Source organism: Pediococcus acidilactici (assembly GCF_016127815.1).
In the GTDB taxonomy this organism is placed as follows: domain Bacteria; phylum Bacillota; class Bacilli; order Lactobacillales; family Lactobacillaceae; genus Pediococcus; species Pediococcus acidilactici.
Map to the genome: position 1 here is coordinate 57,672 of NZ_CP066046.1, position 57,671 is coordinate 115,342.

The following is a 57,671-nucleotide window of genomic DNA, read 5'->3' on the forward strand; positions in this document are numbered from 1 at the left end:
CTTCGGCAAATAAATCGCTGGCGGTTAAAGTGTGGGAATTGAACACCCACAGTTTGTTACTGACGTAAGCGACCAAAACCGACACGAACCAAGCAATTACGTTACTGACTTGGTAGAATATATGTAATTGGTCTACTAACACAGCAAAGACCACGATATTAACCAACGTGGTGACCACGCCCCAGAAGAGGTATGATATAAGGGATTTATATTTTTTAAGTATAGATTTTTTCAATTAAGAAACTCCAATATGGTTAGTATTTAAAGTGATTGAATCGGGTGAAGTACATTGAAGAAGCTATCAATAATTGTACCAGTATACAACGAAGAGGAAACGGTTGAATTATTTTATTCAACCTTATCTAAAGTTGAAAGGCTACTTGAGGTTAATTTAGAACTAATTTTTGTTGATGATGGCTCTAAAGATCGAACTCTAGTTAAAATAAAAAAGCTCCAGAAAAGCCATCCAGAAATTCATTATATTAGTTTCTCTCGTAACTTTGGTAAGGAAGCAGCTCTGTATGCTGGACTTCAAAAAGCTAGCGGAGATTTTGTAGCGGTAATGGACGTGGATTTACAAGATCCACCAGAGCTGCTGCCTAAAATGATGCGAATTCTTCAAGAAGGAGATTATGATGCTGTAGCTACTCGGCGAAAAAATCGCCGAGGAGAAAGTAAAGTTCGCTCAGTTTTTGCACACATATTTTATCATTGGATTAATCGGGTGAGTTCTCTTGAACTAGTGGATGGTGCTCGTGATTTTCGTGTAATGACGAGAAAAATGGTCGATAGCGTTTTGTCGATGCCAGAACGTGAGCGATTTAGTAAAGGACTTTTTAATTGGGTCGGTTTCAATACTTACTATATTTCATATGAAAATCGTGAACGAGTTGCGGGAAAAACCTCGTGGTCGTTTTGGGGTCTATTAAAATATGCTATTGAAAGTTTTGTATCTTTTTCTACTGCTCCTTTAGTATTTGTTACGTCGTCTGGTATATTTACTTGCTGCCTTGCTATATTAGGAGCAATTGTAGTTGTGGTGCGAGCAATACTTTTTCCGGGATCCGCTGTTTTCGGATGGCCGTCTCTAGTAGTAATAATTCTTTTCTTTAGTGGCGTACAATTGCTAAGTATTGGAATTATTGGGCGATATGTTGCAGAAATTTATTTAGAAGTGAAAAAACGACCAGTTTATATAATTCGAGAAGAAAAATAGTATTAGGTAAACGAATGCTTAAATTACCAAAGGTTAAGTTTTTTTTGAAGCAAGTTCGGAGTAAAATATAAAGGTATTTTGAATTTTGCTTTAAGATCACATAAATGACGGATATGAAGGGAATTTAATTATGAATGCAATGTTTCAAATCATTAAAGACCAGTTCTTGAATTTTAAGATAATTCGTAGAATGGCTAAATATGATGATCGAGCTACATACCAAAGCCACTACTTAGGATTGGCGTGGGAATTTTTAAACCCGCTAATTCAAATTGGAATTTACTATCTAGTATTCGGAGTGGCTTTGAAACGTGGAGATCCTGCTCCAGGAGTGCCTTACCTGCCATGGATGGTTTTAGGAATTGCTCCTTGGTTATACATGAATAAAACAACTTTGGACGCGTCACGAAGTGTTTACCAACAAGTTGGATTAGTGTCCAAGATGAAGTTTCCAGTCAGCGTTTTACCGTCCATTAAAATATACGGTAATTTGTATAGTTACTGGACAATGATGGCATTTGGCGTTTTCTTAATGTTTACTAACGGTATTTATGTTTCCATTTCGTGGATTCAGTTCATTTACTATTTCATATGCATGATTGCCTTAATGTTTGCGGTTGGGATATTTAATTCGACAGTTAGTGTGCTAATTCGCGACTGGCATATCACGCTTCAGTCAATTTTAAGAATGTTGTTCTACATGAGTGGGGTTTTGTTCAATTTTACAACGTCTAATTTTCCAGCATTCTTAGTTCGCTTGTTAGAATTAAATCCATTTTATTATGTTTTAAATGGGATGAGAGAGTCACTGTTAAATAAAGGATGGATTTGGCAACAACCTAACGTTAATTTAACAATTGTCTTTTGGTTATTTGTTTTAATAGTAATGATTGTAGGAAGTTATTTACACAACAAGTTCCGTTCACATTTTGTGGATTTAATCTAGTGGAGGTTTGTTAAATTGAACCCAGAATACAAAGTAGAAGTAAAAAATGTAACTAAGGAATACGATCTATATAAGACTAAAAGCGACCAATTAAAAAACTTTTTTAGTCTTGGAAAAGTAGATGTGCCTCATTTTTGGTCTTTAAAGGGAGTTAGCCTCTCGATTAAAGCTGGCGAAACTCTAGGAATCATTGGAATTAATGGTTCAGGAAAGTCGACTTTATCAAATATTATTTCAGGTATTATCCCTCAAACTACGGGATCTGTAGAAGTTAGAGGGGATACCTCGATTATTGCAATTGGAGCAGGTCTTAAAAGAAATTTAACGGGAGCAGAAAATATCCGGCTAAAGGGGCTAATGCAAGGGTTAAGTATTCAAGAGATTGAAGACCTTAAGAGCAGCATTATTGATTTTGCGGATATTGGTAATTTTATTGATCAACCAGTTAAAGATTATTCCACTGGGATGCGTTCTCGTTTAGGCTTCGCGATTGCCGTGCATATTAACCCCGATATCATCATAATTGATGAGGCCTTATCCGTTGGTGATGACACTTTTTATCAAAAATGTGTTAATAAAATTATTGAATTTAAAAAACAAGGAAAGACGATAATATTTGTAAGCCACTCTCTTGGTCAAGTCGAAAAAATTTGTGATCGAGTAGCTTGGATGCATTACGGCGATTTACGAGAAATTGGGGATACAAAGGAAATCGTTGATCATTACAGAACCTTCTCAAAAGACTTTAAGAAGAAAAGCTCTGCTGAAAGACGTGAATATCAAGCAAAGAAGAAGCAAGAGCAGGCTGATTTTGATATTGAAGAATACAAGAGAACACTTATTGAACAAACATTAGAAAACGAACAAGTTAATAGAGCAAAAGCTGAGAAAATAGTCAATAAAGCAATGTATGGTCAAATTTTGCCTGAAAAAATGACTACTAGTACTAAAGCTGTGTTATGGTGTGCCATTCTATTAATGGCGTTCTTTTGCCTAGTTAACATATCGGGACATTCAATTACTAATTCGGTACAGCATCCCACAACTTTACTACATCCAACACATAGAGTAATTACTAAGGGCTAGCGTTAATTATTCCGGTAAGGGCCCTAAAGACGTAGGAGAAGCAGGAGGAGTATTAAAAAGTGGGCAGTAAGTTAAAAGATTTTAAAAAGCGGGTAAAGTTTCTTGTTCGGCCGATTAGGGAATACATTTCGAATTCGCGGGTTAGAGAGAATGCATATTACTATCACCAATTAAAAAAGAATAGCATTAAGAAAAATAGTGTTTTACTGGAGTCCTATCATGCAGTAAGTATGACGGGGAACGTTTATGCAATTTTTACAGAACTAGTAAAAAGTAAACCTGACTATGATTTTTATTGGGTGTATGCAGTCGATAAAGACCCGATGATGGATTGCTTAAAAAAAGAATTTCCTGATAGTAAACTACACTTTGTAAAACATGAAAGTAAAGAATACTATCGGTTATTGGCTAGTTGTGAAATATTAATTAACGACACTTCTTTTATGCCCTATTTCATTAAACAAAAGGGGCAAACGTATGTGAATACCTGGCACGGCACCCCTTTGAAGACGTTAGGATTAGATATAAAGGGTAGTGGCTGGGCGGATCACAAAAATATTCAACGTAATTTATTGCAAGCAGATAAATTACTCATGCCTAACAAATTCACGGCTGACCGGTTGATAACCAGTCATGATTTAAATGGAATTCTGCCAGCTCAAGTTTACGTGACTGGAAATGCCAGGGTTGATTTGAGTTTCGACGATGCTAAAAAAATCCGCCAAAAGTATCAACTAGGCGAAAAAAAGATTGTTTTGTTTGCGCCAACGTGGAAAAAGGATATAGAAGATACTACTGTAGAAGATCTTCAACAATTGATAAATCAAATGCAAAGCTTGCAACAAAAAGTTGGAGAAGATTACAAAGTACTGTTAAAAACACATTATTTTGTATATGACTTTTTTGTAAAAGAAGGTTTTGGCGATCAGGTACTACCAAATTGGATTGATACAAACGAATTGCTTAGCGCCGTTGATATTTTGATTACGGATTACTCTAGTATTTTCTTTGACTTCTTACCATTAAAGCGCCCGGTATATTTTTATATTCCAGATAAAGAAGCGTATGCAAAAGCACGGGGCTTTTACATGGACTTAGATACTTTACCAGGATTGGTGTCTGAAAACTTAGATGAGATTGGTGTTGCTCTAGCGGGAAACCAATCCGTATATTTGCAAGAATACGCAACTAAGTACGAAAAGTTCTGGCAAAAATATTTATATTTAGATGATGGAAAAGCGCGTAAGCGTGCTGTAAAGGCCATTTTTGATCAAGAGGGCAAGGACGCCATAAGTTACGAGTCTGGTAAAAAGAAGATAATGATGTATGCTGGTGGTTTTTACAACAATGGAATTACAATCTCAGCAATCAACCTTTCTAATTACATTGATTATGATAAGTATGAACTAATTTTTTGGGATTTTTCAAAGATTAATGCTGAAAAAGCCGGCAATATCATGCGTGTAAATCCCAAGGCACATTTTATTTATAAATTCTCAAATACTATTCGAGATTTAAGTGATACTTACAACCAAAATTGGATTTACCGTCAAGGGGCGAATACAAAGTTTGGTAGTATGAAGAAGTATCAAAAACAAATTGCATATGAAGTTAGACGAATTCTTGGTAATTTTGAACCCGATGTAGTTATAGATTTTGGTGGATATAATAAGATGTTTACCGCGATAACTGCGGCGGCCCCATTTAAACGAAAAGTAGTATATCTCCATAATGACATGCTTGGTGAGTATAACAAGGTAATTAATGGCAAGTACAAACATCGCTGGAATCTAAAAGTCACCTTTAGTATGTACAATTATTTTGATGAAATCGTATCAGTTTCCGAGAGTGTTAATGATCAAAATAAACAAAATTTAAAACCATGGATCCGCGATCTTTCTAAAATGGTTTACGTAAATAATGTAGTAGATGCTAAGGGAGTTTTAGAACAAAAGCAGTTAGTACATGAGCAATTAGAGGGCCTACAAAAATCACGGTACGATCAGCAATACCGGATTGTTTTTGATGAGTCAGTTAATTGGGGTGGTATCTTAACTGAGAAGAGTTTTATTAAGCCTGCAGAAGATAAAATTAATTTTATTAATGTAGCCCGTTTATCTCCAGAGAAAAATCAAATTAATTTGATTAAAGCTTTTGAAAAGATAGTCGCAAAGAACAAACAAGTTCATTTATATATTGTCGGAAATGGTCCCTTGAGAAGACAACTGGAAGATTTAATATACGATCTGGGGTTGTCTGAATATATATCCTTAACCGGCTATGTGTCTAAACCGGCTATGCTGACAGAATTAACGGATTGTTTTATTCTACCCTCCAATTATGAAGGACAAGGACTATCAATTATAGAAGCAATGCTACTAGAAAAGCCGATTATTGGTACAGACGTACCAGGAATACATTCAGTGATTAGTGGAACAGCAGGTTTATTAGTCGAAAATACAATAGATGGAATTGCAAAAGGAATGGATAAATTTATTAACGGTGAAATAAAGGCGTCTAATTTCAATCACAAGAAGTATAACGATGAAGCTTTACAGCAATTTTATTCGATTGTAATTGGGAATCAATAACCACTATAATAGTTACATTTAAGAAGGCGGAGTTAATAACTCATGCCTTTTTTATATACCTAAAAAACTAAATCTTTAACCTCCTATTGCTAATATTTAAGCTTATACTTAATTTTCCCTTTAAAGCTAGTTCTTTAACGACATTTAGTGTAAAACTATATCTGGTAAACTTATTTGGGGGAGAAATCGAAATGTCAAAAAAATTGATTAATAAGTTGGTTATCGGTGGATTAATCGTTCTCGCATTGATAATAGTTTGGGGGCAGGCAAGTACATACTTAAAAAAGCCCGCCGCTACTGAAAAAAATAATCATTTGGCGATTCCACGAGCGACTCACTCGACGGAAAGGGGAAGGTTGCAGCAAGCACTTTCACCAACCGGATTTAGTGGCTCAGCAATTTTAGTAAAGAACAACCAAATTGTTGATAGTTACACAGCGGGAGTGGAAGATAATGAAGGTGGCAAAAAGAATCGGTTAACTACTGCTTATGAAATTGATTCTTTGCAAAAATCACTCACGGCTGGACTAGTAATGACCTTGGTTAATAGGCATGAAATCGCCCTTACGGATCGCCTTAATCAGTACATAACGGGCATACCGGGTTCTGCGGAAATCACCATTCGACAGCTACTCGACATGACATCGGGATTATCATTGCCTAAGCTTAAATATAAAGGTGATAGTTTATCTAGAAAACAGTATTTAAAAATTCTTCGAAAGAACGTTAAATTTCAGCCGGAAAAATATGGTAAATGGAATTATCAGCCCGTCAATTACGTGCTATTGTCAATGATTTTAGAAAAAGTTACGGGGGATAGTTACCAACAGCTATTCACAGAACGTTACACAAGCAAGTTAAACTTACAGCAAACCGTATTCGCAACTGACACTACTGGTTATGATACGGCTAAGGGGTATTATCTCAAAAAACAAGGGGACGAAGTTAAACAAGTGCTTCAAAAGCCTAACTTGGCGACGGTTGAATCAGAATTAGGCACGGGACAAGTGTACATGTCCGTTGCGGATTATTATAAAACATTAGCTAAATTACTTAATGGTGGACTCCTAGGCAAACCCACTGTGCAAACATTGTATCGACCGGCTAACGGGGCTCAAGTCAAATACCATGGAGGTCTGTACACTAATCACCAAAATTATTACTCGGCTAATGGTTACGGCTACGGATTTGAAGACCATATTCGAATTAGTCCGGATGGTAAACAAGCCCTCATCGTATTTAGCAATCATCAAGGCAATAAAATAAAGGGCCAAAAATTAAAACAAGCAGTTGATAAATTGACCAATCAATATTTTAAAACAGCGCAGATAAACGAGTAATGTACTATTTTTGATGTCTAAAATTTGTCCTATAATGGACATAAACAATTATAAAATAGGGGATAAATGTAAATGGATTTGATTACAATTTTGCGGAAAGTCAAACGCCGCCTCCTAACCTACGCCTTCAAAATTAACTACCGGCCCGCAAAACGGCCCACCGTTATTTTTGAAAGCTTTGGAGGGCGACAAATTAGTGACTCGCCGTTAGCAATTTATAAAGAAATGAAAAAAGAATATCCCGATTATCGATTAATCTGGGTGGTGAATAAGCAACTGGTTGAAGACGGGTTTCCGAATGGAGAACGTTACGATTATGTGGTTCGGGGATCTTTTAAATGGGTGCGTACGATTGAAAAAGCGCACGTCTGGGTTGAAAATGCCCGGTTGCCTCGTTGGGTGAAAAAGCCGGCGCACGTTAAAATACTGCAAACTTGGCATGGTACGCCGTTGAAAAAGTTGGGCTTGGATATTGCACAAGTAACCATGCCCGGGACCACTACGGAAAAATATCACGAAAATTTTGTTCATGAAGCAAACCGGTGGGATGCATTAATCAGTCCTAACGCCTATTCTACGAAAATTTTTCGCCAAGCTTTTGGTTATCAAAACGAAATTTTGGAAATTGGTTATCCCCGCAATGACGAGTTAGCGCATCCCAACGCAGCTAAAATTCGGCAGCTTAAAGAAAAGTTAGGGATTCCCCTGGATAAAAAGGTGGTCTTATACGCACCAACCTATCGGGATAACCAATTTTTCACCAAGGGAAAGTATGCTTTTAGCCTACCGTTTGATTTGGCAAAATTACGGGCTGCGCTTGGAGAGGATACAATTTTGCTTTTACGGATGCACTATTTGATTGCTAACGCGGTGGATCTTACTGGTGTAGAAGACTTCGCAATTGATGTATCGAATTACCCGGACGTTGCGGATTTGTACTTAGCTGCGGACGTGTTGGTTACGGATTACTCCAGCGTTTTCTTTGATTATGCATACTTAAAACGGCCCATTGTGTTCTTTCCATATGATTATGAAACTTATCGCGACGAACTTCGTGGATTTTATCTGGACTATCAAAAAGATTTACCGGGCAAGATTGTTTACAACGAAGGCGAACTGACTCATGAATTAGCTCAACTCGCTAAGGAAACTCAGCAACAGCTAAGTCCCCAATTCGAACAATTTTACGCAAGGTTTTGCGCCATTCACGCGGGTGATGCGGCAGCCCAGGCGACAAATTGGGTAAGTCAACAGTTGCAAGCTTACGAGACTAAATAAGCAAGGTGAATTTTATGAGCGGTCTTACGCCAGTAGTTGCGCTAAAACGGCGACAGCGGCTTTTAAAGGGGTCTAACGGACTTGTAAAGCCAATAATTAACCACGATGGTCTTTGAAATCAATAAATGAAAAAGCTTCGCAAGAATTCCGATTCTTGCGAAGCTTTTTTGATCGGTAGCTAAACTACTTTTTAGCTTGTTCAATTAGCTTTTGCATCATTTGTGCTTGGTACTCAGCACTAAACTTCTTGGTAGCTTCAGCAGTTGTCTTGTCAGTCAACTTTTTCTGTTCGGCAGGACTCATCCGGGGATTTTTCTGCAAAGCAGCTTTTAAGGTGTCCTTAACCGTTGCGGTTACCTTAGCTTTTACGTACTTAGTAGCATCCTTTTTCATAGAAGCTTGATTTTGTTTAACCAATTTTTGCAATTTAGCGGCTTCGGTAGTTGACAAAGTTGGCCAATTTTTAGGCACGTAGAAGGTGTTAACCCGGTGGGAAACTTCCCGGTCGTTTCCGGCGATGCCAAACCAAAGGCGGTAGGTATCGTTTTTGTATACCCAACGGGTGGTTTTCTTCTCTAAACGGGCTTGGTCGTCGTTAGTGGTCTTAACCCGGTTAGTAGTTTTTTCCAATTCGGTGTGGGAAGTTTTCTTTTTGTCCGCATCCTTTTTATAAACGTAAACTCGTTCCTTACCATCGGTCCCAATATTCTTATAAAGTAACATGGGCATTTGTTTTGAAGGTGAAACTGAGTAAACGGTTTGGGTAGTTGTTTCGGTGATCTTCTTCATTCCGAAATGTTCCCGGTCGTTCATTACCAATAGCGCTACTGAGCCAACGACCACGATGGCAGAAATAGTGGTACAGATGTAACGAACCACGGGTTTGGGAATTAGGGTCATTGAAACAAAGGTTGCGATCACAGCAAGTATTAGTAGAAAAATAATCATTATTTTTCACCTCCAGCTTGAGGTTGTACTTCGGCTGAACTACCAGAACGGTTGCTAACAAAGAAGGCAATGATTAGACCTAAGGCACTGAAGCCAACCGCGATCCAAAACGATGCGTGGTAACCACTGATAGTGGCATTAAAGGCTTGGTCTTTGTAAGCAAGTGGTTCAGCTTTCAATAAGTGTTTAGCAGGCATTTGGTTGTTAGTAACGTTGGTTAGCACACTGACTAAAATAGCAGTTCCCATCGAACTAGCAACTTGCCGAAGGGTGTTGTTAACCGCGGTTCCGTGCCCCATCTTGTCAAATGGCAACGAGTTCATTCCGGCAGTAGTAACCGGCATCATTGCCATTGAGATTCCAGCCATCCGAATTGCGTATAACACGATGATGTAAAGCATTGGAGTGGTCCGGGTGATGAAAGCAAATGGTAACGTTCCGATTGTTAACAAGAACATCCCGGTAGTCGCTAACCGGCGTGCCCCAATTCTATCGAAGAGACGTCCGGTAATCGGGCTAAGAACCCCCATCATTAATGCCCCAGGCAATAATGTTAATCCAGAATGAAAGGCAGATTCGCCACGTACAGTTTGGATGTAAAGAGGAAGAACCATTTCTGCACCGACCATGGCAATCATGGAAACCGAACTAAGGGTTGCTGAAATTGAAAATTCAGGAATCTTCAATACCCGTAGGTCAAGGAACGGATTTTTACTCCGTAATTGACGCGCCCCAAATAGGATTACGAAGATTGCCCCGATAATTAAGGTGGCTACAACTAAGGAATCAGTCCAGCCCTTGTCACCAACTTCGGAGAAGCCAAAGAGCAAACTACCAAAACCAATGGTTGAAAGTGCAGCTGAAATCCAATCGAGTTGGGTGTGCTCCGTTTTCAAAACGTCTTTCATAAAGAAGAAACCAGCAATTAAAACTACAATGACGGTTGGGATAATCATCCCAAATAAAGTCCGCCAGTGGTAGTTATCAATGACCCATCCAGAAAGGGTCGGCCCAATTGCTGGAGCCACCCCGACAACTAGGCCGGCAAGTCCCATCGCTGAACCACGTTGGTTAGCGGGGAAAATGGTTAGCATCATGGTTTGCAAAAGGGGCATCGTAATTCCGACCCCTAGCGCTTGGATTAGTCGTCCAGCAAGGAGTACTGAAAACGACGGGGCTACGTAACAGAACGTGGTCCCAATTAAAAATATCGTCATGGCTGAAAGGTATAGCCGTTTGGAAGGAATCCGGCTAGTCAACCAGGCACTAATGGGAATCATGATCCCGTTGACCATCAAGAAACCAGTCGTGAGCCATTGCACAGTCGAGGTACTGATATCGAAGGCCTTCATTAAAGTAGGAAAGGCCGTGGTTAAAATGGTTTGGTTCAAAACGGTACAAAATGAACCAATTAAAAGCACAAGGATCAATAAAGACCGCTTATAGGGTTTTCCATGTGCATCAAATGCTTGTGTCATAAGCTTACAACCTCTTTTCATAAAAACTATTCTTAGATACTATAGTCCGGTATACCATCTTTGTCAACTTATTTGACAAAGATGTTAGAGAAGTTATAATTAAATTAAATAAACGGACAAAGTCAATCAGGTTAACTTCAGGAGGAGAATCATGGGAAATCCGTCAGATCGGGTCGATATGTTAAAAAGAATCATTGCGAGCGAGTCTTTGTTACTAAGTATTGGCGATGTGGCAAAGGCAATTGATGTGTCACCTCGTCAATTACGTTATTGGGAAAAGAAAGGCTACGTAAAGACCAATGTATCAGAGTCGGGCCAGCGTAAATATACGTACCCTGCACTTATTCAAGCCGGAAACATTGCCCATTACCTTAATAAGGGGTATACGTTAGCGATGGCAGCTAAAAAAGCCGAGGACAATCGTAAGTTAATGAAAATGTTACGAATTTTTTTGCAGTCCCGGGTAAACAAGGGCTACGAAATTGAAAACGGCTATGAAATCGACTTGGGTGAAGTGAAGAACTTACCTGCGGAAGAACACCTGCTGATAGACGTGATGCAAGACGGTGAAAGCTATTTCAAAATCAAAAAAACAAATGATTGACGAAGATTAATTAGTAGGCTATATTTATAGTGAAATACTTATAAAAAATAAGGTTCATCTTCAAGGGGCAGGGTGTAATTCCCGACCGGTGGTACAGTCCATGACCTGTCATTTTTGACAGCTGATTCGGTGAAATTCCGAAACCGATAGTTAAAGTCTAGATAAAGGGAGATTGAATTTATTGACGCGCACTGAATTTTTTAATTCGGTTTTTAACGCTGTTGCCCCGAACTCGAGCAACGGCGTTTTTTTGTGGAAATAAGTTACCAAGAAGGTGCTCCGATTCTAAAGGAGGCAGTAACATGAGTGTTTCTAAAGTTAATAAGATGGTGATTGTCGCAATGCTGGCAGCCATTTCGTTTGTGTTGATTTTCATTGATTTTCCGATTTTACCGGGGTTTTCGTTCTTAAAGATTGACTTTGCGGACGTACCGGTCTTGATCGGAACCGTTTTGTTTGGGCCCGTGTGGGGAATGGCGACGGCTGGATTAGCTGGGCTATTGGACATTATTGTTCGGGATAGCAACCCGGCGGGAGCCCTTGGAGCGGTAGCAAATTGGATGGCGGCGGTAGCATACGTTCTACCAATCTATTCGTTTTTGAAACGCGCAGAAGATCAGCCACATCACCAAGCTGTAATGGCGCTAGTTAAGGGAGTGCTGTTAGGAACGGCCTTGATGACCGTGGTGATGAGTGTGGCAAATCTGTTTGTTTTGTTACCACTGTATATGAAATTGGCAAGTTTCCAAATAAATATCTCGACGTTAAATATGGTGTTGTACGGGGTGCTACCGTTCAACATTTTAAAGGGAATCATAGTAGGAGCAGTAATTGGATTACTGTACTTTAGGCTGATGCCGATAGTGAGAAGGGGAGAAAAATAAAGAGAGTGGAAGCCACCGGGTAATTTTTGAGGATTAACTTGATTTTGGCCTTAATCGCGGTTTAGGCGATTAAGGCCAAAATATAGTTAACCGGAGAAAATTGGTGGCTGGAACTCGTTTCGACTGTGCAGCAACAGAACACAAAGGATTAACAGAAACAGGGACTAATCGCGGTTTTGGCGATTGGTCCCTGTTTTGGTTAACCGGAGAGAGCTGGGTTCCAGAACGCGGGTTAGCCAGTTCGCTAAACCACGGAGATTAGGCTCGCGACAGTCCTAATTTCAAAAATTACTACATATTATAATATCGGTTAACGGTAACCGAAAATAGCAGCTAATGCGCAACATGCTATAATAAAGCTTCATCAAAAATGGTTGATAAACAACATTTTTGGAATAAGGTAATTCAACTGTTCGGTTGGAAGGCCAAATTTAGAGGTGAAGTTTATGCGGCTTGACGCGCGAAGTATAACAAAAATGGCATTATTACTGGCAATTATCATTGGGTTGGGATTGGTTCCTAATCTTCCAATGGGATTGATTCCGGTTCCCATCACGGTGCAAAATATTGGAATTTTATTAGTGGGGTTAATCCTTACTCCAGGAGAAGCCGCAATCACCATCGGCGCGTTTCTGCTACTGGCCTTGCTAGGCATGCCAGTCTTAACCGGAATGCGGGGTGGAGTAGCCGTATTTATGGGACCGACGGGCGGTTACCTATTGGGGTATCTTGTAGGAGCAGTGTTATTGGCATGGTGGACGTCACATGGTCGACAAGATTGGTTTGGTCTCTTTGCAAAAGTTGCCATCATTGCGGTTCTAGTAATTGATTTATTGGGAATTGTTGGATTTGCAATTAATATGCGGATGGCATTTTCTAAGGCGGTGCTTGCAAACGCCTTTTTCATTCCTGGAGACGTTATTAAATCTGCGTTAGTGGCTTTAGTGGGCCGACGCTTAAAAATAAAATAGACGCTACAAAGCTAAAATTTAGTCAAGACCAGCTCCCGGAGGCTAAATTTTAGCTTTTTTTAAACTTTTATGAGATAAATTTGATAAACGCCGTAACGACGGAAATAATCGGCAGATAATTTATGAATAGAATGTGACAAATGTGAACTTTTTAAGCCCGTAATGTTACGGTTACTTTACAAAAAATTCAAATCATGCCATAATTTTGCGTAACGTTTAGCAGGGTTAGCGACCTAACGCAACCTTTGCAAACTAAACCAATAGCAAAAAACAGGGGGGATTGTGGTGATCGGTTTTCTTAAGAATCTGTGGCAACACGATTCGGTTAAATTCATCACAAGGACAGTATTTTACTTTTTAGTTTTTGTGATTTTACTTTATTTATACGGGTATAGTGGAATGTCTGGCGGGACTTTCATTTACAACGAATTTTAGCAGGAGGTTTTGATTTGCAAAAAGTTACAAACGTAATTGAAAAGATTGATTCAATTGCCCAAGAGCATCCGGACTGGATTGCTTATGATTATTTGGGAAATACGCACACATATGGTGAATTAAAAGCTTTCTCAGATAATTTAGCGGCTTACATTTTAGAACAAAATATTATGGAACAAGCTCCCATTATGATTTATGGGGGACAAACATTTGAAATGGTGGCGGCCTTTTTAGGAGCAGTTAAAAGCGGTCATGCTTACGTTCCAATTGACCGGCATTCTAATCCAGAACGGTTAACCATGATCAATGAGATTGCGCATCCCGGGATGTGTATTGCCATTGAAGACTTACCGGTCTCTTTAGATGACTTGCCAATTTTGGAAGGCCAGGAGCTTTCAGACGTGTTTGCAAATTCGCAAAGCGTAGAGCTAGATCAGGCGGTCACCGGAGATGAAAACTACTACATTATTTTTACTTCGGGAACCACGGGTAAACCAAAGGGAGTTCAAATCAGTCATAACAATCTATTGAGCTTTGTTAACTGGCAAATGGACCAGTTCGATTTACCTGACCGACCGGTAACCTTGTCGCAACCACCATATTCGTTTGATTTATCGGTAATGGACCTATACGCTACTTTGGTGTTAGGAGGAACGTTAAAGGCGGTTCCTAAGACGGTTACCGATAATTTCAAGGAACTTTTCGAAATTTTACCAACGTTAGGGTTAAATGTCTGGGTTTCAACGCCATCTTTCATGGACGTATGCTTATTGCAACCAACTTTTGATGCGGATCACTATCCGGCACTATCCCGGTTCTTGTTCTGTGGTGAAGAGTTATCACATGCGACGGCCCAAGCTTTAAAACAACGTTTTCCAGAAGCGCGGATTTTTAACACGTATGGCCCGACGGAATCAACAGTTGCGGTTTCGGCAATCGAAATTACGGACGCCGTGCTGGAACAAAACGACCGGTTACCAATCGGCCGGTTGAAACCGGACATGGGCGGTTACATCATCGATATGGATAACAACGTTGTTAAGGCTGGTAACGAAGGTGAATTGGTAATTTATGGCCCAGCGGTTTCAAAGGGTTACATTAATAATCCAACCAAAACTAACGAAGTCTTCTTCAAGTATGAAGGGCATCCGGCATACAAGACCGGTGATTTGGTGGTAATGGATCAAGATGGGGTCCTCTACTACCGCGGGCGAACTGATTTCCAAATTAAATTACACGGTTACCGGATTGAACTTGAAGAGGTTAACCATTACTTGAACAACGACCCGCTCATCAAGGCGGGAATTGCCGTGCCTAAGTACGGTAAAGACCAAAAAGTTGCGCAACTAGTCGCGTACGTAATTCCGGCAACGGATGAATATGATTCACAAATTAAACTCACGGTGGCCATTAAGGACAGTTTGAAGGCTAACATGATGGAATACATGGTCCCGAACCGGTTTATTTTTGTTGAAGAATTGCCACAAACGGCGAACGGCAAGATTGACATAAAAAGTATGATCGCGCGGGTTAACTCATGATGTGGACAGCGACACCTTACGAAAACCCGACTTACTTTTTCATGTTAGCCATTGCCCTAGTGCCCATTGTGATTGGGATGCTACGGGGACGCCGTTTTCACTGGTACGAACTGTTAGTATCGTTTTTCTTCTTGTTGCTAACCTTTGGGGGACCAAAGTGGCAACAGGGGATTGCCTTAATTGGTTATTTAATCTTCCAGGTGATATTGGTTTCACTATATAACCGCTATCGCAAGCAGCATAACGCGACCGGAGTTTTCGTAGGGGCCGTAATATTGGCAATTTTGCCCCTAGCAGTGGTCAAAATGACGCCGTTATTGCAATCAGGTAACTCTTCGTTAATCGGATTCCTCGGAATTAGTTACCTAACTTTCAAGGCGGTTCAGACCATCATGGAAATTCGCGACGGGGTCTTGAAGGATTACGATCCGTGGTTCTTCCTGCAGTTTTTGGCCTTCTTCCCGACAATTTCTTCTGGGCCAATTGACCGGTACCGGCGCTTTAAGAAGGATTATTTAAATGTCCCTGAACGAGGACACTACTTGGACCTGTTGGAAAAGGGTGTGCACTACCTTTTCTTAGGGTTTGTGTATAAATTTATGCTGTCTTACGTATTTGGTTCCTTGCTTTTGCCAAGGGTCCAACACATTGCTTTACAAACGGACGGTCTCTCTTGGGGCCTGTTGGGCGTAATGTACGTTTACAGTTTTTACCTATTCTTTGATTTTGCGGGTTATAGTTTGTTCGCGGTAGCCATTAGCTACTTCATGGGGTTCGAAACTCCGATGAACTTCAAGCAACCGTTCAAATCGCACAACATCAAAGAATTCTGGAATCGTTGGCACATTACCTTGTCATTCTGGTTCCGCGATTATGTTTACATGCGGCTCGTGTTTTTCTTTATGAAGCACAAGACCTTTAAGAGTCCTAAGACGACGGCAAACGTAACTTACGTTTTAAACATGTTGTTAATGGGATTTTGGCATGGGGAAACCTGGTATTACATCCTCTATGGTTTGATTCACGGGGTCGCCCTCGTAATCAACGACTGGTGGCTTGGATTTAAGAAAAAGAATCCGGGACGCTTGCCGCATAACCGGTGGACAGAAGCACTTTCGATCTTCATTACCTTTAATTTCGTGTGCTTCACTTTCCTAGTTTTCTCAGGATTCCTAGATAAACTATTTTTTGTTAAATACTAAAGGAGATTAATTAATTATGGACGTAAAAGAAACAGTTTTAAATATTTTGACAGATTTAATTGGTACGGACGTTAGCGACAGTATGGATGATAACCTTTTTGACGCAGGTCTATTGGATTCAATGGGCACGGTTCAATTATTGTTGCAATTACAAACTGAACTAGGAATTGAAGTTCCCGTATCTGAATTTGAACGTAGCGAATGGGACACCCCAAATAAAATCATTGCTAAAGTAAAGGAACTTCAAGCTCGTGGCTAAAAGGTTATGGATGATTTTTGGTCCCGTTTTAGCGGCAGCGCTGATTTTAATCGGACTTTTATTTTCCCCATTCAAAATAAATAAGATTAACTCAGCCGTTGAGCAAAAAGCAGCTACGGCATTGTCCCCAGATACGCTCAAAGGAGATGCCGTAAAACGGGCCGCCTTAGAAAATGGGAATTACGTTCCCTTTTTTGGGTCTTCAGAACTTTCCCGGTTTGATTTAGCCCATCCGTCCGTAATGGCGGAAAAGTATGATTGGGACTTCCGTCCATTTTTACTAGGAGCACCGGGGACCCAATCGTTGACCCATTATTTTGAAATGCAGGGAATTAATCCCCAACTAAAAAATAAAAAGGCCGTCTTTGTGATTTCACCACAGTGGTTTGTAAGAAAAGGGGCGGACCCGCATGCCTTTGCATTTTACTTCTCGCAATTGCAAGCCGTTAACTTCTTGGAAAACCAAACTGGAAAGCCAAGTGAACGATACGCTGCTAAACGGTTGCTAACTATGTTAGACGACCGGAGTAACAGCACTAACCGTCAAGTAATTAACGCGTTAGACCGGGTGGCTAACGGGCAGCAGGTAACTTCGGGACAACGGACTTACTTGAAGTACTATAAACGGTTGTTGGCTCATGAAGACCAACTCTTTTCGCCGCTTAGCTTGCAAGGAACTAATCAGGACCATATTAACCGGCAGGTCGAAGCATTACCTAATAGCCCGTCGGATGGGATGATTCAACAAGCTTTGACCCGCCAAGCTAAACGGCAAACGTCAAACAACCAGTTTGGGATTCAAAATCAGTTTTATAATAAACGTTTGAAGAAACGGATTGCTGCTTTTGAAGGGATGCAAAAGCATTACGACTATACGCGTTCGCCTGAATTTGCTGACTTCCAGCTAATTTTGGATCAATTTGCGAAAAATCATATCCAAGTGCTCTTTATCATCCCGCCGGTTAACCAGAAGTGGGCGGATTACGTGGGCTTATCACAAGAAATGCTCCGTGGTTTTGACAAAAAAATAAATTACCAGCTGCAAAGTCAAGGATTCAACCAGATCCTCGATTTATCACGCGATGGCGGTAAGAAATATTTCATGCAAGATACCATCCATTTAGGCTGGTACGGTTGGTACGTGGTTGATCAAAACGTCAAGAATTTTGTTGACCAACCTAGCCAATCAACGCATTACCAAATTAAGCATCAATTCTTTGATGAAGATTGGCAACAGTTAAAACCATCTGATTTGAAAACTTATATCAAGAATAATTAATAACTTTTAGGTATAATAGAAAGAGAATCGGAGCTGGGGAGCCGAACGTCGCGACTTTGAAAATTGATTTTGGAATTTTGTGACTGACGACTGCTTTTGCAAAATTGCGAGAGCGGAATTGAAAGCTAGTCGAGCGTTTACCCACTCTTTTTAGATAACTAGTTTAAGGGAACGGGGGATAAATAGATGCGCGAGAAAAGTTTTCGGTTGGTCAGCCAGTTTGCCATCATGTTAGTCGCGCTAGAAGTTTTAGCGATTAGCATTAACATGTTTTACGCACCACATAACGTGGCTGCGGGAGGCGCAACGGGGATTTCAATTTTGTTAGAGGACGCCTTTGGCTGGAACCGGGCGCTGATTGTCTTTATCATTAACGTGGCAATGCTGATAGCGTCGTACTTTACATTGGGAAAACAGACTACGGCCCGAATTACGGTGGGCAGTTTGTTGTTACCAGTCTGTATGGCGGTGACGCCGAGTTTAAGCTTGGTATCGGACCGCACGTTGGCAGTGATTGTCGGCGGAGCGCTGTACGCAATTGGAGTGGCGCTGTTATACCAAATTGATGCTTCCAGCGGGGGCACTACGGTACCGCCGTTGATTTTAAAAAAGTACTTTAACTTTAAAACTTCCGTGAGTTTGCTGGTGCTTGATACGATTGTTTGTCTGATGAATATCTTTAGTTCGGGAATGGAAGCTTTCATCCTAGCGCTATTTTCATCGGTGATCACGCTGTTAGTGATGAATTATATTGAGACCGGAATTGACCGGAAGAAGAGTGTTTACATTATGAGTAGCCGACTTAGTGAGGTCGAGGAAATTATCTCGGAGTCGCTGGATCAAAGTTACACGAGTTTGAACGTGCAGGGAGGATTTTCGGGAGATAACCGCCGGATGCTAATGCTGGTGGTGGAAAATGCCGAATATCACCGAATTATTGAAAGAATTAGGGAAATTGACCCCAAGGCGTTCATTTTAACGACCAATGTGGCGGAGATTCATGGGGGACAATATTAATATAGAGGGTTTTGAAACCCGGGTAGCTCTTGAGGACTAACGGAATTAAGGGGATTAATCGCGATTTTGGCGATTGATCCCCTTAATTTGGTTAGCCGGAGAGGGCTGGGTTTCAAAACCCGTTTCGACTACGCGGCAGAAAAGTATTTGTATTTAACGACCAATGAACTAAAAAAGGGGCCTCAGATTTCAAGCAGAAATCCGAGGTCCCTTTTCAACATTAAAATATCCAGTTTATTTAGCAAATATTTGGGCCGCAATTCGATCGGCAATTCGGAGCCGCACATCGTTAACTCCAGGAATTGGAGCCCCGTTAGTTAGCCAATGCCGTTTTTCGGTGGGAAGTCCCCAAACAAAGAAGTGGGGTACCACGTTGCCGTTTTGATCGATCAGTTCAGCAGTGTCGTCCGTAACGTCCAAGGCTCCGGTTTGGTAACTAGAACCATCGCGAAGCTGGAGGGTAAAGATCCGGGCCAGTCCCTGTTGCAGCAAGTTATTTACCAACGGGTTAGTGTTGTTGGCAGCGTTAGGCTGGGGTAAGCGACCTTCAATCAAGACGTTACCAAAGTACTGTTGATGATCCGCAAGCCGGTTTGAATAAGTCATAAATTGATCATCACTCGTTTCAACCCTCATATCTGGGCCAATCAGAGTTAAAATGCCCGACTTGATAAGGGCTAAAATCTGTTCAATCCGAAATGCCGGCGGTCCGACCGCTAAGAAGCTATTTAAGGAATTAAAATGTTTGAGAACCTGCTCTACGTAGTCGTCAGCACTGATTAAACGGTAGGTAACCACTTTCCGAATGTTGGTACGTAATTCGCGTAGCTTTTCAATAGCGCTTGTAAATGGGGCGGTTAAGTTACCTTCGTTTGCCAAGTCCACGTCTTGCTGCAAGTAAGTCTTAATAAACTGGGTAAAGCTGGCAGCGTCGTTAACGTCTTTAGGAATTGGATTCTTCCATTCTTCCCAGTTGAGACGATCTTTAGCAGCAATGCCGTAGTTATCCAAGATTTTCTTGAATCCCTTTGTGCTAGCAGCTAGGTCGGCTTCAAAAGCAGTTAGATCAATTTCTGGATAACTATTTTGCGCGAGGGTAACGTAGTAGGTTAACTCAACGTCCCATTGAATGCGATTAATAAATTCTTCGCCGCTAATGACTTGGTGTTGGCGAACAAGGTCGTCAACGTATTGGTCACTTAGGAAATAGCGCGGAAAAGTTTCGCCCACTGCCTTTTGGTCTAGCCCCCGAGCATGATAGGGCAATCCCCTCCGGGAGCTAGCGTAAATCGTAGGCTCATCACCAGAACGCGTGTAAGTTAAGTTCCCGTGTTCGTCGCGGTGGAAGGTTCCGCCACGCCGTTCGGTAAGTTCGGCAAGGTAGTCGATAAAACTTAGCCCTAATCCACGAATAATTACGTGATCGCTAGCAGCTACGTCATCAACGTCCATCTCGGCTGGATACGCAATTGGAACGTATTTTAATTGATGAGCAGCGGCAAAATCTTGCAACTGCCGTTCTTCTTTGCTTAACGGGTTGTTGCCTTCCCCTAAAGCAGCAGACACAACGTCCACGTTGTAAGCAGCATCTTGGGTGATGACTGTGTATTGCTGGGCATCTTTTTTAACGTTAGTCACCCATTCTGGACGTAGGGTCACGCTAAAGTTATCCGGTAAATGATTAATAATTTGTTCGTAAAACCACTGTTGGTAGATGCCAAAAAGGGCTCGAGAACTGTAAGAGTGCTTGTTTAAGTTCGCTAATTCATTTAAGAGCAGCTTTTGATGATGATATTGGTGTTCTTCAATAAAGCTGCGTCCGTTTGCTAGGGCCCAGTCAAGTAAACTCGGACCTTCATGAACCGGGCCAGCCATTTCAATAGATTGATCCGTGAATAAAGTGATTTTTTCGGCTAACGAATTCATTTTCAGTTCGTGGTTTTGGTCAGGATTCCAAACTCGACCACCAATTCCGAAGGGATCAAATAGTGATATTTCGACATTGGCTGAGTAATTGGTACTGATTCCCCAACAAACTAAACGTTCGAGGGCCATTAAGTTGCGCGGACCCGCGCCGATTAAAGCAATTTTCATATTGTCCACCCCGTTTGTTTTTCACCTTTATCATAGCATAATAACGAAAGCTTGCGGCGAGGCTTTCCGGGACTGCTAGGTGAGAAAGGCTACAAAAAATAAGGTAATTGTATAAAAAAATGAAATCGAATACATCTTTTTTGCTCAATTGGGTAAATAAAAGTAAAAAAGTGGATTTGAAAGCGATTTTCCCTTTTTATCTACGGGCAAACGGCGTAGTATAAATGTAAAATCACAATGAGTGGAAGGATAACGATGATGTATAAAGTAGTATTGTTTGACTTAGACAACACCTTATTAAAAACTGAAGACGCTTCGGTGGCGGCATTAAGCTACGCTCTGAAACAAGACGGCGTGACGGTTACCCCAGAGGCAATTATTAGTCTAATGGGAATCCCTGGTTTAGAGATGGCTAAACAATTGGGTGCTCCTAATCCGGAAAAGACCATCGCAATCTTTAATGAACAAATTGGTAAAGAAGTCGATTTGATTAAACCATACGACGGAATTGAGGCAATGTTTACCGGTTTGCATGAACTTGGTGTGGAGTATGGGATTGTTACTTCCAAATTAAAACGAGTCTTTGATGACGAGATGAAGCATTTCCCTAAGATTCAACAGATTAAACGGGTGGTCTTTTCTGACGATACACAAAAACATAAGCCAAATCCTGATCCGATTTTATTTGGGATCAAAAAATACTTTGCGGAAATGGATTTAAAGGATGTCTTGTACGTAGGAGATTCGTTATTTGATATGCAGGCAGCCCACGCAGCGGGAGTAGACTTTGCTAACGCCGGCTGGGGTGCCATCCCAACTAATGATTTCTCAGAGGCAGAATACGTGTTGCAAAAACCCGAACAACTTTTGGACATTGTGCAACGGTCAAAGAAATAGATTTGCAATTAAATGGGCGGTGGAGCAGGAAGCCATATTAGCTACGAAACAGCCCTAAAAAAGAGGTTGAGAAAATTAAGCAATTTTCTCAACCTCTGTTGTTTATCTAGTTTTACATTGAAGGTACCAACCAGTCGTTTTCTAACAAATGGTGAAATTGTTTTGTGATCGGTAGCCACAATTTGTTGTTGATGATGTCCTTCAAGCACTGCCAAAATAATGGGTCGCGTGCTTGGCGGGCGGTGGGGTAAACAAATATGTATTCACCGGTCCGCGTCCGGGCTTTGATCTTATTATTTTCGTGTCCGATAAGTTGGACTTCCAAATACTCGCGCATATTCGGATCGTTGATAATCATTACGCATCATCCTCCCTCACTTCTATAAGGCTACCATGAGGAGGCCAAAGAGGGGCAAAATTTGCTCAGAATTTAGCACATCTTAAATAAAAAAATATTTTCTTAAATATATCAAACTTAGTGGAGTTATTAATTGCATTTTAAAGATAAAGCGACTATCATCTTTCAAGCTGAATAATTCAACTAAGGCTAAGGAGGAGTTTCTTCTGAAAGGTCTTAACGTTATTAAAAATTGTCTGTTTCTAGTTTTACTTTTTGCGATGGATCAAGTAATTTCATTACCGCAAATAGCGGCAATGCATATTCACGACTCCCATCCAGTTGTACACGTCCTTTTGGTGGTAGTGTACACTTTGACCACTCTAACAGTGGTGATTTTTTTGGTTCAATTTTACCGTTATAAAGTGCGCAAAAATCATAGTGATTTCGCTAATTACCCGTTGAACAGTAAGCGTTTTCGGATTATGTTATTAATGGTTGGGTTATGGTTCATTTTTATGCTTTTGCAGACTTGGTACGTAACCTACTTTAATATTGGTACTTCGGAAAACCAATCGGCGATTGAACAATTACTACGGGACACGCCAATTTGGACGTGGGTTGACGCAGTACTAGTTGCTCCGGTTATTGAAGAACTGATTTTCCGGGGCCTCTTTTTTGAGTTCTTTTTTACCAAAAATAGTCGGCTGGTACGCACAATTGGCGTGGTAGTTAACGGCGCTCTTTTTGGCGGATTGCACGACCTAGGCGCTAGTTTCCCAATTTACGCAATCATGGGAATGCTGCTAGCGATCACCTATTTATGGACCAAGGATATCAAATATAGCATCACGCTCCACATCATAAATAATTTTATTTCATTTTTATAACGGCTACGGAGGATTAATATGGATAGTATTTTAACTAAAGGAAGCCCAATTAAGGGAATTATCTTATTCAGTATTCCGCTGCTTTTAGGTAATATTTTCCAACAAATTTACACCCTCTCCGACACCTTGATTGTTGGCCGGGTGGTCGGGGTACAAGCCCTAGCTGCGGTAGGGGCTACCAGTGGGCTGACCTTTTTGATCATTGGGTTTGCCCAGGGGATGACGACCGGGTTATCGATTATCACTGCCCAGCACTATGGCGCGGGGGATTTACGAGCGGTCAAACAAAGTTTTGCAACTAGCATTTGGATTTGTGGCGGATTGGTATTGTTGCTCACCCCGCTTAGCGTTTGGGCAACCCGACCGTTACTACGGTTAATGCAGACACCGGCTAACATTATTGATGGAGCCGCAATTTTCTTATCCATTATCTTTGGCGGACTAGTGGCAACCATGTTTTTTAACCTATTTTCCAATATGCTTCGGGCGTTAGGAAATAGTCGTTTGCCACTGATTTTCTTGGTGATTGCCTGCATTATTAACGTAGTTTTGGACATCATCTTGATTGTTTTCATGCACGTTGGAATTGCTGGTGCAGGGATTGCTACGGTTACGGCCCAATTGATTTCTTGTTTTCTATGTTGGTTTTATATTAAGGCTCGGGTTCCGGCGTTGTCCCTCGAATGGCGGGAAATCACTACGAATTGGACGTTAATTAAAGAACAAATTCGGATTGGTTTACCAATGGGATTCCAAGCTTCAATCATCGCAATTGGCTCGATTATTTTACAAATTTCGTTAAACCACTTGGGTTCATCAGCAATTGCAGCGTACACCGCTGCCGGAAAAGTGGACCAATTGGCAACTCAACCAATGATGTCATTAGGAATTACGATGGCGACTTTCACCGCGCAAAACTTCGGTGCTAAGCAATACAAACGGATATTAAAGGGGATTCGCCAAGCGTTAACTACGTCGATTAGTTATGGTTTCGTGATGGGAATTTTGATTATCTTAAATAGTCGGACGTTAGTTAACCTGTTTATCGGAAATTCAGAACAACACATTACTAATTTGGCACACCAATATTTCGTAATTGTCAGCATGAGTTACTTCCTGTTGGCAATCCTGTTTATTGTGCGATACACCCTACAAGGATTTGGGAAGAGTATGGCACCTACGTTAGCAGGGGTCGCAGAATTGCTTTCCCGGATGTTAGTGGGAATTTGGGTAGTACCTGCCTTTGGCTTTATCGGAGCCTGCACGGCAAACCCGTTAGCTTGGCTAGGATCAAATTTAGTGTTGATCTGGTCCTATGTCCAAGTTGTTCGTCAATTAAGACGGGAACCTGAAGCATAAAGTGTTTTTTAAAGTGCCAGGGCACTATAATAAAGTTAGTAGGTTGTGAGTGTAGAGAAGGGGGTTTGGTTAATGATTTTCACGTATGACGTATTAAAGGACGTAATTAGCACGGGAAAACCAATTATCATTAATGAACAAAGTCAAATACAAAAATTAATGGCGGATAAAATCGCCGCAATTAAATTTGTCTCGAAAATTAAAAATGAGCATGAATACTATTGTTTCTTGGAGTTGAATCCGGGGAAGGGGATTGTGTTTTCTTCCGATGGCAACACCTTTGATGGTTTTAGCGTTTTTCAAATTCCATTAAGTGAGTTTTATTTTGACGTTGATGTTGATAAGGGCGTAATTGGAATTGAAGACGGCGTGGGTAACGAAACCGACTTTTTAGATTTATTCACTGGTCCGTCAATTGGCGAATTTAGCCGGAAGTACCACCATGCTAGTGACGAAGAAATCATGCACGGGACCACGTATGAAATGACCGACCGTTATCTAGGGGATTATTTAGGCTTTGAAGGCGAAGATGCCCAGAAACTTAACTTGACGTTGCTGCGTTTTTTGATGGCGGTATACTTTGACCAGAACCCCGCAAGTAAGCCGGTTAAATAACTAGGTAGATTAGCGCTAGTTTAAGAAAAAGCCGGCGGATGAAAAACATATTTTACATTCAGATTACAACGGTTGATTTTTTAAATGCGCGGAGTATAATTTCTTCTGTTCCAGTATTTATGGTTATTTTTTGGAGGAAGAAAAATGATTTTTAAATATGATGTTTTATCTAAAGTAATGCAAGAAGATAAAACGATTGAAATCAATAAAGACAGCTGCATCAAAAAAATCGCGGGATTAAACGGAGTGGAATACGACGTTCGGAGCAGCAACCGGCACGATTACTTCGTCTTTTTACCGCTGAATGATGATGAAGGCTTAGTTATCAGCACTGATAACCATACCGAGCTGGGATTTGAGCTGTTAAGAACTCCTAAGAAAGAATTTTTCTTGAGTATAAACACCAATATTAATCTAGTGGATTACTATGACGGTCCGGGAACCCAGACCGACTTTCCTGACGTGCTTGAACAAGAAGAACTGGACCAAAACTACAATCATTGTTATGGTGCAAGTGATCAAGCGTTGAAGGAAACCAAATTGTATCAACAAGTGGATAATTGTGTAAGCAAATATTTACGGGTGGATGCAAAGTTAGAAGAGAAGTTGAACTTAGTAATTATGCGGCTGGCCTTTTTGGCACATAGTCAACGGCAACATGCGGTGGCTTAGTTAGCATAATGGTTGTACAAAATTTTAAATACCCCAAGTTTAATGATGGCAAAATTGCTGTTAGCGGACTTGGGGTATTTTTTAGTGGTCCAACGCTTTAGGTTCCCGGTTGTTCCAGTTAACTTAAAATCTGCAATTAGCGTCGTAATCAGGCGTAATGGGAAATTTAACCTTAAATTACGCAACTTTTATCCACTCTCAAGTAGACAGGCGTTGGAAATATGTTTATACTTGTTATAGTTAACGGCGTCAAATTGATTTATATATAACCGACGTATAAAGTGAAGGAGCAATTGCTAATGAAAGTTGAACCAAACGTAGTCATTACCGAGTTTATCGTGAATATGGACAATATTTTTCATCTGTATGAAAATCAAAATGTTAATATTGCAGAAGAGGTTCAGGAACAAACTGCCTCTTTAGCGCGTTATGGAGTGCCATTTTACGTCCTCACTAATAGTTCAGAAGGTGGAGACGAAGATAATTTACATATCGTGAATATGAAACTTTTTGAACATTATCCAAACTTGACCCTCTACTTTTACCGCTTTTTAATGGCGTACGACTTTTTGCAAGCCCATCCAGAAATTGAAAAGGCAGTTTTAACAGATGCAAAAGACGTGGTTATGCTAAATTACCCCTTTGACGAAATCGAAGACGGTATTCTATACATTGGTGACGAATGGAAGCGGTTAGGCGATGTGGATATTGTAGCTAATAACGCTTCACCTCAGTATATGAAAGAATTTAGTGCTAAAAATGCCTTACGCACCCTTTTAAACATTGGAGTAATTGGGGGAACTCGCGAGGTATTAATTGAATACCTAGGAATTATGGTAAAACTAATTACTGACGAACAATTAAAAGTGCACCAAGGTGACGAACATGCTGGACTTGGGCCATTTGAAATGGAAATTGGCAATTACGTGGCGTATCGTTACTTTGCGGACCGCCTGGTTCATGGCCGGAAAGTTACTACCGTTTTCAAGGGATTTCAAGAACAGAGTAGTGCGTGGTTTAAGCATAAGTAAGGGGAGTTCACCTTGGATAAACATACATTAAAAAATCTTATTTGCGGTAAATTATGGATTTGGAAGGTTTGGGATACGGTAAACGTAAACTACCATGAAAGGCCCGCAGAATTTTTTTTGGGATCTGGTGAAGACCAAGGCTTTAGCTTTGTTGCATTAGAGTTTACGAAAGACGGTAAAGTTGACTTTCCTACTAAGATAGGATTCGTACCTCCAGAATTTATTTATTGGAACTTTAATGAAGAACAACAACGAATTGAGTTCTTAAATGAGGATCGAAACCCCAAAGTATTCGCTGGCCTGCCTAAAATTGGGGTGTATGGAGCTAGGGTAATTGACTTTGCGGATGGCAACGGAATGTTGGTTAATTTCTTTGATTATGGCGTAGAAACAAACGTACCGGTTACGCAAAGAGGATTTTTTGTATCACGGACACAATACGATATCGAGAAACAACGAGTACTGAGCCGGATGGGATACAATACGTATTGGCTAGATGATGCAGATACGTTAATAGCATTTTTCAACCAAGCTTACGAAAATTTAATTAACCATCCCGAACTCGAAGAGGTGGTCATTTCCCGAAGTGGAGAGCTGGAAGTTGAATCCTCCCCGCAGGATGATCAACTATTACTTGCCAACTACGGAGAAGGCTTTTCGTTTGATTACTGCGTTGGTAGCCGTGAAATAGTCCTAGAGTTATTAATTAAGATTTTATTCACAAACAATTTGCGTCAATTAGATCCGGATGATCAGCGTTCGGAAATTGAAATGGCAGAACAGATTGTCAACGAACAATTTAGTGATCGATGTGTATTTAAGTAGGAAGCCCTAGTGTTTTTAGCTTGTAGCGTTGAGCTAGGCACCAATGAGGAGGAAGCGTGTTGAAAATTGGTGAATTCAGAAAATTAATTTGTGACAAGATATGGTTTTGGCAGCTTGCAGATCGGGACGTCCCTTGGGATCGGGGAGTGCTCTATCTAGGTGGCAACGCAGACGATAAAGTTGGTTTTACAAGTTTTATCTTCAAAAAAGACGGTAGCATTATTGTGCCCACAAAAGTAGGGTTTATCCCTCCGGAAGGTCACTACTGGGATTTTGACGAAGAAACCCAACAACTGCTTTTTTATGACCAAGATAGGAACCAAGTAAACTCGGCCACTTTAGTGGACCACGGAATGTACGGAGCTAACGAAATCGTACTTAGTGGCGGTGGCTCGGTGTTAATTAATTTTCCTAACTTTGATTTAGGAGAAGAGAGACCATTTTCTCACAACTTCTTTTTTGTACCAAGGTCCAACTTTAAGATAAGTTTACAACGGACCTTAGCTCGAAAGGGATATGATACTTACCAAGTGGGAGAAGATGCTACCTTAATCCCCTACTTGAATGCGATTTACGAATGCTTAATTAAACATCCCGAGGCGCAAAACATAATTATTTCCCAAAATGGTGAGATAATAGATGACTTTTTCGGCGAAGCGGGTGCTTGCCTGCTAATAGCTAATAATAATGGAGTTCCTAGATTAAACTATTTGGCCGGTAGCCGAGATTTAATGTTAGAGCTGTTAATTGCTATTTTATCCGAAAATAATAAACGACAATTAAACCCTGAAGACCACCGCACTGAAGAAGAAATGATTGAACAGGTCATTACCGTTCGTTTTGCAGATCGGTATGAGCTTAAATAAAAATGAGCGTACAACCCCAAGTTGGGGAGTTTGTAAGTATTAACTGAAAAGAGACCATTATGCCTGAACTTGGCATAATGGTCTCTTTTTGGGGTTGAGTGGAATCAACGGACTTTTGGCGGATGTTTTGACTCTATTCAAGTTAACGCACCAAAATGTTTTTTCAAAAAGTTTCATCCTTGAGAAGGATTTTGGAGCTTTTTTCAGTCTCACTTTTTAATAATTTCAAGGGAAATTTAGGGCACACGCAATTACTATTAATCTGGCAATGACGTGTCTTGAGCTGCATCTTCCTGTAACTTTTTAAAATCGAATTGGGATAATGCAAAGTAATAAGCACCGTAAAGGTCGGTATCCTGTTTAAAAACTGAAGTTTCAACATTTGGCATGTGCAGAGTTTCTTTTAAAAGTGAGAAGCTGTCCCGAATTACCTGAAGCTGATGGTTAATTTCGGGAACCAAAATGCTCTGGGTACTGATCCGTCCGCATATCACGTATTTGTTCAAGTCCAGCACTGCCTGAGTATTGGCAATCATGTAAGCAACGTTGCGGCAATACTCATTAAAAAGTTCGCGAGCGTTGGCTTCGCCATTTTCAATAGCTTTAAAGACCTTGGTATCGTCGTTAGGGTCGGAAAGTTGCAAAACGTTCCCGATTTTTTGCACCATTTTAGTGGCAGAACATGCGTTAAACATAATTTGGGATGGTGAAGGATCATCAGTTTGCGGATTAGCTAAAATCATCCCTAAAGCCCCAGCTTCCAGGTGATTGCCGGTAAAAATCCGGTCGTTTAAAATGATCCCAGCACCTACGCCATCATCGAGGATTAGGGCTGCACCGTTGTGAATGTTACGTAAGTTTCCATTCCAGTGAGCGGCGGTTGCTGCACAGATTCCAACGCTTTGCATGGCAACGGGAAGGTCGTAACGCGCAGCGATAATTTTGCCCAAACTTAGTCCATGAAGAAGCGGTAGAGAACCACCTTGGTAGATGATTCCATCCGCTTGATCCACTTGACCAGGAACGCTAATTCCAATGCCGTAGATATTTTTTTGGTTTTCTTCAACAATGTGATAAATGGCTTTTAAAAAATTATCAATGTTATCAGTAGGAGTGGGGACGCTTTTACGTACCTTCAATTCACCCTGGTCGCTAAAAAGTGCGTACCGAATTGCTGATTCATTAACGGCGATGCTTAATTGTTCCGTGTTATTCATCATAATCATTCCTTCGTGTACATTAATTATACATAGTTTGAGAACGATTTCAACGTCAGTAATCAAAAAACGGGGGAGGCCCCCCGCTAGCGGATGAAGATGCCGTTGATTTTAAAGTTATAGTTTCTTGCCCATTTTTATTAATAAATAAAGTAAATAAACGGTGAAAATGGACAAGATCACGAAAGCAAGCAGGTTGAAAATGCTGTTTTGACCTAATGGAGTGAAGGCTTTAAGTGCCATTACGATTAGGTTAGCAACTATATAGATGATTAAGATTTTTTTAAAAAATTGTGAGCCATGTCCCATTAAGCGAACCTCCTTCATGTACGATCGACTTAAGTTTTTGTGCGCGACCAATGATAAAAGTTGATTATATAATAACGTAGTTGGGTAATTTCTGGGAGGGGGAATATTAGACCAATTGACCAAATTAGGGAACCAATCGCCTAACCCGCGATTAATTCCCTAATTCCGTGGTTCTCCTGCAGCGTAGTCGAAACGTGTTCCAGCCACCAAACTTCTCCGGTTAACCAAATTTTGACCTCAATCGCCAATCCCGCGATTAAGGCCAAAATAAAGTTAATCCAGGTGCTTACCTGCAGCGTAGTCGAAACGCGCTCAGCCCCCCAGCCCTCTGCGGCTAACCAAATTAGGGAACCAATCGCCAAACCCGCGATTAATTCCCTAATTCCGTTAGTCCTCAAGGGCTACCCGGGGGTGCGGAGCGCTCTTATTTATTAATCACAAACTTTCTAATTGCCTTTGCCACACCGCTCTCATTATTGTTAGCCGTGATGAACTGGGCATTTTTCTTTACCTCGTCAATTCCATTTTCCATCGCGACCCCTATTCCGGCCGTCTTAATCATTGACAAGTCGTTTCCTTGGTCACCAATCGCCATTACTTGGTCAAGGCTAAGGTGCAAGCGTTCCGCCAATTCCTTGACCGCATTGCCCTTGCTGACGTTTTTAGGCATTAATTCAATAAAGTAAGGTTCACTTTGGACCACGCTAAATTCGTCTTGGAAACGATTGAAGATTTGGTCACGGGCCTTACTTAAAACCTTCGGATCGTCGATAAACATTACCTTAGGCATTTCTAGATCAGGGTTCATTTCTTCAACGCTCCGGTAACGTAAGCCCATTTCTACTAAGAAACTTTCTCCAACCGTGTACTGGCTAATATTTTTGTTGGCGGTGTAAATATGGTTCTTGCCATCCACATGGAAATGAACGCCCACTTGGCGACTGAAGGCTTCGGCAGCCAGGTAGTCTTGGAAACTTAAGGTGTGTTTAATTAAAATTTCCCCGTTAATGGTCTGAGCAAGCCCGCCGTTATAAGTAATGGCGTACTCCTTTTCGTTTTGGAGTTCAAGTTGGGCTAAGTAGCGTTGTATCCCAGTGATGGGGCGTCCGGTACACAAAACAATGTTAACGCCCATCTTAGAAGCTGCATTAATGGCAGCGATGTTTTCTTCGGTCAGTTGTTTATTATCGTTTAATAGGGTGCCATCTAAATCAATGGCCACTAATTTAATACTCATGATCATCCTCCTAATTGATGATGCCATTTTTGATGTGTGATTGGAATGCTTCAAAAGTAGCTGAGAACAAGTTTTCAGTGTTGCTAGTGAGCATTTCCTTTGGAAAATAGAACCGTTCGTCGCTTGAAACTTTGCCCGAGATGGCCCGAACTAAATCACTAGCCGTGGAAAGCTCCACTAGGGAACCGTCGGCCTGCATCAATTCAATTTGGGTCCGGGGCTTTTGCGACGTAGGGTCATAAGCGTCGTACGGCAGATCGTAGCTATCGTTTTCGGCAGTGTAGTATTCCGCGTCAAACCCTGCTGCAGCCACTAACTGTTTCAATTCTGGTAAAAGTGCGCGGGTTTGGTTACTGATGCGGGCCGATTTAAACGGGGTCCGGTTTAAAAAGCGGTTAGCTAGGTCGTTTAAAATGGGGTCTTCTGAATCTTCCCATTGCAAGAAGTAGGTGTTAAGTACCCCGTCGTCTAATTTCAAGTAGTCGCTTAAAGTAAATTGCTTGTTGAAAAAGGGCATTAAAAATTGTGGGGCCTGCTGCCACGGGGTTGCTGAATCTAAGTACAGCTGGTGTGCCCGGGCAAGCAAATGCCCGAGAATGACTTCCATGGACCGTGAAACGGAATGAAAGTAAACCTGGACGTACATTTGAAAACGACTGACGATAAAGTCTTCAACCGCGTGAATTCCGCTAATTTGAAAGGCAATCCCTTTTGAGTAGGGACGCATTACCCGTAAAATACGGGTTAAATCAAAGGTACCGTAGTTTGTCCCGGTGTAATACGAATCCCGAAGCAAGTAGTCCATCCGATCGGCGTCAATTTGACTAGAAATCAATTGCACCACTTGGGGATTCGGGTAATCGTGACTGATAACGGCAGCAACCTGGGTCGGAAAATCTGGACTGATTTGTCGTAAAACCTGGTTAACTTCCGTAGTCGGGTCCGTAATGATTTGGGTAGTAATTTGTTCGTGATTGGTGTGAAAAATGTGCTCAAACGTGTGTGAATAAGCACCGTGACCAATGTCGTGTAATAACGCTGCGCAAAGGGTTACCAAACGTTCCTCTTTACGCCATAATCCATCGTTAGGGTTTTTGGAAAGGTAATTCCGTTCAAAGTTTTCAACAATGCGCCGGGCTACTTCGTAACAACCCAAAGAATGTGAAAAACGGGTGTGTTCCGCGCCGTGAAAAACGAATGAAGTAGTTCCTAACTGATGAATGCGGCGAAGCCGTTGGAATTCTTTCGTGTTAATCAGATCCAAAATTACTTGGTCTTGGACGTAAACGTAATCATGGATGGGATCACGAAAAACTTTTTCCATCGGCAGGCGCTGATTTTTAAGGGCCATGATGCCACCTTCCTGATTTTTATTAAATAAATCCTTTACTTAGAATTATACTAGTTTTCGCTAAAGCTTGTAAAAGTTGAACGGTAGAATAGTACAATTATATGTAAAATGAATTATAATTGGCATGGTAATAAAGTGAAAGGAAGAGGAGCATTCAAATGGCACTAGATAATGGAATTCCAATTGCGATCCATTTAGAAACGTTTATTGAACAAGAAGGTGAAAAAAACCACCTAGTTTTCGATGAACCAGGACAAGTATTTCAAATGGGCAATTCAATTTACTTACGGTACCAAGAAGTAGACGAAAAAAGCGGACAGAAAATTCCGGTTACCATGAAAATTGACGGCGAAGGAACGGTTTTACTAACGCGAGCTGCTGAAAATGAAATGCGGCTTCGGTTTGCAAGTGGGAAACGGATTGAAGCGCGTTACCGCACCCCGTACGGACTGTTCCCAATTGAAACGGTCACCCCTTTGTTAGATGTGCAACTCCAAAACGAACCGTTGGCAGGTCAAGTGAACATTGATTACCAACTTTTAGCAGGTAAACAGCTGATTGGTAACTATAAAATCCGATTGCAATTTACGGCCTGAGTGTAGTATCATTAAGGACAGACTGTGGAAAGGACGTGCACCAGTTGGAATTAGAAATTTTTAAGGGTCAAAACAAAGACGAACTCTCGATGATCGAAGTTGCTCACGCCATCTTAGCTAAGAATGGTGAACCAATGGCATTCGTTGATTTAGCTAATGCAGTTCAAAATTACTTGGAAAAGACGGACGAAGAGTTTCGGAATCGGTTATCGCAATTTTACACTGATTTAAATATTGACGGCAGTTTTATTTCCCTTGGTGAAAACACCTGGGGACTTCGGACATGGTACCCATTTGAATCAATTGATGAAGCCCTAATTCACACTGAAGAAGACGAAGACGAAGATCGTCCGGTACGTAAAAAACGTAAACGGGTCAACGCCTTTCTGGCTGACGCCGCCGATGATGACGACGTAATTGATTACGATGCAGACGACCCAGAAGACGAAGACGTTACCGCCGCTGATGACGCGGATGCCGATGATCCAACTTATGAGGATTTATCTAGCGATGATGATAACGACACGCTTCCTGACGGTATTGAAGGTCAATTAACAGAATTAAATGATGATGAAGAAGAGTAAATTATCAGCTTGACTTATGGTTGATTACTCGGTATTATATTTTTTGGGCTCCGGTAAACCTGATTGGGTTTAGCGGACAATGAACGGTTAATACCCCCTATTCATGGAATAGGGGGTATTTTTATTGTTGGGTGAGGGTTACCCGATGATAAAATCCGCTTTCAGGTTTCCAATAGTTAACCAGTTAGAAATGTTAGAAAAGGAGAGTTTTGATGACCAAATATATTTTCGTTACAGGTGGAGTGGTTTCATCTTTAGGAAAGGGGATTGTTGCAGCTTCTTTAGCACGGTTGTTGAAAAATCGCGGTTTGAAGGTGACAATTCAAAAGTTTGATCCGTACATTAACGTTGATCCAGGAACGATGAGTCCGTACCAACATGGGGAAGTTTTTGTTACCGATGATGGTACAGAAACGGACTTGGATTTAGGACATTATGAACGTTTTATTGATATTAACTTAAATAAGTATTCTAACGTTACCACTGGAAAAATTTATTCGGAAGTATTGCGTAAGGAGCGGCACGGAGATTATCTTGGCGCAACTGTCCAAGTAATTCCGCACATCACTGACGCAATCAAGGAAAAAATCATGCGTGCTGGAACCGTTACGGATTCAGATATCGTCATTACCGAAATCGGTGGAACGGTTGGGGATATTGAATCCTTGCCATTCTTAGAAGCAATTCGGCAAATGCGGAGCCAAGCGGGTGCCCAAAACGTATTTTATATCCACACTACGTTGGTACCTTACCTTAAGGCGGCTGGTGAAATGAAAACTAAGCCAACCCAACATAGTGTTAAGGAATTACGTGGTTTAGGAATTCAGCCAAACATGCTGGTAGTCCGTACTGAAGAAGATATTACGGACAGCATGCGTTCGAAGATCGCTGCTTTCTGTGATGTTGAGCCTGAAGCGGTAATTGAATCTAAAGACGTGGCAAGTTTGTATGAAATTCCGTTAAATCTAAAACGCCAAAAAATGGATGAAATTGTCGTTAAGCACTTTGGCTTAGACGTTCCAGAAGCGGACATGGCTAAGTGGGCGGACCTCGTTGATCACGTAAACAACCGCCTTGACCACACGATTAACATCGCGTTGGTTGGTAAGTACGTTGCTTTGCAAGATGCCTACATTTCAGTTAACGAAGCCTTGAAACACGCGGGCTACGTTGTGAATGCGGACATTAAGATCACGAAGTTTGATTCAGAAAAAATTACTAAGGAAAACGTTGCTGAATTGATGGCTGGCCAAGACGGAATCATCGTGCCCGGCGGCTTCGGAGACCGGGGAATTGAAGGAATGATCGACGCAATTCAATACGCTCGGGAAAACGACGTGCCGTTCTTAGGAATCTGCTTGGGAATGCAAATGGCCAGCGTGGAATTCGCGCGTAACGTATTAGGTTACCAAGATGCCAACTCTGCAGAAATGAATCCTAACACGCCACACAACATCATTGACTTGATGGCGGACCAAGAGGATGTCGAAGACCTTGGGGGAACCCAACGATTAGGTTTATACCCATGCAAGTTGAAGGAAGGTACCGTTGCGGCCCGGGCGTACGATAATCAAGAATTGATTCAAGAACGTCACCGTCACCGCTTTGAATTTAACAACCAATACCGTGCTGAAATGGAAGCTAAGGGATTGGTATTCTCAGGTACTTCACCAGATAACCACCTTGTAGAAGTAATTGAAATTCCGGACAAGCGCTTCTTCGTTGCTTCACAGTACCATCCCGAATTCCTTTCACGGCCACAACGTCCGGAAGGATTATTCAAGGCATTTATTGCGGCCGCTAACCAAAGTAAATAATTAGTTTACTAACTACTACTTCAACGAGGTCGGACTAGGTTTCCGGCCTCGTTTTTACATAAGGATGTTTGAGTTTTTTTAATAGGTGAAGGCTTGTGGTTGTATTTTTGCAACAAATTATTTATGATTGAAGTTGACTGTAAAATACATTCCTTAGTTTTAAGTACTTTAAGTTCATTATGTGAGGAAAAACCATGAAAAAAATGATAATCAAGGGTGGACAGCGACTGACTGGAGAAGTGTCCATTGGCGGAGCAAAAAATAGTACGGTTGCTCTAATACCGGCGGCCATTTTAGCGGACACCCCAGTGCGGTTTGATTCGGTACCCGATATACTTGACGTCCATAACTTAATGATTATTCTTGAATCAATGAATGTTCATTCAACCTTTAAAGATGGCGTGATGGAAATCGACCCGACGGAAATTGTCGAAAACCCACTACCAAGTAAAGCGATTAAGAGTTTACGAGCTTCATACTACTTTATGGGCTCGCTTTTAGGACGCTTCAAGCGTTCCACCGTTACTTTCCCCGGTGGTGATAACATTGGTCCGCGACCAATTGATCAGCACATTAAGGGGTTCAAGGCTCTGGGAGCTAACGTTACTGAAGATGAGGACACGGTTTACATTTCTGCTTACGAGCGGGGATTGCACGGGGCCCACATCTTTTTAGACGTGGTTTCTGTTGGAGCCACCATTAACGTAATTTTAGCAGCGGTAAAAGCTCAAGGAGTTACCACCATTGAAAATGCCGCTCGGGAACCTGAAATTATTGACCTAGCCATGTTCTTAAATAACATGGGGGCTAAGATTCGGGGGGCCGGGACGGACGTGATCCGGATCGAAGGGGTCGACAAGCTTGTTTCCACGGCGACCCATACCATTATTCCAGACCGGATTGAAGCGGGTACATACCTATCCTTAGCAGCTGCCGTGGGTGATGGGATTTTAGTTAATAACATCATTCCCGAACATCTCGAATCCTTCACTTCCAAGATGATTGAATTGGGAGTGGATTTGAAAATTGACGGGGACAAGATCTACGTACCAAAGGTAGAAAAGATGCGGGGGATTGAGGTCAATACTAATCCATTCCCGGGGTTTGCAACCGATTTGCAACAACCGCTAACCGCCTCGCTACTAAAGGCTCAAGGACGCAGTGTGGTTAACGACCACATTTATCCAGAACGGGTAAAACACGTTTCGGAATTGCAAAAGATGGGAGCCAACATTCAGCACGCCGACGGAGTAATTTACGTCGACTACACCGACCAATTGTATGGTGCAAACGTGGAAGCGGGCGAAATCCGGGCCGGGGCCTGTTTGATGATTGCTGCTTTCATGGCGGACGGTACCACTACGATCACCAAAGCAGACAACATCTTACGGGGTTACGATAGTTTAGTGAAGAAATTGACTAAACTAGGTGCGGACGTGGAAATTACTGCGGATCAATCGCTTTAGAATTAACAATTAGGAGAGTTAATATTCATGGATAAATTTTTAACGATGAATGATTTACAAGAAATGACTCTCAAAGAAATTTACAACCTTGCGCGTGAATACAAGATTTCATACTACAGCCAGATGAACAAGAAGGAATTGTCACTGGCTGTTTTGCGTGCTCAGGCCAAAAAGCAGTCATTTGTTGAAATGGAAGGAGTCCTCGACATAATCGGCAACGAAGGCTACGGTTTTCTGCGTCCGATTAATTACGGCTCTTCCCAAGAAGATATTTATATTTCAGCTTCCCAGATCACCCGGTTTGGTTTGCGAAACGGAGATTTAGTGGGCGGCGAAGCGCGGCATCCGCGGCCAGGCGAACGTTATTACGGATTGATGCGGGTAACTTCGGTGAATAATAAGGATCCTGAAGAAGCTAAACAACGGCCACATTTCCCAGCCTTAACGCCAATTTACCCAAACCAACAACTGACGTTAGCGACTACGCCAGACGTGTTATCAACACGGTTGGTGGACTTGTTTGCGCCGATTGGATTTGGTCAACGGGGATTAGTAGTCGCACCGCCTAAAGCTGGAAAAACGACGTTGTTGAAGGCCATTGCCAACGGAATTAGTAAGAACCATCCTAACGCGAAGTTAATCGTTCTGCTGATTGATGAGCGACCCGAAGAAGTGACCGACTTGGAACGCTCGATTGATGGTGAAGTAGTCTATTCAACTTTTGACCAAGAACCCCGGAACCATACGCGGGTTTCTGAGCTGGTTTTACAACGGGCAATGCGTCTCGTTGAAGACAAACAAGACGTGGTCATTTTACTAGATTCAATTACTCGTTTAACCCGGGCGTATAATTTAGTTACGGCACCGAGCGGACGCACCCTTTCCGGTGGGGTCGATCCGGCTTCATTTTATAAGCCAAAGAAATTCTTTGGAGCGGCACGCAACATTGAAGAAGGCGGTTCGTTAACCATCATTGGCACCGCCCTGGTCGATACTGGTAGTCGCATGGACGATGTAATTTACGAGGAATTCAAGGGGACTGGAAATTCGGAATTGGTATTATCCCGCAACTTAGCAGAACGGCGGGTTTTCCCAGCATTAGATATTCGGCAATCCGGCACTCGTAAAGAAGAGTTGATGATTTCACGGGATGTTTTAGAACAGCTGTGGAACATCCGGCGGTCCATGCGTGGCGACGCGTTAGAATACACCGAACAAATTCTACAATTAATGAAAAATACTAAGAATAACGATGAGTTTATCGCTAATCTGAAGAACCTTAATTTCGGCAAAAAGTCCTAAATGAGGTTGTTTGAAATGATAATTTATGCTATGATTGTGGTCGTTGGTTTTATAATAACTATGATTCAGCAAATGATTCATGGCAAAGGAGCGTAATATCATGAAAAAAGGAATTCATCCAGATTACCATCCAGTTGTATTCCAAGATTCAGCAACTGGGTTCAAATTTTTATCAGGTTCAACTGCATCATCTTCTGAAACAATCAAGTGGGAAGATGGTAACGAATACCCATTAATCCGGGTTGAAATTACTTCAGATTCTCACCCATTCTACACTGGCCGTCAAAAGTTCCAACAAGCCGACGGTACGGTTGCGAAGTTCAACAAGAAATACGGTTTGGCTTAATATTAAGTCAAATGGTAAGCAAAAAAGAGCTAATCCATCATGGATTAGCTCTTTTTATTTTGTCATGGTAATTAGTCTTTAAAGTCTAGGAACTGTTAAGCAACGGACCGGCCGTTTAACCAACGGAAGAGGAGGAAGTTGATTAATACCAATACGGAAGTGGCAATGAAAACCGCGTTGTAATCAAACAATCCCGAAACTGCCGAACCTAATAACGGACCAATCATGTTGCCTAACGCCTGAAAAGATTGGTTCCAACTGAAAATTCGTCCGGTGACTTCCGGAGGGGTTCGCTTAGATAAAATACTTTGCACCGCTGGTAACATGGCACCATCCGAGATGCCGATAAAGAAACGGAAAACACCTAACCAGAATACTGAAGGCACGAACGCCATCGGTACGTAAAGGACCATTGCAAATAGGAAGGCGACTGATAAAATTTTCTCGGTTCCAATTCGGTCGCCGAGTTCACCCAGCCGGGGAGCAGCAAGCATATTGGCAATCCCGGGGATGGCGGCGATTAAACCGGCAACCATGGTAACTCCGGCACCGTTATGCATCAGCTCCTTAACGTACAAACTAATAATTGGGGCGATGGAATTATTCGAAGCTTGAATAATCATGGTGGTGATAAACATCCCAAAAACTGCTTGCGGTCGGTTCAACTTATGTACCACGTCTTTAGCAGTTAACGAACCTTCCGTGCTTTCGATTGGAACAAAGTGTTCGTGAACTAAGAATAAACTAAGGAAGAACACGATTAATAATAGTGCTCCAGTGATGAAAAAGGTGATACGATAAGAGAAGATGGAAGCGAGGGCTCCACCGACGAGGGGACCTAAAAGGGAGCCGGATACAGGACCGGTTGATAGGAAACCGAGGGCGTACCCGCTTTTTTCTTTCGGAGTTTCCGTAGCAATTAAGGCGTTTGCGTTACTAATGTAACCAGCAAAGACCCCTTGTAACAAACGGAGGCCGATTAGTTGGTAGACATTTTGGACTAATCCCATCGCGCCTAAAACAAACGCCATTCCGAGGGAAGCTCGTAAGATCATCAGCTTACGCCCTCGTTTATCAGCAATCTTTCCCCAGATTGGAGAAATGATGGCTAGCACTAAAAAGGTTGAGGAATAAGTTAGTCCACTGTATAGTGATAATTGAGATTTCGAGAAATTGCCGAGTGTATTGACATAAAGGGACAAAAAAGGCATAATCTCACTAAATGCGATACCGGCAATAAACGTTCCGAACCATAGTACAAAGAGGTTTTGCTGCCATGGTTCGCGTTTTTTTCTAGCTCGTCCTTCTCGATGAGAAAACATCTAAAAGCCTTCTTTCTAAAATAAAGGTATACCTATATACAATACCACAAAAATAAAATATATATATTGGAGATCTAAAAGATGAATAGTAAGTTAAAAAAATGGCTTAGTTCAATTGCGTTAACGTTAGTGGTTATTTTTAGTTTAGCATTAATTTTCAATCGACAGATCAAAACGTGGATGGTATCGCAGTACAACCCCACCGTTAGTGAACAGGTGGTCACTAAAAATGAAAAGAAGAAGGCTGATTTTAATTTTTCAAAGGTCAAGTCACTAGACTGGAAGACGGTGGTTAAAGCCCGGGCGTCGGAAAAGCGGATTAAGGTAATTGGTGAGATTGCCTACCCGGACGTGGGGATTCATTTGCCAATTGGTAAAGGAGTCGACAATTTGACGTTGGCGCTAGCAGCCGGAACGCTTAAGGAAAATGAAAAGATGGGCAAGGGTAACTACGCCCTGGCTGGTCACCACATGATCGATAAGAAGGTTCTCTTTGGGCCGTTATATTGGAAGGCCAAGGTGGGACAAAAAGTATATTTGACGGACGAAAAGAATATTTACGAATATCAAGTAACCACCCGGAAGTTTATTAAAGCAACGGATGTACAGGTGATTGACGACGTTAAGGACCAAAAGTTACTTACGTTAGTTACTTGTGATGCAACCGGAGCGGGACGACTAATGATTCGGGGAAAGTTAGTTAAAGAAATGAAACACCAAGAAGCTCCGGCTAGTGTCCAAAAACTGTTTTCGCGACAGTTTAACCGCTAATTTAGTGGCTTTTTGGCGGCAGTCTGCTACTATTAAGGTAATCAGGTAACTTTGAAAGGAATGGATAAATAATGAGTGGAATGGTCATTGGGATTATCATTGTTGCAATCTTGGTTGTGGCAATTGTGTTGATGTATAACGGTTTAGTAAAGGCGCGGACTTATACGCAAGAATCTTGGAGTCAAATTAACGTTCAGCTAAAACGGCGGAACGACTTAATTCCTAATTTAGTAAATACGGTTAAGGGATACGCAACCCACGAAAAGGAAACCTTAAGTAAGGTAGTGGAATTACGTAACCAGTTGGTTGACCAAACGAAGGTGGCGGAACCGTCAACTGCCCAACGGCAAGCGGCAATGCAAACTTCTAACCAGTTGAGTGATACTTTAAAAAGTATTTTTGCGCTTTCAGAAAATTATCCAGATTTGAAAGCTAACCAGGAATTTAACAAGTTAATGGAAGAATTGACCAATACCGAAAATAAGATTGCGTACTCACGGCAATTGTATAATTCAAGCGTAGCTAGTTATAATATTAAGCTACAGTCTTTCCCGAGCAATTTAGTAGCGGGAATCGGGGGCTTTAAAGCGGTGGACTACCTCCAAGTTCCAGAAGAAGAAACCGCTGCTCCTAAAGTTTCTTTCGATAAATAAGGCTATTTAAGAGGGAAAATAAATGCTATATCAACAAATTGCAAGTAACAAACGCAAGACCGTATACGTAATGGTTGGTTTTGCGATTTTGGTTCTCCTAATTGGAGCATCGGTCGGTTACGTGTTTTACAATAGCGCTAGTGCGGGAGTTGTAATGGCGGCGATTATTGCTGCGGTTTACATGGGATTAATGATTAGTAATTCGACAAACGTGGTAATGCGAATGAACCACGCGACCGAAATTAGCGAAGCTGACCATCCCGAGCTATGGCATATCGTAGAAGATATGGCACTAGTAGGAAAGGTTCCGATGCCTAAGGTGTACATTGTAGACGATCCTAGCCCGAATGCCTTTGCTACCGGGAATAACCCGCAAAATGCAGCGGTAGCGGTAACCACCGGAATTTTGGCGCGTTTAAATCGCGAAGAAATGGAAGGTGTGATTGGCCACGAGATTTCACATATCCGTAATTACGATATTCGCCTTTCTACGATTGCGTTGGCACTTTCAGCAGCAGTTTCATTGCTAGTTAACTGGGGGATGCATGCATTCTGGTGGGGTGGCGGCCGCCGCCGAGACAGCGACGATGATGAGGATAGCAGTTTAAGGGCAATCTTAATGTTGCTGGCGTTGGTACTCGTAATTTTAGGACCAATTGCCACGTCGATTGCTCAGCTGGCTCTTTCCCGAAATCGCGAATATCTCGCTGATGCATCAAGTGTAGAACTGACGCGGAATCCATTGGGATTAATTAACGCGTTAAAAAAGATTTCAGCTAGCGAACCGATGCAGGAAGCGGATCCGAGCAGCGCAGCATTGTACATTGCGGATCCTTTTAAAAAGAAGCGCTCGTTAGCCCATTTGTTTGATACCCATCCGCCAATTGAAGATCGCATTGCTCGACTGGAGAAAATGTGAGTTGATCAATCAAAGAAATCATTTAATTGAAAGTGAGATAAGGGTCCATGTTGCGTGACGACTATATTTTTGTACATTTAGAATCAATTGTTAACTTAATTTATTCGCGCGGAATTACTGCCAAGGATTTCTTAAGTGGAATTTTGCAGGTGCCGACCAATATTTTACTTTTAAACCGGGAAGTTAGTGACGACGTTCCAATCGATAACCATACTTTTTTAAACGAGATTAACGATGCCAAGACGATTAGTCAGTATTTGCTTGATCCGCACAGCAGTAAAAATTGGATCGATTTTTCTCAAGCAGAGGCACTTAGTGAATTAACGCCCAATGACATCGCTAATTTACTGTACATGGGACATATGAAGAGTCATTTAGACACTCCCTTTTCGTACAAACTGCAAAACGACTACGTTTACTTAGAGGTGGGGACTAACCAAGTCAAAACTTACTACCGGCGGCTAAAGAATTTTTACGCAGTTTTAAACCAGTCGGTAATCCGGCATGCCGAACAGACGTATAACGAACACCGCTTGGTTTTTCGGCGCGTCAATCATTTCTCGGAATTGCCGGCCAGCATGGTGAGGCAACTAATTCCAGTGCTTGGCGAAGGCGTCATTTTTGCTTTTGATCAAGCCATTGAACAAGACCACGAACTGCGGGTGCCAATTTTAATTGCTAGTGATAGTAATTTAGCCCCCACGTTGCGTAGTAAAGAATCACTATACAACCAAGCGCAGCAAATCGCGGTGTTAAAATATAATTTAAGGAATCAGGATTGGCATTTTATTATCACCAATCCCAAGGCATTTGATGCCGAAGCCTTGTACTAATGCAGGTTATTTATCTGTAAATGGAATGTTAACGACTTATATAGTAGCTAATGAGATGAAAGTCCAGTTTTTGTTAACCAAAGCTAATTTTGACGGCATGTTTCTAGATTGAATTGGTTGGTAAAATCTACTGGGCTTTTTTGAACCCGTTGCCTTAGTAACCAAAAAGGTGGCTATGGTATAATTGAGGGTAGGTTTGAATAGGGGGAGCTTTAAAAATATGAAAATGCAACTAAGTGAAATTGCCCGTGCTCTAGGAGTAGACGAGTATCCGGACCAATGGAATGAGGTTAGTGTCACCAGTGTCCAGTTTGATAGTCGTCAATTAACGCCGGGTTCTTTGTTTGTTCCAATCAAGGGACAACGCGACGGTCACCAATTTATTGAGCAGGCTATTCAGGCTGGCGCGGTTGCAACGTTATGGGCGAAGGATCATGAAGATACCCGCCCGGCAGATTTGCCAAGTATTGAAGTGGAAGATCCGCTGGCTGCGTTGCAAAAATTAGCGAAATACTACTTAGATAAAATCAATCCCAAAGTTGTGGCAATTACGGGAAGTAACGGAAAAACTACGACGAAGGACATGACTGCCGCCATTTTGGCGACCGAATTTAACGTGGTGAAGACGGAAGCCAACTTCAATAACGAAATTGGAGTTCCAATCACCATTTTGGGAATGAACGCGAATACTGAGGTTCTAGTGGTTGAATTAGGGATGGACCGCCCCGGACAATTACATTTCTTAAGTGAATTAGTCCAACCGGACATCGCGGTAATTACCATGATTGGCGAAGCCCACATTGAATTCTTTAAGACGCGAGACCGGATTGCGGATGCCAAAATGGAAATTACGGACGGTTTAAAGGAAGACGGTTGCTTTATTTACGATGGTGACGAACCGTTACTAGCGGAGCGGGCCAAGGCGGTGGATGTTGAACAACGTACGTTTGGGATGAAAAATGAAAACGACGTATTCGCATCCGATGTAGCAGGTACCGATACTGAAACATCATTTAAGACTAATTTGGACCCCGAAGTGGAGGTTAAATTACCAATTATTGGCGAATATAACGTAAAAAATGCGTTGGCAGCCATTACGGTAGGTGATCGATACCACGTCGGAGTTGCGGACAGTGCTCGTGCATTGGCAGATTTTAACTTAACCAAGAACCGGACCGAATGGCTAAAAGGCCGGCAGGGAGAACGAATTTTAAGTGACGTATATAATTCTAATCCTACGGCAGCTAAAGCAGTGTTAAACTCCTTTGCACATACTAAGAAGACCGGGCGCCGGTTTGTGGTTCTGGGAGATATGTTAGAACTGGGAGAGAATGCCGACCAAATGCATGCCCAATTAGCGGACAGTTTAAATCCGGCTCAATTCGAAGAAGTATTTCTCGTGGGCCAGCATATGCGTGCGTTAGGAAAACGGCTGGTTGACGAAGAAATTTATCCAGCAGAAGCCGTTCATTTATACGACGCAAACGAACTTCCGCAATTAACTACTGATTTACAACAAATGATTAAAGCTGATGACTGTGTACTATTAAAGGCCAGCCACGGGATTCATTTGGAAAAAGTGGTTGAACAGCTTAAATAACGAAGCATAGGCCGGGGAGAAACCCGGTCTTTTTTTGTAGGGTAAAAAGCACGCGATGGTAGAGAAAGGAAATGAGCTCCAGGCCCCAGTTTTCTGTGGCTAACCCAATTTAGAACTCAATCGCCTAACCCGCGATTAAGCCCTAAATTAAGTTAGTCCTCAAACCCTGGCCAAGGGCTTCCACTCTCTATATTTGGAAACGAGTTCCAGCCCTTAGGGTTCTGCGGCTAATCTAATTTAGGCTTCAATCGCCTAACCCGCGATTAAGCCCTAAATTAAGTTAGTCCTTAACCCCTGGTCAAGGGCTTCCACTCTCTATTTTATTTGCTAATCCCACTTCGCGGGTGTATGATTATAAAGTTATGTTTACATGATTGTTACTGTGGGCTTTGCCCTAAAAGACGGATTTTCTTTGATGCAGTAGCAGAAATTTAGGAGGAATTATATTTGAAATTTACCGAACTAGGGTTGGAAGAAAACATTTTGAAAGCTGTTTTAGACAATGGATACGATGAACCCACTCCAATCCAAGCTGAAACAATTCCCGATGTCTTAGCGGGGAAAGATATTATTGGACAGGCACAAACCGGAACCGGAAAAACGGCTGCGTTTGGATTGCCAATCTTACAAAATGTTGACCTAGATAATCCTAATATTCAAGCAATTATCGTTTCACCAACGCGTGAATTAGCTGCCCAAACCCAAGCAGAAATCTTTAAATTGGGTAAGTACAAGCGAGCTAAAGTTCAAGTTGTGTATGGTGGAGCAGACATTCGCCGGCAAATCAATGCGTTGAAGAGCCACCCACAAATTGTTGTGGGGACTCCCGGCCGACTTTTAGATCACATTGGCCGACACACTATTCGCTTAGACCACGTTAAAACCCTGGTCCTTGACGAAGCAGATGACATGTTGGACATGGGATTCTTACCAGATATTGAAAAAATTATTGAACAAACCCCAAGCGAACGACAAACGTTACTATTCTCAGCAACGATGCCCGCACCAATCAAAAAGATTGGGGTTAAGTTTATGACTGATCCTAAACAGGTGACGGTTAAGTCAAAAGAACTAACCGCTGATTTAGTTGATCAGTACTACATTCGTTCTAAAGAATTTGAAAAATTTGATATGTTAACCCGGATTATTGACGTACAATCACCTAAGTTGGCAGTAGTCTTCGGTCGGACAAAGCGCCGAGTTGACGAAGTGGCTAAGGGATTAGTTGCTCGCGGTTATAACGCAGCGGGAATCCATGGAGACCTAACCCAACAACGTCGGATGAATATCTTACATCAATTCCGCGATGGACAGTTGGACATCTTGGTTGCTACTGACGTTGCGGCTCGGGGATTAGATATCTCTGGGGTGACTCACGTTTATAATTACGACATTCCGCAGGATCCTGAAAGTTACGTTCACCGGATTGGCCGGACTGGTCGGGCCGGTGCTCACGGAACTTCCGTAACCTTTGTAACTAACTGGGAAATGGATTACCTCCGAGACGTAGAACGTTTAACGAAGAAACGCTTGCTTCCATTAAAGCCACCAACAGAAGAAGAAGCCTTCATTGGTCGGGCAGCAATGGCTGAACAAAACGTGCAAGAATTGGTTAAAAAGACCGATGTTGATAAGTTTGGCGAACAAGCAGACCGTTTATTAGAACAATACGACGCGCGTACATTAGTAGCTGCCTTATTGAACGATGAAACTAAGGCAGACGCGAGTGAGATTAAGGTTAAAATTACCCCTGAACGCCCATTACCACGCAAGAAGAGCGGTAACCATAAGAGTGGCGGCTACCGCGGCGGTCGACGCCATGGTGGTGGCAACGGCTATCGGCGCAACGGTAACGGTGGTAAATGGAACGACCGCAAGAACGGCCATCGTCGGGACCGGGATGACCGCCACGCAGGTTCAAACCACCGGCAAGATAACAACAAGGGCGGTAATAAGCGCCACTTTGTAATTAAAGAAAAATAAAGTTTAAACATTTAATGAGGTTACTGGAGCTTTGATTTCAGGCCTCATTTTTTGTTTTCACAGTTTTAGAAAAACTTTACCAATTTAGCTTAGGACTAGCGGGGGTAGCTGAAAAAGCCGTTTAGTATGTAAAGCTTGCCATGAAGGGCTTAAGATGGGATGTTTTTTCAAAGGCAAGTTTGATACAATAAATGACGACAATGGGAGGATTCACATGATCTACGGAATTGGCATCGACATTACCAACATTGATCGATTTAAAGCGTTGCACAATCCAACGTCTTTTATCAAGAAAGTGTTAACAGATAAAGAACAAGCCGAATTGGCAGGTAAGAGCGGTCAGCGAGCGTACGAATTTTTGGCTGGCCATTTTTCAGTTAAAGAATCCTATAGTAAAGCATACGGTACGGGATTAGGAAAAAAGCTTAATTTTCAAGATATTGAAGTTGAGTATGACGACAACGGTCGACCAGTAATTAGCAACCATCCCTTTGCAGGAGTTGCGCACGTGTCGATTTCGCATTCAAAACACCATGTCGTAACACAGGTAATCTTAGAGGGGGATTAACAATGGTTGAAGGATGGCATCGCGCAAGTCGGCTAGTAGTCGATGCGGCGGCAATTCGGCAAAATGTAAAAAAGGAAATTGAACGTTTAGATCCGCAAAGCGAGTTATTTGCCGTGATCAAGGCGGATGCGTACGGTCATGGACTGATTCCGGTGGCCCGGTATACTGAACAAGCGGGCGCCACCGGTTTTTGCGTGGCAATTTTAGACGAGGCATTGACCCTGCGAGAGGCGGGTTTTGCTGAACCAATCTTAGTCTTAGGAATCACTAACGTAAAGTGGGCGGCTTTAGCTGCTGAAAAGAACGTTTCTTTAACCGTGGGAGACGTGGAGTGGTTGACTAAGGCGGCTCCCCAGTTAACGGCAGAACATCCGTTAAAGGTTCATTTGGCGTTAGACACTGGAATGGGACGGATTGGTTTTCAAGAGTCAGATGGCCTTAATCAGGCGGCGGAGTTGCTCACCAATGATCCGCGTTTTGTTTTTGAAGGTGTATTTACACACTTTGCAACCGCGGATGAAAAGGATCCCACTTATTTCAATCTTCAAGTGGACCGTTTTCATAAATTAGTGGACACTTTGCCAGAAAAGCCTCGCTACGTTCACGTTTCTAATACAGCAACTAGTCTATGGCACGCAGCTTGCAACGGTAACCTAATCCGGTTTGGGGTCGGAATTTATGGGATGAATCCGTCCGGAACCGTTTTGGAACCACCGTATGATTTGCAGCCAGCCATGACGTTAGAGTCCCAGCTTTCATTTTCTAAGCTGTTGAAAAAGGGGCGTTCGGTAAGCTATGGAGCAACTTACACTGCTGAACAAGACGAATGGATTGGGACAGTTCCAATTGGCTATGCCGATGGGTATCCCCGCTGTTTACAAGGGTTCCACGTGTTAGTTGACGGGCATTTTTGTGAAATCGTGGGCCGAGTTTGCATGGACCAGTTAATGATTCGCCTTCCGCATGAATATCCGGCGGGAACCTCGGTAATCTTAGCGGGGAAATCGCAAGGGAAAAGTATTAGCATGACGGACATTGCTGATTATGCTGGAACAATTAATTATGAAATCACATGTGGCTTTACGGAGCGGATTCCGCGGGTCTATAAGAATAATGATATAGTAAAATAATTTCATTGATGGTAGAATGAAAGTAATAATCAGGAATACAGGAGAGCGAGCCTAATGAGTAATCAACTAAGGGATATATCTGTTGAAAAAGAGATTTATTGTGAAATGTTTGAAGTTGAACCCACTGGGGTAAGTGACCAGTTGATTCATGCTTTTTTTGAGCGTCATGCTGCAGAACATTTGGAGCTCTTAAAGGCGGGCTACCAACAAATGGCGGACATTAACGCCAAGATTACCCAGGATTTTACATCCTGCGAAGCGGCTTGTGAAGAACACGTATTTAACGTGTTAAGTAGTGATTAAATTAATAGATTGAATATGGGGTGGCACTGTGGACGAATCCAAGGTAAAACGCGGCGATTTGTTCTATGCAGACTTGTCACCAGTTGTTGGTTCTGAACAAGGGGGAATGCGTCCGGTTTTAGTGATTCAAAATAACGTTGGGAATCACTACAGTCCGACGGTAATCATTGCAGCCATTACGACTAGAATTACTAAACCGAAGATGCCCACCCACGTTGCCATTCGTGCAGGCGAAGCCGGTAATCCACGGGCTTCGGTAATCTTAATGGAACAGATTCGAACAATTGATAAACAACGTCTACATGATCGAATTGGCCGTCTGGACGGCCAAAAAATGAAACTCGTCAACGAAGCCCTCAAAGTTAGTTTGGGCTTGGTGGCGAATACATAAAAGACTATTGAAATTTCAATGGTCGTTGTAAATTAAAAAGGCGTCTCAAGAATTTTTTAGTTCTTGAGACGCCTTTTTTAGTTGATGCTTATAAACTTAAGCAAGGCGGTGCGACTGCAAATCTTCGACTTCGGGAACTTTAAAGCCTTTCCGTTCTAGATTGCTAATAATGCGCTGCAACTTTTTAGGTGGTACTCCCGCCGGTAAAGTGAATAGCGTCCGGTGAATTAATTCGTCTTCGTTGGAATCCAAAGTAATGACGCTCGCAATGGAGGTGTACTTCGTAATGATCTTTGCACTAGTGGCTAAATCGCCACGTTCGTCACTAGAAACCACCGTGATTACGTAACTCCCTACGTTAGTGTTCCAAGATTGGGAAAGGGCGTCTAATAGCCGGGCATGGGTTAAGATTCCGTAAAAATAGTTATTGTCATCTAAAACGGTAATGTACGGCAAGTCCTTGATGGTAAAAAATACGGTGAAAAACGCGGCACTCAAGTTAATGTACTTAGTCGCGTTTTTCAGTAAACTAGTCACCGGGTCTTGCATTGATCCTCCCCGCGACTTATGCCGATAAATGTGCATTTTGTAAATGTTCCCGCGAAAGAGCCGTCCCGTTTTATCTAAAATGGGGACGCAACGAAAACCCGAGTCTTCTAAAATTTTAAGTGCCTCTTCGAGCGTGGCATCTTCTTGAACGGTAGTTAGGCGTTGCTTGGGTTTAACCATTGATTTTAATAACATTATGGATTACCCTCCATATCTTAATCTGTTTTTAATAATAGCATAGATTAAGACGTTAGAATACCACTACCGGAGTTCCAACTGGGACAGCTTCGAATAATTTTTTCATCGTTGCGGGTGGGGTGTTGACACAGCCATGTGAACCATGGGTCTTGTACCAATCGCCACCAAATTTAGGTTGCCAAGAAGCATCGTGAAGGCCGACCCCGGTGTAATCAATTGGCATCCAGTAGTTCACGGGTGATGCATAGTTAGAGCCGTCGTCATTTTTACCACGCAGCGTTGCGTTACGCTGTTTATTCCAAACGTAAAAGACTCCCGTAGGCGTAGTATTGCCACCCGATGGTTTTCCAGTTACCACGTCGGTAGAAATTTGTAGTTTACCATCTTTGTAGTACCACATGTGTTGGTTAGTTTTATCAACTTCCACGTACGTGGTTCCGAGTTTGCCCTTTTTCAAAGACTGTCCGGAGCCAACGATGGTGGCTTTCTGGGTGAAACTTGCACCCTTGAGAATGTTGGTACTCAAGTTGGCCGCATCGGCCGTGGTATTGATTGACCAGCCAAAAATGCCATCCTTAACGGTTTGGGTACCGCGCTTAGTACTGTTGAAGGTCACGTCCGCACCATAAGTAGCGTATTTTTGGTTTAAATCTGCTAAATAAGCCTTCACCTTAGATTGATCAACGCTTAATTTTTGCTGACCTTGAGCATCAGTCTTAATTTTAAGCCAACTCTTCAGAGTCGCTTGGGGAATTACGACGGTGTTGCCGTTCACATCGTAAGTGATTTTTTCGTTTTCCGCCTGAATGCGTTGCAACTTGACTTGGGCTGCGTTGTTTTTCTTAGAGTAATAGGTGTTCTTTAAATCTAGCTCGTGAGCACCTTTAGCCGTGCTAGCCTGGATTTGTTGTGCCAAAATTTCGGGGCTAACTACGTGGCCAGTTGAATTGGTGCTGGAGTTTAACTTTTGGTTCAGCTGGTCGGCAGCAGTCTGCGCGTAAGCATTTAGTTTTTTAGTCCCCGCTTGATCAAGGTTAACACTAGGAGTGTCAGCCGCGTTAGCCACGTCCATTAACTGAAGAGGCCACGTCCAAGGGTTCTGTGACTTAATTGCGCTGGTGATGGATTGCCGACTGGTTGAGTTAAGTCCGGCGTCAGCTAGGCTAACTTTTTTAACAACTTTGCCGTTAGCAGTTAAATTTAATTTTTGGTTGCTTAAGTGCTTTTCAATTAGTTGTTGTGCTTGGGTGGCGTTTTTTCCGCCCACGTTAGTACCTGCTACCGTTGTATTTGGCATGAAGGTGCTACTAGATTTATAATGGTAGGCCATTCCAGCGTAGCCCAACCCTAAGATAACCACCGCGCCGATTGTGATGGCGATCTTAGAATGGTGTGGCTGCTGGTGCTGATGTTTGCGTTGTTGCATAGTACTTCCCCCAAATGATTTAATTCTTTACTTTTACTTTCTTCTGTAACATTACTGTAATATTTCGAATATATCAAGTCTACTATGCGAATCTTAACAAAAAAATCTGGGTTTGACACCAATATTTGCACAATTAACTGATTTTAGTACAAGCTGTTTGGGGAAGGGACATAAAAATAGGTACAAAAAAAGCACCGGTTGCAACCGGTGCTTTCGTTGATAAATTTAATGATTATTTGTCTTGTTTTTCAGCAAGAGCGTTTAGACCGTCAGTAAGAACCTTCTTCAAAGTAGTTGCTGAGTCAGTCATCTTCTTCTTTTCGTCATCGCTAAGTGGTGCTTCGATAACGCGGTTTAGACCTTGACCATTGATAACTGCAGGAGTACCAATGTAAATGTCGTTCAAACCATATTCGCCATCCATGTATGCACCAACAGGCAATACGGCGTTTTCGTCGCGAAGAATTGCTTTAGAAATGCGCATCAATGCAGTACCAACACCGTAGAATGTAGCACCCTTCTTGTTGATGATTTCGTAAGCTTTGTTACGTACGCTGTCTTCGATTTCAGCCAATTCGTCAGTTGAAACGCCTTCTTCTTTAGCGATTTCAAGCAATGGCTTTGTACCGATTGTAGCTGATGAGTAAGCAGCAAATTCACTGTCACCATGTTCACCTAAGATGTAAGCATCTACAGATTCTGGGCTAACGTTGAATTTCTTACCAAGAGCTACGCGCAAACGAGCTGTGTCAAGTGAGATACCTGAACCGATAACTTTTTCCTTAGGGAAGCCAGAGAATTTCCATGTTGCGTAAGTAAGGATATCAACTGGGTTAGCAGCAACAAGGAAGATACCATCAAAACCAGAATCAACAACTGGTTTAACAATCGTTGAAAGGATGTTTAAGTTCTTGTTAACAAGGTCAAGACGTGTTTCACCTGGCTTTTGTGGTGCGCCAGCTGTGATAACAACTAAGTCAGCATCCTTGCAGTCTGAGTATTCACCAGAGTAGATGTTCTTTGGAGCTGTGAATGGAGTAGCATCTTCAAGGTCCAATGCGTCCCCAACTGTACGATCCTTAACAACGTCGACAATGACGAATTCTTCAGCGATTCCTTGTTGTGCCATCGCGAATGCGTAACTAGAACCTACGGCACCGTCACCGACGAGGACAACTTTTTGATGATTTTGAATATTAGACATAATATCCATTCCCTTCATTTATTAGATTATATATTTGGTCCACCAAAGTATTATAGCATTTTAACAGGGGAAAGTTGAGACCTAATTTTCAGAAAACAAATAAGTTTGCCAAAAATAATTACCGAGCGAACAGAAGTAATATCTAAGCTTTTGTGGCGATATATGATAAGATTATTTAAAACGAGCTCAAGCTGAAGGGGCGGATTCCTTTCAGCTATTTTTGCGTATGAGGATGATAAATAATGAAAATGATTGTTGGTTTAGGAAACATTGGAAAAGAATATGATCAAACGCGGCACAACACCGGCTTTATGGTGGTAGACGCACTAGCTAAAAAGTATGGGGTGGATCATTTTAAGATTCATCACGAGGCCATGGTTGGCGAATTTTTCTTAAACGGTGAAAAGGTTTTATTAGTGAAACCAACTACCTACATGAACGATTCTGGGCGAGCGGTACGTCCGTTAATGGACTACTATGACTTAGCATTAACGGATTTGATCGTGGTTTATGATGACATGGACATGCCGGTGGGGAAAATTCGTTTGCGACAAAAGGGTTCGGCAGGCGGGCATAACGGGATTAAGAGTTTGATTGCCCACTTAGGTACCGAAAAGTTTCGCCGGCTCCGGGTGGGAATCGAACACCCAGCACACCAAAAAGTGGTGGATTATGTGCTTGGAAGATTTACAAAAGAACAAAAAGCGGATTTTGAAATTGGCGTACAAAACGCAATTGCGGCGCTCGACGACTGGCTAGCGGGCGCGGAATTTAGTCAGTTGATGAATCAATATAATTAGTGGGGCAAGTATGAATATTGAAAAAATTTTTGCAGACACCAAGGCAGTTGTTGAGGTTACTAGCAATTTAGGAGCGCAAACCCGTCAATTAGTGACCGGTTTATTAGAACCGGCCAAACAACTGTTTTTGAATGCGTTATTACAGAAACAAAATCAACCAATTTTAGTGGTAACGGATAGCTTGGCACACGCGGAACGACTGTATAACGAGTTAGCAGAAGGGCAACTGGACTTACAGGCCTACTGGTTTCCGGCAGAAGAGATTATCGCGGCAGAGGTGGCGACCAGTTCGCCCAACTACCGGACGGCACGGGTGCGTTTTTTAAACGCCCTCGCTAATCAGCAACGGGGAATTTATGTTACCTCTGCTTCTGGTTTTCGGCGAATGGTCCCGGCGGCCGCAGACGTTAAGCAGGCCCAGCTAGAAATTAGCGTGGGGGAAGAATACGACCCGCAACAGCTAGTTCAACAGCTAGTCCAACTGGGATACCAACGGGTCGAACAGGTAGAAAAGAAATCGGAATTTGCCGTTCGCGGTTCAATCGTGGATATTTTTCCGCTTAACCAGGACGTTCCAGTGCGCGTAGACTTTTTTGACGTTGAGGTAGATTCACTTCGAACTTTCGACCAAAATAACCAACGCAGTATCGAAAATATTACCCAGACTAAAATCTTACCGGCGACGGATCTGATTGTGACTGAAGAACAATTCCATCAAGGAATCGCTAAGTTACAAAAACAAGTTCAGCAAGCGCGTAAACGGCTGGATGAAGATAACCAAGAACTTTTACAGCAAAACATTGCGGAAGTTACGGAACGCTGGCAAAAGCACCAGATTATCCCAGAAGACGTTATCTACACTAAGCAACTCTACGCAAAGCCTAATTCGCTGCTCGATTATTTAGCTGACGGGGTGCTCGTGGTTGATGACTACCCGCGGATTTTGGATGCGGAGTTAGATATTCAAAAAAATGAGGCTAGTTGGATTGTCGACCAGTTAAAGAACAACGTTTTGTTAGACAATGATCCGTTGGGCTTAGAAATCCGCCAATTAATCCGGCAAAAAAAGCAACCCCAAATCTTTTTATCGATGTTTCAAAAGGGGATGGGCCGGCTTAAGTTTGACCAACTAACGGAAATTACTACCAGAGCGGTCCAGGAATTCTTTGGCCAAATGCCCGTTTTAAAGGGCGAAGTGGAACGGTGGATGAGCCGGCACGCCACCGTCTTGATTTTTGCCAATTCTAAAGAGCGGCAAAGTAAAATTGCCAGCACGTTGCGTGATTTTGAAATCGAATCACGAACCGTGCAAGCAGATCGGATAGTTACCGGGGCGGTCAACATTATTGGGCAATCCTTTTCACAAGGGTTTGAAATGCCCGACGCCAAAATGGTGGTGCTTACTGAAAAGGAACTGTTTGCCAAAGTTCGCAAAAAGCGGCCGCGCCAACAGCACATTGAAAATGCGGAACGGTTAAAAAGTTATACCGAGTTAAAGCCCGGAGATTTTGTGGTGCACGTCAATCACGGGATTGGTAAATACTTGGGAATGACCACCATGGAAGTTGATGGAGTTCACCAAGATTACCTTACCATCCAATACCAGGGCAGCGGACAGCTTTTCATTCCAGTTACCCAGCTTAATTTAGTTCAAAAATACGTGGCGGCGGAAGGCAAGCGCCCGAAGATCAACCGACTGGGCGGATCTGACTGGGCTAAGACTAAGCAACACGTTGCTTCTAAAATTGAAGACATTGCGGACGATTTGATTGAACTATATGCCAAACGGGAGGCCGAAAAGGGGTTTGCCTTTCCACCGGATGACGATTTGCAATTACAATTTGAAAATGACTTTCCTTACACCGAAACTCCTGACCAATTGCGGTCCATAAAGGAAGTTAAGGAAGACATGGAAAAGCCCCGGCCAATGGACCGACTGCTAGTTGGCGACGTGGGTTATGGGAAGACCGAAGTTGCCCTGCGAGCTGCTTTTAAGGCGATTGAAGGTGGCAAGCAGGTGGCAATTCTCGTACCGACAACAATTTTAGCGCAACAACATTTCGACACGATGAACGACCGTTTTGGAGATTATCCAATTACGACCGCGATGCTGTCCCGTTTTCAAACTAACGCGCAAATTAAGGAAGCCTTAGCAGGGTTGGAAGACGGCACCATTGACATCGTAGTGGGCACTCACCGACTGCTATCAAAGGACGTTCAATTTAAGGATTTAGGCCTGTTAGTGATTGATGAGGAACAACGCTTCGGGGTGAAACATAAAGAACGGATTAAAGCTTTGCGTTCTCAAGTGGACGTCCTCACCCTCACTGCTACCCCAATCCCCCGCACGTTGAACATGTCAATGATTGGGGTGCGCGATCTTTCAGTAATTGAAACTCCGCCAACCAACCGTTACCCGATTCAAACCTACGTGGTTGAAGAAAATGCCGGGATTATCCGCGAAGGAATTATGCGTGAAATCCGGCGGGACGGCCAGGTATTCTTCTTGCATAATCGGGTGCAAGACATTGAAAAGGTGGTTGCCCAAATTGAGGCATTGGTTCCCGAAGCACGGGTTGCCTACATTCACGGTCAAATGACCGAAAAACAATTAGAAGATATTTTGTTTGATTTCATTGAGGGGGAATACGACGTGCTGGTAACGACCACGATTATTGAAACCGGCATCGACATTCCCAACGCCAATACCCTATTTGTAGAAAACGCTGATCACATGGGCCTTTCCCAACTTTATCAACTGCGGGGACGAATCGGACGCTCCTCTCGAGTTGCGTACGCGTACTTCCTTTACCAAAGGGACCGGGTCTTGACTGAGTTGGGGGAAAAACGCCTGGAAGCCATTAAAGACTTCACCGAATTGGGATCCGGCTTTAAAATCGCCATGCGCGACCTTTCGATTCGGGGGGCGGGTAACTTACTTGGTAAACAGCAACATGGGTTCATTGATTCGGTTGGGTACGACTTGTATTCGCAAATGCTGGCTGATGCAGTTAAGCAAAAGCAGGGCAAGAAGGTTCCCAAACGTTCTGATAGTGAAATTGATTTAGAAATCGAAGCCTTTCTTCCAAGTACGTACATTGAAGACTCACAGCAAAAAATTGAATTTTACAAACGACTCCGGCAAGTTGATTCCACTGATGGCTTGATGGACGTGGTGGATGATTTGATTGACCGGTTTGGCGAATACCCAACCGAAGTTGCCAACTTGATTCAAATTACCGAGCTTAAATTACACGCGGATGCTGCGCAGGTAGAAAAAATCGAGCGGAAAAATGGCAACTTGTTCATTACCTTAACTCCGGCGGCAAGCCAGCGGATTAGCGGCGAAAACGTCTTTGCCGCGCTATCGGTCACTAAACTGCGAGCGACAGTGGCGGAATCAAATGATAAAATGCATATAAAGTTAGTTATTCAACCGCAAATGACGCAACAAGATTGGTTTGAGCAACTAATGAGCTACGTTAAAAAATTAGCTGAATATCTGTGAGGAAGCGACTTGAAAAAAATAACCGAGCAAAAAGCAATGCGGGGAGCCTTCATTCTATCGGTTGCCGCGATTATCGCTAAGGTTTTGAGCGCCGTTTACCGGATTCCTCTCCAAAATTTGGTTGGTAACACCGGTTTTTACGTATACCAACAAATTTATCCGATTTACGGAATTGGGATGACCTTCGCGCTTAATGGGTATCCCAACTTTATTTCTAAAATCATTGCCGAAGAACCTGATGAAAAAAGAAAATTAGTACTTGGCCAGTACTCCATAATGATCCTAACGGTGCTTTCCGCGACGGTGTTTTTGATACTGGTCGGCGGCGCGCAGCCGATTGCTCAGGCAATGGGGGACCGTCAGCTGGCGCCGATGCTCCGGGTCGTAGCAACCATGTTTTTGCTGATGCCGTTTTTAGCAACGGGACGGGGATACTACCAAGGAATTTATAACGTTATTCCAACGGCAAAATCGCAAGTTGTCGAACAAGTGGTCCGGGTAAGCATCATCATTTTGGTGGCGATAATCACGGTGCAGCAAGACTGGTCGGTTTACAAAATGGGCGCTTACGCGATGGCTAGTTCTACCGTAGCCGCGGTAGCTGCAAGCTGGTTTTTTATACCAGTA

At 42.3% G+C, this 57,671-nt stretch carries 56 protein-coding genes and 1 riboswitch (2 of these 57 cut by a window edge); of the genes, 43 read left to right on the plus strand and 13 right to left on the minus strand.

The features are described 5' to 3' along the window. On the minus strand, positions 1 to 235 hold the 5' portion of the coding sequence (locus I6H64_RS00250; protein WP_005918139.1) for a GtrA family protein. It extends 185 nt beyond the left edge of the window; 235 of the gene's 420 nt are visible here — the first part of the coding sequence; the start codon lies at positions 233 to 235; the stop codon falls past the left edge of the window. A gap of 54 nt (positions 236 to 289) precedes the next feature. Between I6H64_RS00250 and I6H64_RS00255 the strand changes: the two genes are divergently transcribed. The 6 genes from I6H64_RS00255 to I6H64_RS00280 all read left to right on the plus strand — a co-directional run bounded on the left by I6H64_RS00255 (position 290) and on the right by I6H64_RS00280 (position 8,457). Beyond that, positions 290 to 1,216, plus strand: a complete 927-nt coding sequence (locus I6H64_RS00255) for a glycosyltransferase family 2 protein (RefSeq protein ID WP_056985176.1) — start codon at positions 290 to 292, stop codon at positions 1,214 to 1,216. Between the two features lie 130 nt (positions 1,217 to 1,346). Beyond that, complete coding sequence (locus I6H64_RS00260) at positions 1,347 to 2,162, plus strand: ABC transporter permease (protein ID WP_002829682.1); 816 nt, start codon at positions 1,347 to 1,349, stop codon at positions 2,160 to 2,162. 15 nt (positions 2,163 to 2,177) lie between these two features. After that, positions 2,178 to 3,248 carry an ABC transporter ATP-binding protein gene (locus I6H64_RS00265; protein WP_008841743.1) on the plus strand — a complete coding sequence of 357 codons (1,071 nt, stop codon included), beginning with the start codon at positions 2,178 to 2,180 and terminating at the stop codon, positions 3,246 to 3,248. A gap of 59 nt (positions 3,249 to 3,307) precedes the next feature. Next, positions 3,308 to 5,839, plus strand: a complete 2,532-nt coding sequence (locus tag I6H64_RS00270; RefSeq protein ID WP_005918935.1) for a glycosyltransferase — start codon at positions 3,308 to 3,310, stop codon at positions 5,837 to 5,839. Positions 5,840 to 6,030: 191 nt separating this feature from the next. Beyond that, positions 6,031 to 7,179, plus strand: a complete 1,149-nt coding sequence (locus I6H64_RS00275) for a serine hydrolase domain-containing protein (protein WP_008841744.1) — start codon at positions 6,031 to 6,033, stop codon at positions 7,177 to 7,179. Positions 7,180 to 7,251: 72 nt separating this feature from the next. Next, positions 7,252 to 8,457, plus strand: a complete 1,206-nt coding sequence (locus I6H64_RS00280) for a CDP-glycerol glycerophosphotransferase family protein (RefSeq protein WP_008841745.1) — start codon at positions 7,252 to 7,254, stop codon at positions 8,455 to 8,457. 183 nt (positions 8,458 to 8,640) lie between these two features. On the opposite strand, the gene I6H64_RS00285 is transcribed toward I6H64_RS00280, so the two are convergent. Both I6H64_RS00285 and I6H64_RS00290 read right to left on the minus strand, forming a co-directional pair. Then, on the minus strand, positions 8,641 to 9,405 hold the full coding sequence (locus I6H64_RS00285; protein WP_036685474.1) for a DUF4811 domain-containing protein: 765 nt from the start codon (positions 9,403 to 9,405) through the stop codon (positions 8,641 to 8,643). Then, the gene (locus I6H64_RS00290; protein WP_036685475.1) at positions 9,405 to 10,883 is read right to left on the minus strand and encodes an MDR family MFS transporter; all 1,479 of its coding nucleotides are present in this window, start codon (positions 10,881 to 10,883) and stop codon (positions 9,405 to 9,407) included. Before I6H64_RS00290 ends, I6H64_RS00285 begins: the two co-directional genes overlap by 1 nt. Positions 10,884 to 11,034: 151 nt before the next feature. Between I6H64_RS00290 and I6H64_RS00295 the strand changes: the two genes are divergently transcribed. The 10 genes from I6H64_RS00295 (at position 11,035) to I6H64_RS00340 (ending at position 19,075) form a co-directional block, all read left to right on the plus strand. Next, positions 11,035 to 11,487 carry a MerR family transcriptional regulator gene (locus tag I6H64_RS00295; RefSeq protein ID WP_005918939.1) on the plus strand — a complete coding sequence of 151 codons (453 nt, stop codon included), beginning with the start codon at positions 11,035 to 11,037 and terminating at the stop codon, positions 11,485 to 11,487. Positions 11,488 to 11,539: 52 nt separating this feature from the next. Next, positions 11,540 to 11,664: riboswitch (FMN riboswitch) on the plus strand. Positions 11,665 to 11,789: 125 nt separating this feature from the next. Beyond that, a complete protein-coding gene (locus tag I6H64_RS00300; RefSeq protein WP_056985174.1) occupies positions 11,790 to 12,371 on the plus strand; it encodes an ECF transporter S component in 582 nt (193 codons plus the stop codon). A gap of 103 nt (positions 12,372 to 12,474) precedes the next feature. Next, entirely contained in the window at positions 12,475 to 12,633 is a 159-nt protein-coding gene (locus I6H64_RS00305) for a hypothetical protein (protein ID WP_232623512.1), read from the plus strand. 214 nt (positions 12,634 to 12,847) lie between these two features. Next, positions 12,848 to 13,342, plus strand: coding sequence for a biotin transporter BioY (locus tag I6H64_RS00310; RefSeq protein ID WP_008841750.1), 495 nt, complete (start codon positions 12,848 to 12,850; stop codon positions 13,340 to 13,342). 285 nt (positions 13,343 to 13,627) lie between these two features. Further along, positions 13,628 to 13,777: a teichoic acid D-Ala incorporation-associated protein DltX gene (locus I6H64_RS00315; RefSeq protein ID WP_036685483.1), complete on the plus strand. Its 150-nt coding sequence runs from the start codon at positions 13,628 to 13,630 to the stop codon at positions 13,775 to 13,777. A gap of 14 nt (positions 13,778 to 13,791) precedes the next feature. Continuing rightward, entirely contained in the window at positions 13,792 to 15,318 is a 1,527-nt protein-coding gene (dltA, locus tag I6H64_RS00320) for a D-alanine--poly(phosphoribitol) ligase subunit DltA (RefSeq protein ID WP_008841751.1), read from the plus strand. Continuing rightward, positions 15,318 to 16,520 carry a D-alanyl-lipoteichoic acid biosynthesis protein DltB gene (gene dltB, locus I6H64_RS00325; RefSeq protein ID WP_008841752.1) on the plus strand — a complete coding sequence of 401 codons (1,203 nt, stop codon included), beginning with the start codon at positions 15,318 to 15,320 and terminating at the stop codon, positions 16,518 to 16,520. Before dltA ends, dltB begins: the two co-directional genes overlap by 1 nt. 16 nt (positions 16,521 to 16,536) lie before the next feature. Further along, entirely contained in the window at positions 16,537 to 16,779 is a 243-nt protein-coding gene (dltC, locus tag I6H64_RS00330) for a D-alanine--poly(phosphoribitol) ligase subunit DltC (protein ID WP_005918945.1), read from the plus strand. Further along, on the plus strand, positions 16,772 to 18,058 hold the full coding sequence (gene dltD, locus I6H64_RS00335) for a D-alanyl-lipoteichoic acid biosynthesis protein DltD (RefSeq protein WP_036685488.1): 1,287 nt from the start codon (positions 16,772 to 16,774) through the stop codon (positions 18,056 to 18,058). Before dltC ends, dltD begins: the two co-directional genes overlap by 8 nt. Positions 18,059 to 18,244: 186 nt before the next feature. After that, complete coding sequence (locus tag I6H64_RS00340) at positions 18,245 to 19,075, plus strand: YitT family protein (protein WP_002832429.1); 831 nt, start codon at positions 18,245 to 18,247, stop codon at positions 19,073 to 19,075. A gap of 234 nt (positions 19,076 to 19,309) precedes the next feature. Here I6H64_RS00340 and I6H64_RS00345 read toward each other — a convergent pair whose 3' ends face one another. After that, complete coding sequence (locus I6H64_RS00345; RefSeq protein ID WP_008841754.1) at positions 19,310 to 21,169, minus strand: FAD/NAD(P)-binding protein; 1,860 nt, start codon at positions 21,167 to 21,169, stop codon at positions 19,310 to 19,312. A 258-nt stretch (positions 21,170 to 21,427) separates the two neighbouring features. On the opposite strand from I6H64_RS00345, the gene I6H64_RS00350 reads away from it, so the two are divergent. Beyond that, entirely contained in the window at positions 21,428 to 22,066 is a 639-nt protein-coding gene (locus tag I6H64_RS00350; protein ID WP_036685501.1) for an HAD family hydrolase, read from the plus strand. A 112-nt stretch (positions 22,067 to 22,178) separates the two neighbouring features. On the opposite strand, the gene I6H64_RS00355 is transcribed toward I6H64_RS00350, so the two are convergent. After that, a complete protein-coding gene (locus tag I6H64_RS00355) occupies positions 22,179 to 22,424 on the minus strand; it encodes a hypothetical protein (protein ID WP_002832425.1) in 246 nt (81 codons plus the stop codon). Between the two features lie 260 nt (positions 22,425 to 22,684). Here I6H64_RS00355 and I6H64_RS00360 point away from each other — a divergent pair, with 260 nt between their 5' ends. The 7 genes from I6H64_RS00360 (at position 22,685) to I6H64_RS00390 (ending at position 28,661) form a co-directional block, all read left to right on the plus strand. After that, on the plus strand, positions 22,685 to 23,293 hold the full coding sequence (locus I6H64_RS00360; protein ID WP_008841756.1) for a CPBP family intramembrane glutamic endopeptidase: 609 nt from the start codon (positions 22,685 to 22,687) through the stop codon (positions 23,291 to 23,293). Between the two features lie 18 nt (positions 23,294 to 23,311). Next, entirely contained in the window at positions 23,312 to 24,652 is a 1,341-nt protein-coding gene (locus tag I6H64_RS00365) for an MATE family efflux transporter (protein ID WP_002832423.1), read from the plus strand. 72 nt (positions 24,653 to 24,724) lie between these two features. After that, positions 24,725 to 25,267, plus strand: coding sequence for a hypothetical protein (locus I6H64_RS00370; protein ID WP_005918958.1), 543 nt, complete (start codon positions 24,725 to 24,727; stop codon positions 25,265 to 25,267). Positions 25,268 to 25,411: 144 nt separating this feature from the next. Further along, entirely contained in the window at positions 25,412 to 25,939 is a 528-nt protein-coding gene (locus I6H64_RS00375; protein WP_002829714.1) for a hypothetical protein, read from the plus strand. 299 nt (positions 25,940 to 26,238) lie between these two features. Beyond that, on the plus strand, positions 26,239 to 26,970 hold the full coding sequence (locus I6H64_RS00380) for a hypothetical protein (RefSeq protein ID WP_036685491.1): 732 nt from the start codon (positions 26,239 to 26,241) through the stop codon (positions 26,968 to 26,970). Between the two features lie 12 nt (positions 26,971 to 26,982). Beyond that, a complete protein-coding gene (locus tag I6H64_RS00385) occupies positions 26,983 to 27,795 on the plus strand; it encodes a hypothetical protein (protein WP_008841762.1) in 813 nt (270 codons plus the stop codon). 56 nt (positions 27,796 to 27,851) lie between these two features. Continuing rightward, entirely contained in the window at positions 27,852 to 28,661 is an 810-nt protein-coding gene (locus I6H64_RS00390) for a hypothetical protein (RefSeq protein WP_008841763.1), read from the plus strand. 257 nt (positions 28,662 to 28,918) lie between these two features. Here the strand turns inward: I6H64_RS00390 and I6H64_RS00395 are convergent, their stop codons facing one another. The 4 genes from I6H64_RS00395 to I6H64_RS00410 all read right to left on the minus strand — a co-directional run bounded on the left by I6H64_RS00395 (position 28,919) and on the right by I6H64_RS00410 (position 32,775). Further along, positions 28,919 to 29,887 (minus strand): ROK family protein, encoded by a 969-nt coding sequence (locus I6H64_RS00395; protein WP_008841764.1) that lies wholly within the window; start codon positions 29,885 to 29,887, stop codon positions 28,919 to 28,921. A gap of 440 nt (positions 29,888 to 30,327) precedes the next feature. Then, positions 30,328 to 30,549: a hypothetical protein gene (locus I6H64_RS00400; protein ID WP_008841766.1), complete on the minus strand. Its 222-nt coding sequence runs from the start codon at positions 30,547 to 30,549 to the stop codon at positions 30,328 to 30,330. A 62-nt stretch (positions 30,550 to 30,611) separates the two neighbouring features. Beyond that, positions 30,612 to 31,424, minus strand: a complete 813-nt coding sequence (gene yidA, locus I6H64_RS00405) for a sugar-phosphatase (protein WP_005918971.1) — start codon at positions 31,422 to 31,424, stop codon at positions 30,612 to 30,614. A 10-nt stretch (positions 31,425 to 31,434) separates the two neighbouring features. After that, positions 31,435 to 32,775: an HD domain-containing protein gene (locus I6H64_RS00410; protein WP_008841769.1), complete on the minus strand. Its 1,341-nt coding sequence runs from the start codon at positions 32,773 to 32,775 to the stop codon at positions 31,435 to 31,437. A 158-nt stretch (positions 32,776 to 32,933) separates the two neighbouring features. On the opposite strand from I6H64_RS00410, the gene I6H64_RS00415 reads away from it, so the two are divergent. The 6 genes from I6H64_RS00415 (at position 32,934) to I6H64_RS00440 (ending at position 38,886) form a co-directional block, all read left to right on the plus strand. Continuing rightward, positions 32,934 to 33,371: a YwiB family protein gene (locus I6H64_RS00415; protein WP_002829721.1), complete on the plus strand. Its 438-nt coding sequence runs from the start codon at positions 32,934 to 32,936 to the stop codon at positions 33,369 to 33,371. A 44-nt stretch (positions 33,372 to 33,415) separates the two neighbouring features. Continuing rightward, the gene (gene rpoE, locus I6H64_RS00420) at positions 33,416 to 33,955 is read left to right on the plus strand and encodes a DNA-directed RNA polymerase subunit delta (RefSeq protein ID WP_002832419.1); all 540 of its coding nucleotides are present in this window, start codon (positions 33,416 to 33,418) and stop codon (positions 33,953 to 33,955) included. Between the two features lie 212 nt (positions 33,956 to 34,167). Next, positions 34,168 to 35,772, plus strand: a complete 1,605-nt coding sequence (locus I6H64_RS00425; RefSeq protein ID WP_002832418.1) for a CTP synthase — start codon at positions 34,168 to 34,170, stop codon at positions 35,770 to 35,772. A 194-nt stretch (positions 35,773 to 35,966) separates the two neighbouring features. Next, on the plus strand, positions 35,967 to 37,238 hold the full coding sequence (locus tag I6H64_RS00430; RefSeq protein WP_005918974.1) for a UDP-N-acetylglucosamine 1-carboxyvinyltransferase: 1,272 nt from the start codon (positions 35,967 to 35,969) through the stop codon (positions 37,236 to 37,238). Between the two features lie 27 nt (positions 37,239 to 37,265). After that, positions 37,266 to 38,540, plus strand: coding sequence for a transcription termination factor Rho (rho, locus tag I6H64_RS00435; protein WP_002829726.1), 1,275 nt, complete (start codon positions 37,266 to 37,268; stop codon positions 38,538 to 38,540). 100 nt (positions 38,541 to 38,640) lie between these two features. Continuing rightward, on the plus strand, positions 38,641 to 38,886 hold the full coding sequence (locus I6H64_RS00440) for a type B 50S ribosomal protein L31 (protein WP_002829728.1): 246 nt from the start codon (positions 38,641 to 38,643) through the stop codon (positions 38,884 to 38,886). 95 nt (positions 38,887 to 38,981) lie between these two features. Here I6H64_RS00440 and I6H64_RS00445 read toward each other — a convergent pair whose 3' ends face one another. Further along, the gene (locus tag I6H64_RS00445; RefSeq protein WP_002829729.1) at positions 38,982 to 40,208 is read right to left on the minus strand and encodes a multidrug efflux MFS transporter; all 1,227 of its coding nucleotides are present in this window, start codon (positions 40,206 to 40,208) and stop codon (positions 38,982 to 38,984) included. 81 nt (positions 40,209 to 40,289) lie between these two features. On the opposite strand from I6H64_RS00445, the gene I6H64_RS00450 reads away from it, so the two are divergent. The 10 genes from I6H64_RS00450 (at position 40,290) to I6H64_RS00495 (ending at position 49,359) form a co-directional block, all read left to right on the plus strand. Further along, entirely contained in the window at positions 40,290 to 40,979 is a 690-nt protein-coding gene (locus I6H64_RS00450; protein ID WP_008841771.1) for a class A sortase, read from the plus strand. Between the two features lie 71 nt (positions 40,980 to 41,050). Continuing rightward, positions 41,051 to 41,632, plus strand: coding sequence for a LemA family protein (locus tag I6H64_RS00455; protein ID WP_002832417.1), 582 nt, complete (start codon positions 41,051 to 41,053; stop codon positions 41,630 to 41,632). A 22-nt stretch (positions 41,633 to 41,654) separates the two neighbouring features. Then, positions 41,655 to 42,551 carry a zinc metalloprotease HtpX gene (gene htpX / locus I6H64_RS00460; protein WP_002829735.1) on the plus strand — a complete coding sequence of 299 codons (897 nt, stop codon included), beginning with the start codon at positions 41,655 to 41,657 and terminating at the stop codon, positions 42,549 to 42,551. Positions 42,552 to 42,598: 47 nt separating this feature from the next. After that, entirely contained in the window at positions 42,599 to 43,384 is a 786-nt protein-coding gene (locus I6H64_RS00465) for a hypothetical protein (RefSeq protein WP_005918987.1), read from the plus strand. Positions 43,385 to 43,604: 220 nt separating this feature from the next. Beyond that, a complete protein-coding gene (locus I6H64_RS00470; protein ID WP_005918992.1) occupies positions 43,605 to 44,984 on the plus strand; it encodes a UDP-N-acetylmuramoyl-tripeptide--D-alanyl-D-alanine ligase in 1,380 nt (459 codons plus the stop codon). Between the two features lie 447 nt (positions 44,985 to 45,431). Next, complete coding sequence (locus I6H64_RS00475; protein WP_008841772.1) at positions 45,432 to 46,967, plus strand: degradosome RNA helicase CshA; 1,536 nt, start codon at positions 45,432 to 45,434, stop codon at positions 46,965 to 46,967. A 214-nt stretch (positions 46,968 to 47,181) separates the two neighbouring features. Beyond that, positions 47,182 to 47,535: a holo-ACP synthase gene (acpS, locus tag I6H64_RS00480; protein WP_002829739.1), complete on the plus strand. Its 354-nt coding sequence runs from the start codon at positions 47,182 to 47,184 to the stop codon at positions 47,533 to 47,535. A 2-nt stretch (positions 47,536 to 47,537) separates the two neighbouring features. Beyond that, complete coding sequence (alr, locus tag I6H64_RS00485) at positions 47,538 to 48,665, plus strand: alanine racemase (RefSeq protein WP_005918998.1); 1,128 nt, start codon at positions 47,538 to 47,540, stop codon at positions 48,663 to 48,665. 54 nt (positions 48,666 to 48,719) lie between these two features. After that, a complete protein-coding gene (locus I6H64_RS00490; protein ID WP_002829742.1) occupies positions 48,720 to 48,968 on the plus strand; it encodes a hypothetical protein in 249 nt (82 codons plus the stop codon). Positions 48,969 to 48,996: 28 nt separating this feature from the next. Next, positions 48,997 to 49,359 carry a type II toxin-antitoxin system PemK/MazF family toxin gene (locus tag I6H64_RS00495; protein WP_002832413.1) on the plus strand — a complete coding sequence of 121 codons (363 nt, stop codon included), beginning with the start codon at positions 48,997 to 48,999 and terminating at the stop codon, positions 49,357 to 49,359. Between the two features lie 96 nt (positions 49,360 to 49,455). On the opposite strand, the gene cbpA is transcribed toward I6H64_RS00495, so the two are convergent. The 3 genes from cbpA to I6H64_RS00510 all read right to left on the minus strand — a co-directional run bounded on the left by cbpA (position 49,456) and on the right by I6H64_RS00510 (position 52,736). Continuing rightward, positions 49,456 to 50,103, minus strand: a complete 648-nt coding sequence (gene cbpA, locus I6H64_RS00500) for a cyclic di-AMP binding protein CbpA (protein ID WP_002829744.1) — start codon at positions 50,101 to 50,103, stop codon at positions 49,456 to 49,458. A gap of 55 nt (positions 50,104 to 50,158) precedes the next feature. Next, positions 50,159 to 51,532 (minus strand): L,D-transpeptidase family protein, encoded by a 1,374-nt coding sequence (locus I6H64_RS00505; protein WP_008841776.1) that lies wholly within the window; start codon positions 51,530 to 51,532, stop codon positions 50,159 to 50,161. A 232-nt stretch (positions 51,533 to 51,764) separates the two neighbouring features. Then, on the minus strand, positions 51,765 to 52,736 hold the full coding sequence (locus I6H64_RS00510; protein WP_024862928.1) for an L-lactate dehydrogenase: 972 nt from the start codon (positions 52,734 to 52,736) through the stop codon (positions 51,765 to 51,767). Positions 52,737 to 52,978: 242 nt separating this feature from the next. On the opposite strand from I6H64_RS00510, the gene pth reads away from it, so the two are divergent. The 3 genes in view from pth to I6H64_RS00525 are tightly spaced (at most 10 nt apart) and all read left to right on the plus strand, a layout consistent with a single transcriptional unit that may run on beyond the window. Continuing rightward, the gene (gene pth, locus I6H64_RS00515) at positions 52,979 to 53,536 is read left to right on the plus strand and encodes an aminoacyl-tRNA hydrolase (RefSeq protein WP_008841778.1); all 558 of its coding nucleotides are present in this window, start codon (positions 52,979 to 52,981) and stop codon (positions 53,534 to 53,536) included. Between the two features lie 10 nt (positions 53,537 to 53,546). After that, entirely contained in the window at positions 53,547 to 57,044 is a 3,498-nt protein-coding gene (mfd, locus tag I6H64_RS00520) for a transcription-repair coupling factor (protein ID WP_008841779.1), read from the plus strand. Between the two features lie 9 nt (positions 57,045 to 57,053). Next, positions 57,054 to 57,671, plus strand: partial view of a putative polysaccharide biosynthesis protein gene (locus I6H64_RS00525; RefSeq protein ID WP_008841780.1) — the beginning only. It continues 966 nt past the right edge of the window; the window shows 618 of its 1,584 coding nt (coding positions 1–618); it begins with the start codon at positions 57,054 to 57,056; its stop codon lies off the right edge, out of view.

What these genes read in the sequence shown, in the direction of transcription:
- mfd (WP_008841779.1), top strand. Translation starts at nt 53,547, where the DNA reads ATGAATATTGAAAAAATTTTTGCAGACACCAAGGCAGTTGTTGAGGTT.
- I6H64_RS00285 (WP_036685474.1), bottom strand. Translation starts at nt 9,405, where the DNA reads ATGATTATTTTTCTACTAATACTTGCTGTGATCGCAACCTTTGTTTCA.
- rho (WP_002829726.1), top strand. Translation starts at nt 37,266, where the DNA reads ATGGATAAATTTTTAACGATGAATGATTTACAAGAAATGACTCTCAAA.
- I6H64_RS00290 (WP_036685475.1), bottom strand. Translation starts at nt 10,883, where the DNA reads ATGACACAAGCATTTGATGCACATGGAAAACCCTATAAGCGGTCTTTA.
- I6H64_RS00510 (WP_024862928.1), bottom strand. Translation starts at nt 52,736, where the DNA reads ATGTCTAATATTCAAAATCATCAAAAAGTTGTCCTCGTCGGTGACGGT.
- alr (WP_005918998.1), top strand. Translation starts at nt 47,538, where the DNA reads ATGGTTGAAGGATGGCATCGCGCAAGTCGGCTAGTAGTCGATGCGGCG.
- htpX (WP_002829735.1), top strand. Translation starts at nt 41,655, where the DNA reads ATGCTATATCAACAAATTGCAAGTAACAAACGCAAGACCGTATACGTA.
- dltC (WP_005918945.1), top strand. Translation starts at nt 16,537, where the DNA reads ATGGACGTAAAAGAAACAGTTTTAAATATTTTGACAGATTTAATTGGT.
- I6H64_RS00415 (WP_002829721.1), top strand. Translation starts at nt 32,934, where the DNA reads ATGGCACTAGATAATGGAATTCCAATTGCGATCCATTTAGAAACGTTT.
- I6H64_RS00465 (WP_005918987.1), top strand. Translation starts at nt 42,599, where the DNA reads ATGTTGCGTGACGACTATATTTTTGTACATTTAGAATCAATTGTTAAC.
- cbpA (WP_002829744.1), bottom strand. Translation starts at nt 50,103, where the DNA reads ATGTTATTAAAATCAATGGTTAAACCCAAGCAACGCCTAACTACCGTT.
- I6H64_RS00310 (WP_008841750.1), top strand. Translation starts at nt 12,848, where the DNA reads ATGGCATTATTACTGGCAATTATCATTGGGTTGGGATTGGTTCCTAAT.
- I6H64_RS00505 (WP_008841776.1), bottom strand. Translation starts at nt 51,532, where the DNA reads ATGCAACAACGCAAACATCAGCACCAGCAGCCACACCATTCTAAGATC.
- I6H64_RS00445 (WP_002829729.1), bottom strand. Translation starts at nt 40,208, where the DNA reads ATGTTTTCTCATCGAGAAGGACGAGCTAGAAAAAAACGCGAACCATGG.
- I6H64_RS00360 (WP_008841756.1), top strand. Translation starts at nt 22,685, where the DNA reads ATGGATCAAGTAATTTCATTACCGCAAATAGCGGCAATGCATATTCAC.
- pth (WP_008841778.1), top strand. Translation starts at nt 52,979, where the DNA reads ATGAAAATGATTGTTGGTTTAGGAAACATTGGAAAAGAATATGATCAA.
- I6H64_RS00490 (WP_002829742.1), top strand. Translation starts at nt 48,720, where the DNA reads ATGAGTAATCAACTAAGGGATATATCTGTTGAAAAAGAGATTTATTGT.
- I6H64_RS00295 (WP_005918939.1), top strand. Translation starts at nt 11,035, where the DNA reads ATGGGAAATCCGTCAGATCGGGTCGATATGTTAAAAAGAATCATTGCG.
- I6H64_RS00350 (WP_036685501.1), top strand. Translation starts at nt 21,428, where the DNA reads ATGTATAAAGTAGTATTGTTTGACTTAGACAACACCTTATTAAAAACT.
- dltB (WP_008841752.1), top strand. Translation starts at nt 15,318, where the DNA reads ATGTGGACAGCGACACCTTACGAAAACCCGACTTACTTTTTCATGTTA.
- I6H64_RS00440 (WP_002829728.1), top strand. Translation starts at nt 38,641, where the DNA reads ATGAAAAAAGGAATTCATCCAGATTACCATCCAGTTGTATTCCAAGAT.
- I6H64_RS00300 (WP_056985174.1), top strand. Translation starts at nt 11,790, where the DNA reads ATGAGTGTTTCTAAAGTTAATAAGATGGTGATTGTCGCAATGCTGGCA.
- I6H64_RS00395 (WP_008841764.1), bottom strand. Translation starts at nt 29,887, where the DNA reads ATGATTATGATGAATAACACGGAACAATTAAGCATCGCCGTTAATGAA.
- I6H64_RS00355 (WP_002832425.1), bottom strand. Translation starts at nt 22,424, where the DNA reads ATGATTATCAACGATCCGAATATGCGCGAGTATTTGGAAGTCCAACTT.
- I6H64_RS00260 (WP_002829682.1), top strand. Translation starts at nt 1,347, where the DNA reads ATGAATGCAATGTTTCAAATCATTAAAGACCAGTTCTTGAATTTTAAG.
- yidA (WP_005918971.1), bottom strand. Translation starts at nt 31,424, where the DNA reads ATGAGTATTAAATTAGTGGCCATTGATTTAGATGGCACCCTATTAAAC.
- I6H64_RS00365 (WP_002832423.1), top strand. Translation starts at nt 23,312, where the DNA reads ATGGATAGTATTTTAACTAAAGGAAGCCCAATTAAGGGAATTATCTTA.
- I6H64_RS00410 (WP_008841769.1), bottom strand. Translation starts at nt 32,775, where the DNA reads ATGGCCCTTAAAAATCAGCGCCTGCCGATGGAAAAAGTTTTTCGTGAT.
- I6H64_RS00340 (WP_002832429.1), top strand. Translation starts at nt 18,245, where the DNA reads ATGCGCGAGAAAAGTTTTCGGTTGGTCAGCCAGTTTGCCATCATGTTA.
- acpS (WP_002829739.1), top strand. Translation starts at nt 47,182, where the DNA reads ATGATCTACGGAATTGGCATCGACATTACCAACATTGATCGATTTAAA.
- I6H64_RS00375 (WP_002829714.1), top strand. Translation starts at nt 25,412, where the DNA reads ATGATTTTTAAATATGATGTTTTATCTAAAGTAATGCAAGAAGATAAA.
- I6H64_RS00370 (WP_005918958.1), top strand. Translation starts at nt 24,725, where the DNA reads ATGATTTTCACGTATGACGTATTAAAGGACGTAATTAGCACGGGAAAA.
- I6H64_RS00280 (WP_008841745.1), top strand. Translation starts at nt 7,252, where the DNA reads ATGGATTTGATTACAATTTTGCGGAAAGTCAAACGCCGCCTCCTAACC.
- I6H64_RS00425 (WP_002832418.1), top strand. Translation starts at nt 34,168, where the DNA reads ATGACCAAATATATTTTCGTTACAGGTGGAGTGGTTTCATCTTTAGGA.
- I6H64_RS00275 (WP_008841744.1), top strand. Translation starts at nt 6,031, where the DNA reads ATGTCAAAAAAATTGATTAATAAGTTGGTTATCGGTGGATTAATCGTT.
- I6H64_RS00430 (WP_005918974.1), top strand. Translation starts at nt 35,967, where the DNA reads ATGAAAAAAATGATAATCAAGGGTGGACAGCGACTGACTGGAGAAGTG.
- I6H64_RS00455 (WP_002832417.1), top strand. Translation starts at nt 41,051, where the DNA reads ATGAGTGGAATGGTCATTGGGATTATCATTGTTGCAATCTTGGTTGTG.
- I6H64_RS00470 (WP_005918992.1), top strand. Translation starts at nt 43,605, where the DNA reads ATGAAAATGCAACTAAGTGAAATTGCCCGTGCTCTAGGAGTAGACGAG.
- I6H64_RS00380 (WP_036685491.1), top strand. Translation starts at nt 26,239, where the DNA reads ATGAAAGTTGAACCAAACGTAGTCATTACCGAGTTTATCGTGAATATG.
- I6H64_RS00345 (WP_008841754.1), bottom strand. Translation starts at nt 21,169, where the DNA reads ATGAAAATTGCTTTAATCGGCGCGGGTCCGCGCAACTTAATGGCCCTC.
- I6H64_RS00450 (WP_008841771.1), top strand. Translation starts at nt 40,290, where the DNA reads ATGAATAGTAAGTTAAAAAAATGGCTTAGTTCAATTGCGTTAACGTTA.